We start from the raw sequence: 57,671 nt of genomic DNA on the forward strand, positions 1-57,671 counted from the left end.
GGCCATGGTGATGCTGCACGGCGAACACCGCTCGCGCGGACGCGCGGTGCAGGCGTTCCGGGTCATCGCCGAGCTGTGCGAACGTGCGCGGCTGGAACTGCTGACCCTGGCCGACCTGCATGGGCGTCTGGAGGCCGCATCGCCCGCGCGGCTGCCGATCGAACGCGTGCTCGAACGCAGCGCGGTGGTGCTGGACCAGCTCGCGCATGCGCTGGACGGCGCCGAGGACCCCGACGCCGCCAACGACTCGATGACCGGCTTCGACGATCTCATCGACGCGCTGGCGCAGGTGCAGGCGCAGGCCGAGGACACGCGCGAACGCCGCCTGCTGCGCATCGCCGTGGCGCGCGTGCAGGGCCTGGGCGGCCAGTTGCGTGCGCTGGTGCGCAACGGCCGCTGGGCCAGCAGCCGCGGCGAGATCCAGGCCGAACTGGCCGAAGCGCGGCTGCCGGCGGCACTGCGCCCGCTGGCTCCGCTGCAGACGTTGCGGGCGAACCTGAACCTGTCTTCGGTGGCATTCCGCCACGCCTTGCGCTGCGGCGTGTGCCTGGCGCTGGCGGTGCTGTTCGCCCGCTGGCAGGCGATCCCGCACGGCTACTGGATCCCGATGACCACCGCGATCGTGCTCAAGCCGGATTTCGGCGGCACCCTCAGCTTCGGCGCACTGCGCGTGGCCGGCACCTTGGCCGGGCTGCTACTGGCCACCGTGCTGGCGCACTTCGTGATGGACGGGGCGGTGGTGCGGCTGCTGTTGCTGACCGTGTTCTGCCTGGGTTTCCGTCTGCTGACCCAGGTCAACTACGGGCTCGGTGTGGCCTGCCTGACCGGCATGCTGGTGCTGTTGCTGTCGTTCGAGGGCATGGCGCCGGGCGAGGCGATCGGCGAGCGCATCCAGGCCACCCTGCTCGGCAGCGCACTGGCACTGACCGCCTACGCGCTGTGGCCGACCTGGGAACGCAAGCACATCCGGGCGATCCTGGCGCAGTTGCTGCTCGCCCACCGCGACCATCTCGACGCGGTGCTGGCCGGACGCCTGCAGGCGCTGCCGGAGACCCGCGCGGCCTCGCGCACCGCCCGCACCAATGCGCAGGCCTCGATCGAACGCCTGCGTGGCGAGCCGCGGCGCAAGCGCAACCTGCGCGAACTGACCCTGGCCGAATCGGTGCTGGCCAACGGCAACCGGCTGATCCGCGCCTCGCTGGCACTGGAGGCGGTGCTGCGCGATGCGCCGCCGCTGCCGCCACTGCCGGAACTGCAGCAGTTCCGGGAGCAGGCGCATGCCGCGCTGACCGAGTTGGCCGAGAGCCTGCGCACCGGTACGGCGCCCCCGCAGGCCAGCCTGCGCGCGGACGAGCGGCGTCTGGCGGAGGCGCTGGCCGCACAGCCGCAGGACGGCAGCGACGGCGGCGCCCTGGCCGCGCTGGCCGACACCAGCGACCGTGTCGCCGACAGCATCGGCACCCTTGCCCACCTGATCCGTAGTGCACTGCTGCCGGCCGCGGCCGCCGCGAAGGAACCGCCGCCGGTGGGCGTGCAGCGCAGCGGGTGAAGGCGCAAGCATGTACTGGGGAACCGGAAGCGCCGGCAGTACCCGCCAGCGCCACGCTGCCGCACAGTCACCTCACCTCGTCCCACACCCTCTAGACTCTCGCCCTGCTTTCAGGAACCCACGCCGATGAACGAGATCCTGTCCCGCCAGCACGCCATCGCCCTCGACGCCGCCGATCCGCTGCGCGCCCTGCGCCAGGAGTTCCTGTTCCCGCAGCACCAGGGCGCCGACCAGGCCTACTTCGTCGGCAACTCGCTGGGCCTGCAGCCGCGCGGCGCACGCGCCGCGGTGCAGGAGGTGCTGGACAAGTGGTCGTCGCTGGCGGTGGAAGGCCATTTCAACGGCGACACCCAGTGGATGACCTACCACGAGCTGCTGGCCGCGCCGCTGGCGCGGCTGGTCGGCGCGCATCCGCACGAAGTGGTGGCGATGAACACGCTGACGGTGAACCTGCACCTGCTCATGGTCAGCTTCTACCGGCCCACCCGCGAGCGCCCGGCGATCCTGATCGAGGCCGGCGCGTTCCCCTCCGACCAGCACGCGGTGGCCTCGCAGATCCGCTTCCACGGCTTCGACCCGGCCACCGACCTGATCGAAGTGCAGCCCGACGGCGCCGACGGCACCGTGTCGCTGGCGGCGATCGAGCGCGCCATCGCCGAGCACGGCCCGCGCCTGGCGCTGGTGCTGTGGCCGGGCGTGCAGTACCGCACCGGCCAGGCCTTCGACCTGGCCGCGGTGGCGCGGCTGGCGCGCGCGGCCGGCGCTGCGGTCGGCTTCGACCTGGCCCATGCCATCGGCAACGTGCCGCTGCACCTGCACGATGCCGCGCCGGACTTCGCGGTGTGGTGCCACTACAAGTACCTCAACGCCGGCCCCGGCGCGGTCGCCGGCGCCTTCGTGCACGAGCGCCACGGCCACGGCGACACGCCGCGCTTCGCCGGCTGGTGGGGCCACGACAAGCGTACCCGCTTCCGCATGGCGCCCGAGTTCGTCGCCGCGCCCGGCGCCGACGGCTGGCAGCTGAGCAATCCGCCGATCCTGAGCATGGCCCCGCTGCGCGCCTCACTGGACCTGTTCGAGCGGGCGGGGCTGGATGCGCTGCGGCAGAAATCGCAGCAGCTCACCGGCTACCTGGAGACGCTGATCCGCGCCCGACTGGCCGACACCCTGCAGATCATCACCCCGTCCGACCCGGCGCAACGCGGCGGCCAGCTGTCGCTACGCGTGGCCGGTGGCCGCGAACGCGGCCGCGCCCTGTTCGAGTACCTGCAATCGGTCGGCGTGCTCGGCGACTGGCGCGAGCCGGACGTGATCCGGATCAGCCCGGTGCCGCTGTACAACCGCTACCGCGACGTCTACCGCTTCGTCGAGGAAGTGGAAACCTGGGCAGGGGTCTGACCCGCCTTTTTCGCGTGGCGGCCTGCCGCGCTTTCCGGACACCGCATTGAACGCATCCCCCCGCAGCATCACCCTGATCGGCGCCGGCCTGGCCGGCTCCCTGCTCGCCATCCTGCTCTCGCGCCAGGGCTGGCGGGTCACCGTCTATGAACGCCGCGGCGACCCGCGCGTGCACGATTACGAGCGCGGCCGCTCGATCAACCTGGCCCTGGCCGAACGCGGCCTGCACGTGCTGCGCCAGGCCGGCGCCGATGCCGCGGTGATGGCCAAGGCGGTGATGATGCGCGGGCGCATGGTGCATTTCGCCGACGGCCACCAGCAGTTGCAGCGCTATGGACGCGACGACAGCGAGGTGATCTGGTCGGTACACCGCAACGACCTCAACATCACCCTGCTGCAGCTGGCCGAGCAGGCCGGCGCGCGCATCCACTTCTACCGGCGCCTGCACACCGTGGATTTCGACGCCGGCTACGCGCGCTTCATCGACGACCGCGACGACCAGCCGCACGACATCCGCTTCGACAGCATGATCGGCGCCGACGGCGCCGGCTCGGCGCTGCGCGCGGCGATGCAGCGCAAGGCGCCGATGGCCGAGCACATCGAGTTCCTCGACCATTCCTACAAGGAGCTGGAGATCCCGCCCAGCGCCAACGGCGGCTTCCGCATCGAAGCCAACGCGCTGCACATCTGGCCGCGCGGGCACTACATGTGCATCGCCCTGCCCAACCACGAAGGCACCTTCACCGTCACCCTGTTCCTGCCCAACAAGGGCGAGCCCAGCTTCGCCACCGTGCGCAGCGGCGAAGAGGCGCTGGCGCTGTTCGCGCGCGATTTCGCCGATGCGCTGCCGCTGATGCCGCAACTGGCCGAGCATTGGGAGCAGCACCCGCCGGGCCTGCTCGGCACGCTGCGCCTGGAGCGCTGGCACCTGGACGGCCGCGCGGTGCTGCTGGGCGACGCCGCGCACGCGATGGTGCCGTTCCACGGGCAAGGCATGAACTGCGCGTTCGAGGATTGCGCGGCGCTGGCCGCGCACCTGCAGCGCGAGCCGGACCTGGCGCGCGCCTATGCCGCCTTCGAGGCCGAGCGCAAGCCCAACGCCGGCGCGATCCAGCAGATGGCGCTGGAGAACTACGTGGAAATGCGCGACCGCGTCGGCGACGCCGGCTTCCTGCTGCAGCGTGAACTCGGCCAGGCCCTGCAGGCGCGGCACCCCACCCGCTTCGTGCCGCACTACACCATGGTCACCTTCCTGCGCACGCCATACGCGCAGGCGCTGGAACGCAGCGAAGTGCAGCGCGACATCCTGGTCCAGGCCACGCAGGGCCACAGCGATCTGTCGCGGATCGACTGGAACTGGCTGGAGCGCATCGTGCACGCACGGCTGGCGCCGCTGGAGGGGGCGCATTGATTCGGCATACCCTATCCGGGTGCCCGGTCTTCTGTAAGAGCGGCTTCAGCCGCGATGGACATTCCCGGTAACGCCCGTCGCGGCTGAAGCCGCTCCTACACAAGCCAAGCACTGCCACGCTCCGCTCCGCGCCTGCCTTGCCCGCCCCATTCGACTCTTCATGCCAGACAGCTTCCTCTTCTACGACCTGGAAACCTTCGGCGCCGATCCGCGGCGCACGCGCATCGCGCAGTTCGCCGCGGTGCGCACCGATGCCGAACTGAACGTGATCGAGGAGCCGATCAGTTTCTTCGTCAAGCCGGCCGACGACCTGCTGCCTTCGCCGGTCGCCACCCTGATCACCGGCATCACTCCGCAGCAGGCCTTGCGCGAGGGCGTCAGCGAAGCGGAGGCGTTCGCGCGCATCGCCGAGCAGATGGCACGGCCGCAGACCTGCACGCTGGGCTACAACTCGCTGCGCTTCGACGACGAGTTCGTACGCCACGGCCTGTTCCGCAATTTCTACGATCCCTACGAACGCGAGTGGCGCAACGGCAACTCGCGCTGGGACCTGCTGGACATGTTGCGGCTGATGCACGCGCTGCGCCCGGAGGGCATCGTCTGGCCGCAGCGCGAGGACGGCGCCACCTCGTTCAAGCTGGAGCAACTGGCCCTGGCCAACGGCGTGCGCGATGGCGATGCGCACGAGGCGCTGTCCGACGTCTACGCCACCATCGGCATGGCCCGGCACTTCCGCCGCAGCCAGCCGCGGCTGTGGGAGTACGCGCTGAAACTGCGCGACAAGCGCTTCTGCGGCGGCCTGCTGGACGCGGTGGCGATGCAGCCGGTGCTGCACGTGTCGATGCGCTATCCGGCCGCGCGCCTGTGCGCAGCGCCCGTGCTGCCGCTGGCGCGGCATCCGCGCATCGACAGCCGGGTGCTGGTGTTCGACCTGGAAGGCGACATCGAGCCGCTGCTGCGCTATTCGCCGGAACAGATCGCCGACCGCCTGTACACCCCGCAGGCCGACCTGCCCGAGGGCGAACAGCGCATCCCGCTCAAGGAAGTGCATCTGAACAAGGCGCCGGCGCTGGTCGCCTGGGCGCACCTGCGCGAGGCGGATTTCGCCCGGCTGCGGCTGGACCCGGCGCAGCTCCTGGCCAAGGCCGCACGCCTGCGCGAGGCCGGCCCGGCGCTGGCGGAGAAGGTGCGGCGGGTGTTCGCCAGCGAGCGCGCCGCGGTACCGGCCGATGTCGATGCCTCACTGTACGACGGCTTCCTGGCCGATGGCGACAAGCGCGCGATGGCGCAGGTCCGCGCCACCCCGTCGGCGCAGCTGGCCGCGCTGGAGGGCCAGTTCCGCGACCCGCGCCTGCCCGAGTTGCTGTTCCGCTACCGCGCGCGCAATTGGCCGCAGAGCCTGTCCATCGTCGAGCAGGCGCGCTGGGACGACTACCGGCGGCAGCGCCTGCAGCAGGACAGCGCCCTGTCCGAACTGAGCTTCGACGGCTTCTACGCGGAGCTGGCCGGTTTACGCCTGGCTCACCCGCAGGATGCTACCAAGCAAGCCCTGCTCGACCAGTTGGCCGCCTGGGGCCACGACCTGCAACGCAGCCTATGACCAGCTATTTCAGCGACGCCAGCTTCAAGTTCCTGCGTGCCCTGGCGCGGCACAACGACAAGGCCTGGTTCAACGACAACCGGCACAAGTACGAAGAACATGTGCGCCAGCCGTTTCTGCGCCTGATCACCGATCTGCAGCCGGACCTGGCCCAGGTCAGCGAGCACTTCCGTGCCGATCCGCGTGGCGTCGGCGGCTCGCTGTTCCGCATCCACCGCGACGCGCGCTTCTCCCACGACAAGTCGCCGTACAAGACCTGGCAGGGGGCACGCCTGTTCCACGAACGGCGCAAGCAGGTGCCGGCGCCCTCGTTCTACATCCACCTGCAGCCGGGCGAGAGCTTCGTCGGCGCCGGGCTGTGGCATCCGGAACCGGACACGCAGCGCAAGGTGCGCCAGTTCATCTTCGACAATCCCGGCAGCTGGAAGGCCGCCGCGCATGCGCCGGCGCTGCGCCGCCGCTTCGATTTCGAGGAAAGCGAGATGCTGGTGCGGCCGCCGCGCGGCTTCCCGGCCGACTTCGACTACATCGACGACCTCAAGCACAAGAACTGGGTGTTCTGGCGCCAGCTCGACGACGCGACCATGACCGGCCCGCGGCTGCGCACGCAGATCGCCGCCGACCTGCAGACGCTGGGTCCGTTCGTGGACTATCTGTGCGCGGCGCTGGACCTGGAATTCTAGAGAGGCAACGTTCCCTGCAGGAGCGGCTTCAGCCGCGACAGACATCACCGGTCACGCGTCGCGGCTGAAGCCGCTCCTACAGAACGCCCACACGCGCAAGGAGACATGCGATGAAGAAATGGCTGGCCTTGCTGTTCCTCGCCCTGCTTGCCCTCGGCGGCTATGTCGTCGCCGGGCCGTACCTGGCCATCCGCGGCATCGACCAGGCGCTGCGCGAGCGCGATGCCGCGGCGCTGGAGCGCTACGTCGATTTCCCCACCCTGCGGGTCAACCTCAAGGCCCAGGTGGACGACGCGCTGGTGCGGCGCGCCGGACCCGACCTGCAGTCCAGCCTGTTCGGCGGCGCACTGCTGTCGCTGGCCGGCGGCCTCGGCGGCATGAGCGTGGACGCGATGGTCACCCCGGCCGGCATCGGCGCGCTGATGCAGGGCGATGCGTTGTGGAAACGCGCCAGCGGCGACACCGTCGGTGGCGACACCTACGCCGCGCCGCGCCCGCCGCAACCGCTGCGCCAGGCCGAACACCGCTTCGAATCGACCACGCGCTTCGTCGCCACGGTGCACACGGCCGATGGCACCGCGGTGCCCTTCGTGTTCACCCGCGAGGGCCTGCAGTGGAAGCTCAGTAACATTCTCCTGCCGTTGTAGGCGATGGTGCGCGTGGCAAGGCGTCTCGGCTGAGCCGCCAAGGTCACGTCAGGCTGCGAGCAGGCGACGCCTCCTTTAGAAACGCATTCAGAGCACCTCCAACACCCCGTTTCTGCCAAGCATCGCCCTGTCTCGTAGGAGCGGCTTCAGCCGCGACGAGGCCTTGCCTGGAAGGCTGTCGCGGCTGAACGTGCGTGCCCTGTCGTGTTCGGCACGGGAGAGTCGCTACAGCTGCAGGCAAATAAGCTCGGACACTTCAGGATCCCCTGCGCTGCGCCACAGGTTTCGTGTGGCGAACGCGCATCCCGCGTCCGGGCACATCAGGACGATCTCGAACTCCGGCGGCACCTGCACCCAGCGGTGTGGTTCGCAGTCGTCGGTACGGAAGGACGCGACACTGGTCTGAACATGCCGCGGTTGCTCGCCGGTCGTCATCGTGGTGGCGGCCACCGACAGCATGCGACCGTCCCGGGTAACCGCGATGTTCCAGAAATTGGTGCCGAGATCGATCTCCGTCACCGACACATACGGCGGGTCCATGAAGCCGGCGGCCGCGGTCGGCGCTGCCCAGGAAACGCGGTTGCCTTCGACGATGCGGCCAGGTCCCAGCGAGAGCCAGAGGCGGCCCTGTCCATCCATCGCCGATTGGCAGATCGGCGGCGTCCTCGCGATGCGCTTGGGCGGCTGCGGCAGGCCCGGCTCCGCCAGCCAGAGGCTGCCTTCGGCCGCGACGGCCAGGAGCTTTCCATCGGGCGTGGCGTGCAGCTGCAGTTCCTCCGCCAGCGCCCTGCGCCGCACGGTGCCATCCGCCAGCGCGATGGCGCTGAGCTGTGCGGAGCGCACATTGGCCGCATGCACGTGGCCGCCCAGCGGCAGCAGGCGATCGATGTAACGCGGAATGCGTGAGGTCCATTTCTCCGACACACGCAGCGTGCCGGCATCGAGTCGGAACAGCTTGGTATCGGTGGCCACCAGCACGCTGCCCTCGGCGTCTCTGGCGAACGCCCGCGCCTGGTTGCCGAGGGCGACCGACGCCACGTCGGCGCCCGTCGCCATGGCCAGCGCGCGAACCCGCAGTGCCCCAAAGCTGACGCCCCAGCCATCCGCGACCAGCACCTGCCCGGTCTGGTCATCCACCCAGAGCCGGTGGGCGGCCACGCCGGGAACGGTGGTGCGCCAGAGAATCGTAGCGGCCTGTGGATGCGCGCTCGCGTGCGCAGGCGGGGATACGGCTGAATCATGTTGCGGACGCATCGATGCGCGGCCTCTTCGATCAAACGAGCGGGAATTCTTGCAAATCGCAGCTGAGCGCGACATGTTGCCAACGATGGCGGACGACGGCCGGACCATCGCGGCGCACCGTTCAATGGACGCTGCGCGAGAACCTGTGGACGCGCGCGAGCTGGCATGCGCATCAGGCGCGCGACTCGCAACCGCGCATTCGCTTGCAACGAAGCGCAGCGCGGACCCCAGCGACCGTGGGTCGAGGCGCGATGGCGCGTGGAACGGCACGAGGGAAAGCATGCGCGCAGCACATCGTGCCGGCGCACCGCGCATCCATCCCGATGGTTTTGAAAGACGCGTGGCGTTCCTGGCTGCTGCGCCAGAGAGACTCGGTTCTGCCGCGGCTGGCGCTCTCGGCCTCGCGGCGCGCCCACTGCGGCTCCTGGGAAAGCGCAGCCAGCGGGGGCCTTGCGGCACGACGACGCAAAGCCCACCTAGCGCGGCGCGTCCCGTCCGGTTCTGCCCGCCATCGCCTGCTGCAGGCGCCGGAACGGCGTGCGCAGTTGCCAGCGCGCCGACCACGGCAGGCGTGCCAAGGCCGCGTGCGCATCCAGCGCCGGCAGCACGCCGGTCCAGGCGAACACCACGTGGTTGTCCATGGCCGGTTCGTCCAGGCGCAGCACGCGGCCGCCGAACAGCGCGCGCAGATGCGCCAGGTGGCGGCGGGTGTCGGTGTCGTACAGGTTCACCGCCAGCACCCCGCCCGGCGCGAGCGCCGCATGGCAGTCTTCGTAGAAACCGCGGCTGAGCAACGCCGCCGGGATGCCGTCGGCGTCGTAGGCGTCGAGCAGCAGCAGGTCGTAGCGGTCGCGCCGTTGCGGCAGCAACCGCGCGCCGTCGCCGTGCACGGCTTCGAAGCGCGCGTCGTCGTCGGGGATGCGGAAGGCCGCGCGCAGGGCCAGCACGTCGGCGTCGGCCTCGATCGCCTCGATCCGCGCCTGCGGCAGGTGCCGATAGCAGAACTTGGCCTGGGAGCCGCCGCCGAGGCCGACGATGCCGATCCGCCGCGGGTCCGGGCGCAGCAACAGCGCGCCGAGCATGCTGCGGGTGTAGCCCACCTGCAGCACGTCCGGCCACCACGTGTACATGCGGCTCTGGGTCACCTCGCCCTTGAACTGCAGGCTGGTGTAGCGCCAGCCGTGGCGCACGTAGGGCCTCCCGGGACGCAGGTCGGCGGGCGCGCTCGCGTGTTGTCGCAGCAGGCGGCGCAGCGCAGCCCAGCGGCCGCCGCCGTGCGCCGCGCTCACGACTTGGCGATGTCGTTGGCGACCCCGTGCGGCACATGCCCGGCGGCGACGCGCTCGCGGGCGGCGCTGTCGATGTTGTGCTGCGAATCGTCGAAGAAGATGTCCGCGCCGAACGCCTGCAGGAACGGCCCCTTGTGGCGACCGCCGAGGAACAGCGCCTCGTCCAGGCGCACACCCCATTCGCGCAGCGTGCGGATCACCCGCTCATGGGCAGGCGCCGAGCGCGCGGTGACCAGCGCGGTGCGAATCGGCGAGGCCTCGCCGGCCGGGAACGCGGACTGCAGCGCGTGCAGCGCCGACAGGAAGTTGCGGAACGGCCCGCCGGTCAGCGGCTCGCGCGCGTTCTCGCGCTCGTAGCGGCCGAACGCCTCCACGCCCTGCTCGCGTGAGAAACGCTCGCCCTCGTCGCCGAAGATCACCGCATCGCCGTCGAAGGCGATGCGCAGTTGCGTTGACAGACGATCGGCATCGATCGCGCCGGCCGCCGCGGCCGCTTCCTGCGCATGCTCGCCGGGCGGCTTGGGCAGGATGGTCGCCGCGGCGATGCCGTGACTGAGCGCACGCCGCACCGACTCCGGGTTGGCGGAGAGGAACAGGTCGGTGCCGAACGGCTTGACGTAGGGCCAGGTCGCCTCGCCGGAGGTGAAGGTGGCGCGCACGATGCCCAGGCCGTAGTGCTGGATCGAATTGAAGATGCGCAGCCCGGTGTCGGCGGAATTGCGCGACAGCAGGATCACCTCCACCGGCGGCGTCTCCGGCGGCGTGCCCTGGTTCAGCGCCAGCAGCTTGCGCACCACCGGGAACGCCACCCCGGGCGCCAGCACATCGTCCTCGCGCTCGCGCTGGTAGGCGCTGTACGCCTCCACCCCGTCGCGCTCGAACAGGGCATGGCCCTCTTCCAGATCGAACAAGGCGCGCGAGGTGACCGCGACGGTGAGCAGACGGGGGGAGTTGTCGGACATTGGGCGGGGATTCGGCAGTGGGGATTGGGGATTGGCAAAAGCGGGCAAAGGGATCGGAGGGTGCACAGAGGAATCGGAGAAAGCGGTGCGCTGTTACGAATCCCCAATCCCCACTCCCAAATCCCCGCCCCTAAACCATAAATTGCTCGCTCAAGATCCGCTCCTCCAGATTGTGCTCGGGATCGAACAGCAGGGTGACCAGGCGGTCGCGGGATTCGCGGATGGTGACTTCGACCACGTCACGGGTCTCGTGCGAGTCGGCGGTGACGCTGACCGGGCGCTTGTACGGATCCAGCACGCGGAAGCGCACCTCGATGTCAGCCTTGAGGATCGCGCCGCGCCAGCGCCGCGGTCGGTACGGCGCGATCGGGGTCAGCGCCAGGGTGTGCGACCCCAGCGGCAGGATCGGTCCGTGCGCGGAGGAATTGTAGGCGGTGCTGCCGGCCGGGGTGGACACCAGCACGCCGTCGCAGATCAGTTCGTCGACGCGGGTCTGGCCGTTGAGATCGATACTCACGTGCGCGGCCTGGCGGGTCTGCCGCAGCAGCGAGACCTCGTTGTAGGCCAGCGAGCCGGTGGTGGCGCCGGATTCGGTCTGCGCCAGCATTTCCAGCGGCCGCAGCTTGGCCGGCTCGGCCAGGGCCAGCCGCGCGACCAGGTCGTCGTCGCGGAACTGGTTCATCAGGAAGCCGACCGTGCCCAGCTTCATGCCGAACACCGGCTTGCCCAGGCTGCCGTGGCGATGCAGGGTCTGCAGCATGAAGCCGTCGCCACCGAGCGCGCACAGCACGTCGGCGTCGGCCGGCTCGCAATCGCCGTAGCGCGCGACGAGTTGTTCGCGCGCCCGCTGCGACTCGGTGGCGACGCTAGCGAGGAAACAGATGCGGGGCGAGGACGGCATGGGCGCATTCATGTCGCCGATCATACCTGTCCGGCTATGAAGCCGGGATTCGGGAGTCGAGATTGGGGATTCGCAGAAGCGCGCCTGCCGCATCGGAGACCGGGCTACGAACGCGGCAAACACCGGTAAGGCCGAGATTCGGGATCTGGGATTCGGGATTGCTAAAAGCGGGCCGTCGCGTCGGGCGATGAGGATTCGCTTGGAATCCCCAATCCCGACTCCCCAATCTCGGCAATGGAGGAAAGCCCCCCTTTGTTAAGGGGGGCGCGGCGAAGCCGCGGGGGATAGGCAAGGCCGCCGTGCGGCGCCGCCGGTTTGCGTCGCAAACCGGCGGGTGAGGCCCGCACAGCGGGCCTGACCACGGGGCTACACCCCGTGCGCCGCCAGCTGGCCAAGCCGCTGCACCGCCACCGACACGGTCGGGTAGTCCAGCGTCTTCTGTGCCGCCAGTTCCTGCAGCATGCTCAGGGTGAAGCGCAGGCTGCTGTCGTCGCGCTGCAGCCAGTGCTGCACCTTGGCCTCGGCGGTGCCGCCCGGCAGGCTCAGCGCCTGGCCGGCCAACACACCATGGTGCTTGGCCAGTTCGTCGCGCAGCACGCCACGGGCCACCGCGTGCCAGCGGCCGTTGACCTCCAGCGCGTCGATCTGCTCGAACAGCCACGGCAACTGCAGCGCCTCGCCGAGGCGGAAGTGCACCTTCGACACCTCCACCGGCTTGAGCTTGCGGGTGCGCGCCATTTCGATGATGTCGAACGCCGGCTCCAGGAAGCGCAGTTCCGACAGCTGCTGGGCGAGTGCCGGCGGCAGGCCCTTGTCCTGCCACTCCTGCACCAGCGCTTCATAGCGCGGACGCTGCGAGTCGGGCAGCACGCCGGAGGCGACGCGGATGTCGTTGAACGGCTCGTAGTAGCGCTCCACCGCCGCGGTGATGCCCGGCATCGGTCCCGGGCGGAACAGCAGCCAGCGCACGAAGGCGCGCTGCAGCGTCCAGATCACCTCCAGCGCGTCGATCTGCACCGACTCGGGCACCTTGCCGTCCAGCGCATCGATCTGCGTCCACAGCGCGCGCGCGTCCAGCGTCTCGCGGCTGATGGTGTAGGCCTTGGCGACCTCGGCGATGCTGCGGCCGGTGTCCTCCTGCATGCGCATCAGGAAGGTGGCGCCCATGCGGTTGATGGTGGTGTTGGTGACCGCGGTGGCGATGATCTCGCGCTTGAGGCGGTGCCGCTCCATCGCATCGGCGTACTTCTTCTGCAGCGGCTGCGGGAAGTAGCGCTGCAGCTCCTTGGACAGGTACGGGTCCTCGGGGATGTCCGATTCCAGCAGTTGCTGGAACGCCACCAGCTTGGAGTAGGACAGCAGCACCGCCAGCTCCGGCCGGGTCAGGCCCTGGCCACGCGCCTTGCGCGCGGAGATCTCCGCGTCCGAGGGCAGGTATTCGATCTGCCGGTCGAGCAGGCCCTGCGCTTCCAGGGTACGGATGAAGTGCTGCTTGGAGCCCAGGCGCTTGACGCTCATCCGCTCCATCAGGCTCAGCGCCTGGTTCTGGCGGATGTTGTCCCACAGCACCAGCTCGGCCACTTCGTCGGTCATCGACGCCAGCAGCTTGTTGCGCGCCTCCAGGGTCAGCTTCTTGGCCTGCACCACGTCGTTGAGCAGGATCTTGATGTTGACCTCGTGGTCGGACGTATCCACGCCGGCCGAGTTGTCGATGAAGTCGGTGTTGAGCAGCACGCCGACCTGCGCGGCCTCGATGCGGCCGAGCTGGGTCAGGCCGAGGTTGCCGCCCTCGCCCACGACCTTGCAGCGCAGCTCGCCGCCGTTGACGCGCAGGCCGTTGTTGGCGCGGTCGCCCACGTCGCCATGGGTCTCGCTGGCGGCCTTGACGTAGGTGCCGATGCCGCCGTTCCAGAACAGGTCCACCGGCGCCTTGAGGATGGCGTTCATCAGGTCGTTCGGCGAGAGCTGCTTGACGCCCGGCTCCAGGCCCAGCGCCTCGCGTACCGGCGCGCTGATCTCGATCGACTTGAGCGTGCGCGGGTAGATGCCGCCGCCGGCGCTGATCAGCTTGGCGTCGTAGTCGGCCCAGCTGGAGCGCGGCAGCTTGAACAGGCGCTCGCGCTCGGCGAAGGACGCCGCCGCGTCCGGGTTCGGGTCGAGGAAGATGTGGCGGTGGTCGAACGCGGCCAGCAGGCGGATGTGGCGCGACAACAGCATGCCGTTGCCGAACACGTCGCCGGACATGTCGCCGATGCCCACGCAGGTGAAGTCCTCGCTCTGGCAATCGCGGCCCAGCGCGCGGAAGTGGCGCTTGACCGACTCCCAGGCGCCGCGCGCGGTGATGCCCATGCCCTTGTGGTCGTAGCCGACCGAGCCGCCGGAGGCGAACGCATCGCCCAGCCAGAAGCCGTGGTCCAGCGCCAGACCATTGGCGATGTCGGAGAAGGTGGCCGTGCCCTTGTCGGCGGCGACCACTAGGTACGGATCGTCCTGGTCGTGGCGCACCACCTGCGGCGGCGGCACGATCTTGCCGCCGACGATGTTGTCGGTGATGTCCAGCAGGCCCTGGATGAACAGCTTGTAGCAGGCGATGCCTTCGGCCAGCACCGCATCGCGGTCGCCGCCGACCGGCGGGCGCTTGCAGAAGAAGCCGCCCTTGGCGCCGACCGGCACGATCACCGTGTTCTTGACCATCTGTGCCTTGACCAGGCCCAGCACCTCGGTGCGGAAGTCCTCGCGCCGGTCGGACCAGCGCAGGCCGCCGCGCGCCACCGCGCCGAAGCGCAGGTGCACGCCTTCCACGCGCGGGCCGTACACGAAGATCTCGCGGTACGGACGCGGCTTGGGCAGGTCCGGCACCTTGGCCGAATCCAGCTTGAAGCTGATGCAGTGGCCCAGCCCGCCATCGGCGTTGCGCTGGTAGTGACTGGTGCGCAAGGTCGCCTCGATCACGCCCTTGAAGCTGCGCAGGATGCGGTCCTCGTCGAGGCTGGCGACCTGGTCGAACAGCTTCAGCAGTGCGGCCGAGACCGCCTCCAGCTGTGCCTCTCGATTGCCGCTGCGCGCATCGATCACCGGTTGCAGCGCCTTCAGCGCGGCTTCGTCGCCATTGGCCAGCAGGCGCAACTGCGCCGCCAGCGCGGCCTGTCCCTCGGCGATCTGCGCCTTGCTCTCGCTGCCGGTGGCCGGGTCGAAGCGCGCCTCGAACAGTTCCACCAGCAAGCGCGCCAGCAACGGATAGCGGTTGCAGGTCTCTTCCACGTAGGCCTGCGAGAACGGCACGCCGGTCTGCAGCAGGTACTTGCAGTAGCCGCGCAGCACCGCGACCTGGCGCCAACTCAGGCTGGCGCCGACGATCAGGCGGTTGAAGCCGTCGTTCTCGGCATCGCCGCGCCAGATCCGCACGAACGCCTCGCACAGCGGCGCGTCGGCGGCTTCCACGTCGATGCTGCCGGCCAGCGGCTCGACCTCGAAGTCCTGGATCGACAGCGCGGTGCCGTCGACCACCAGCCGGTACGGACGCTCGGAGATCACCCGCAGGCCCAGGTTCTCCATCATCGGCAGCACGTCGGAGAGCGGCAGGTCGTCGTGCTGGCGGTACAGCTTCAGGCGCAGGCTGTCGGCGCCGTCACGGCGCAGCGCCTGCAAGCTCAGGTGCAGGTCTTCCGGGCCGCGCAGCGCGGCCAGGCGCTCGACATCGCGCGCGGCGATCTGCGCGGTCGACTCCTCGATGTAGCCGGCCGGCAGCGCGCGGCCGTAGCCGGCGGCCAGGCGCAGGCCATCGCGCTCGCCGCAGCTGGCGACCAGCGCCTCGCGCAGGTCGTCGTGCCAGTTGCGCAGCAGGTGCGCCAGGCGCGATTCCAGCTCGGTGGTGTCGAACTCCAGCGCCTCGCCCGGCTTCGGCCGCACGATCATGTGCAACTGCGCCAGCGGCGATTCGCCCAGGACCACGTTGGAATCGATGTACTCGCCGTGCAGCGCGTCCTTCAGCAACGCCTCGATGCGCAGGCGCACGTCGGTGTTGAAGCGCTCGCGCGGGATGTACACCAGCGCGGAAATGAAACGGCCGTACTTGTCGCGGCGCAGGAACAGGCGGCTGCGCACCCGCTCCTGCAGGCCGAGGATGCCCATCGCGTTGCGGTACAGCTCTTCCTCGTTGGACTGGAACAATTCCTCGCGCGGCAGCGTCTCCAGGATGTGGCGCAACGCCTTGCCGCTGTGGCTGCTCGGGGTCAGCTCGGACTTGCGCATGACGGAGTCGAAGCGCTCGCGCACCAGCGGGATCTCCCACGGGCGGCGGTTGTAGGCGCTGGAGGTGAACAGGCCGAGGAAGCGTTGCTCGGCGATGATGCGGCCCTTGGCGTCGAACTCCAGCACGCCGATGTAGTCCATGTAGCCGCTGCGGTGCACCCGCGAGCGCGCATTGGTCTTGGTCAGGATCAGCGCCTCCTTGGTGCCGGACTCGCTGAGGCCGTGTGCGGCCAGCGTGCGCACCGGCCGCGCCGGCGACTTGTCCTGCCCGCGCAGCAGGCCCAGGCCGCTGTCCTCCAGCGGCGCCAGCACGTCTTCGCCGCCCTGCTTCTCCACGCGGTATTCGCGGTAGCCGAAGAAGGTGAAGTGGTCGGCGGCGGCCCAGCGCAGGAATTCCTGCGCCTCGCGCCGGCCCTTGTCGTCCACCGGCAGGCGCCGCGTGGTCAGGTCGTCGGCGAGCGCCAGCATCTTCTCGCGCATGCTGCCCCAGTCGCGCACGATGTTGCGCACCTCGCCGAGGATGCGCCGGATCGCCGCTTCCACCTGCGCCATGTCTTCCGGCGGCTGGCGGTCGATCTCCAGCGCCATCAGCGATTCCGCCTTGCCCTCGCCCACGTGCTCCAGCGTGCCGCTCTTGTCGCGCTGCATGCGCAGCACCGGATGGCCCAGCACGTGCACGCCGATGCCCAGCTCCGCCAGCGCCATGCTCACCGAATCGACCAGGAATGGCATGTCGTCGTTGACGATCTGCAGCACCGTGTGCGACGACTCCCAGCCGTCCTCCTTCAAACTCGGGTTGAAGACCCGCACGTTGACCGTGCCCGGCTTGCGCTTGCGCGCGAACTCCAGCATCGACGCGGCCAGCGCCGCCCATTCCTGCGCGCTGTGGTGGGGGAACTCGTCCTCCTCCATGCGCTTGTAGAACTCCTCGGCGAAGGTCTGCGCCTCCTCCTGGCGCGCGGCCGGGTAGCGCTTGCGCAGCGCCGCGAACACCGACGCCATGCTGAACCCGCTGGCGACGGGCGCCGCGTCGATCACCTTGGCGGTCGCCGGCACGGTCGCGGCCAGCTTGGGCGGCGTCGCGGCCTTGCGCGGGGCGGCCGGCTTGGCCGGCGCCTTGGCCTTGGCAGGCGCCTTCGCAGGTGCCTTGGCCGACTTGGCGGCGGACGCGGTCGCGGACTTGGTGGTGGCGGCCGAAGATTTGGAACGGGAAGCGGCGTGTTTGGGTTTCATGACGGAGAGCAGCAACGATGCTCGATGGGAAAGGCGGAATTGTACCGGTGCTCCGTTCAACTACCTTGCTGCATCGCAAACCGACCGCGTGGCGGAGACGACACGCCAGATCGCGCAAAGCGACCGCAACACCATCATCACGCGGCGGTCACCATGCTTTTCCGGGCACGTTGTTGTCAGCAAGAACACCGCTGTGTCAAGGCTGTTCTAATTCTAAACTGGACGGTATAGTCCACAATCGATGAGCACCCCCCTCGCCTCTGCCGCACAGCGCCAGGCGCGCGACCAGCGCGTGTACGCTGCCGTGCGCGAACTGCTGGCCGAGGCAGGCATGGGCCTGAGCATGGACGCCGTGGCGGCCCGTGCCGGCTGTTCCAAGCAGACCCTGTACAGCCGCTACCGCAGCAAGCAGGGCCTGCTGCAGCGGGCGATGCAGGATCACCTCGATCTGGCCACCGCACACCTGGAGCCGGTACAGGACGACTTGCGTGGCGGCCTGCTGCGTTTCGCCTGCGAGTACCTGGAACAGCTGTCGGAACCGCGCGTGCTGCAGAGTTGCCAGATGATCGCCGCCGAGTCGCGGCATTTCCCCGAAGAAGCACGCGCCCTGTTCCGCGACAGTGCCGGTGCATTGATGCAGCGCCTGAGCGAGCGCCTGCGCGGCGCCACGGCGCGCGGCCAGCTCCGGCATGACGATCCGCACTTCATGGCCGAGTTGCTGTTGAGCATGATCGTCGGCATGGATTTCGAGCGTCAGCGCTTCCACAGCGCGCACCGCGGCGACGCTGCCGCGCAGCGCGCCTGGGCCGAGTTCGCCGTGGACGGCTTTTTGCGCGCGTTCGCCGCCGCCCCTTCCCTTCCTTCTACATAACCAGACCGGAGTACCACCCGATGACCTCCCCGTTGCGTTCTCTCGCCCTGGCCTGCGCCGTCGTGGTGGTGTTGGCGTCCTGCAAGAAACAGGAGCAGCAGCAGGCCATGCCGCCGCCGGAAGTCGGCGTGCTGCAGGCGCAGCCGCAGACCGTGCCGCTTGAGCGCGAACTGGTCGGCCGCCTGTCCGCGTTCCGCAGCGCCGATGTGCGCGCCCGCGTCCCCGGCGTGCTGGAAAAGCGCCTGTACACCGAAGGCACCGACGTCAAGGAAGGCCAGCCGCTGTTCCAGATCGACCCGGCGCCGCTGCGTGCGACCCTGGCCTCGGCGCAGGGCCAGCTGGCCGCGGCCGAAGCCACCTACGCCAACGCCAAGGCCGCCGCCGCCCGCGCGCGCAGCCTGGCGCCGCAGGCCTACGTGTCCAAGTCCGACCTGGACAACGCCGAGGCCACCGAACGCAGCTCCGCCGCGTCGGTGCAGCAGGCCCGTGCGGCGGTCGAAACCGCGCGCATCAACCTCGGCTATGCCACCGTCACCGCGCCGATCGCCGGCCGCGCCGGCAAGCAGCAGGTCACCGAGGGCGCGCTGGTCGGCCAGGGCGACAGCACGCTGCTGACCACGATCGACCAGCTGGATCCGCTGTACGTCAACTTCTCGATGAGTTCCGACGAACTGGCGCAGCTGCGCCAGGCGCAGACCGAAGGCAACGTCGCCCTCAACGCCGAGGACAAGTCCACCGTGCAGATCAAGCTCGGCGACGGCAGCAGCTACGCGCATGCCGGCACCCTGGACTTCTCCGGCGCGGCGGTCGACCCGAGCACCGGCTCGGTGACCCTGCGCGCGCTGCTGCCCAATCCGGACCGGGTGCTGCTGCCCGGCGCCTTCGTCAGCTTCTCGGCCAACCTGGGCCAGCGCAAGGACGTATACCTGATCCCGCAGGCCGCGGTGCTGCGCGACGCCAAGGGCGCCTATGCGCTGGTCGTCGGCAAGGACAGCAAGGTGGTACGCAAGGATCTGACCACGGTCGGCCAGCAGGGCGACAAGTGGATCGTCAGCGGCGGCCTGCAGAGCGGCGACCAGGTCGTGGTCAGCGGCCTGCCCAAGGTCAAGGAAGGCGCACCGGCCGTGGCCAAGCCGTGGGATCCGAACGCCGCCGCCCAGGGCCAGGGCCCGGGTGCCGGCGCGGCGCCCGGCCAGGGCGCGCAGGGCGCTGCGGCGCCGGCCAAGGGCGCCGCCCCGGCGCAGGGCGCAGCGCACGGCGACACGCCGGACGCCGCCTCGCATTCCGACCAGCCGAAGCAGTAACGGACTCCCCCCATGCCTAAGTTCTTCATCGAACACCCGGTCTTCGCCTGGGTGGTGGCGATCCTGATCTCGCTCAGCGGCGTGATCGCCATCCTCAATCTCGGCGTCGAGTCGTATCCCTCGATCGCCCCGCCCCAGGTCACCGTCACCGCTACCTATCCCGGCGCCAGCGCCAGCACCACCGAACGTTCGGTCACCCAGGTGATCGAGCAGCAGCTGACCGGCATCGACCACCTGCTGTACTTCAGCTCGTCGTCGTCCTCCAGCGGCAGCGCCACCATCACCCTGACCTTCGAGACCGGCACCGACGCGGACATCGCCCAGGTGCAGGTGCAGAACAAGGTGTCGCTGGCCACGCCGCGCCTGCCCTCGGAAGTGACCGCGCAGGGCGTGGTGGTGGCCAAGGCCAACGCCGGCTTCCTCAGCGTGATCGCGCTGCGTTCGGACAACCCGTCGATCGACCGCGACGCGCTCAACGACATCGTCGGTTCGCGCGTGCTGGAGCAGATCTCGCGCGTGCCCGGCGTCGGCAGCACCCAGCAGTTCGGTGCCGAGTACGCCATGGACATCTGGCTCAACCCGGAGAAGCTGCAGGGTTACCACATGTCCGCCAACGACGTGTACACCGCAATCCGCGCGCAGAACGTGCAGTTCGCTGCCGGTTCGCTGGGTTCGGATCCGGCGCCGCAGGGCCAGTCGTTCACCGCCACGGTCAGCGCCGAGGGCCGCTTCACCTCGCCCGAGCAGTTCGAGAACATCATCCTGCGCGCCGACGGCAACGGCACCGTGGTGCGGCTGAAGGACGTGGCCCGGGTCGCGTTCGGCCCGACCAACTTCGGCTTCGACACGCAGTACAACGGCAAGCCGACCGGTGCCTTCGCCATCCAGCTACTGCCGGGCGCCAATGCGCTGAACGTGTCCGCGGCGGTCAAGGCCAAGATGGACGAGCTGCAGCCCAGCTTCCCGCAGGGCGTCACCTGGTTCACGCCGTACGAGAGCACCACCTTCGTCAAGATCTCGATCGAGGAAGTGGTCAAGACCCTGGCCGAGGCGATCGTGCTGGTGTTCCTGGTGATGCTGGTGTTCCTGCAGAACTTCCGCGCCACCATCATCCCCACCCTGGTCATCCCGGTGGCGTTGCTGGGCACCTTCCTGGGCATGTGGGCGATCGGCTTCACCATCAACCAGCTGACCCTGTTCGCGATGGTGCTGGCGATCGGCATCGTGGTCGACGACGCGATCGTGGTGATCGAGAACGTCGAACGCATCATGTCCGAGGAGCACCTGGCGCCGAAGGCGGCCACGCACAAGGCGATGACCCAGATCACCGGCGCGGTGGTGGCGATCACCGTGGTGCTGGCGGCGGTGTTCATTCCTTCGGCGATGCAGCCGGGCGCGGCTGGCGCGATCTACAAGCAGTTCGCGATCACCATCGCCATGTCGATGGCGTTCTCGGCGTTCCTGGCGCTGAGCTTCACCCCGGCGCTGTGTGCGGCGTTCCTCAAGCCCACCCACAACGACAACCCGAACTGGGTCTACCGCACTTTCAACAAGTACTACGACAAGCTGTCGCACCGCTACGTCGGCGCGGTGGGCAACACCATCCGCCGCGCGCCGCGCTGGATGGCGGTGTTCGCGCTGCTGGTGGTGCTGTGCGGCTTCCTGTTCACGCGCATGCCGGGCAGCTTCCTGCCGGAAGAGGACCAGGGCTTCGCGCTGGCGATCGTGCAGCTGCCGCCGGGTGCGACCAAGGCCCGCACCAACGAGGTGTTCGCGCAGATGCGTGGCGTGCTGCAGCAGCAGAAGGCGGTCGAAGGCATGCTGCAGGTGGCCGGCTTCAGCTTCCTGGGCCGCGGCGAGAACGTGGGCATGGGCTTCATCCGGCTCAAGCCCTGGGACGAGCGCGACATCGCCGCAGGCGACCTGATCCAGCAGTTGAACGGGATGTTCTACGGGATCAAGGATGCGCAGATCTTCGTGGTCAACCTGCCCACGGTGAACGGCCTGGGCCAGTTCGGCGGCTTCGACATGTGGCTGCAGGACCGCAGCGGCCAGGGCGAGGAAGCCCTGCTGCAGGCGCGCAACATCGTGCTCGGCAAGGCCGCGCAGCGCCAGGACGCCCTGGCCGGCGTGCGTCCGAACGGGCTGGAGAACTCACCGCAGCTGCAGCTGAAGGTGGACCGCGTGCAGGCGCAGTCGATGGGCCTGTCGGTCAGCGACATCTACCAGTCGATCCAGCTGATGCTGGCGCCGGTGTACGTCAACGACTTCTTCTACGAAGGCCGCATCAAGCGCGTCAACATGCAGGCCGATGCGCCGTTCCGCACCGGTCCGGAGTCGCTGCGCAACTTCTACGTACCCAGCAGTACGTCCACCGACAGCAGCGGCCTGCCGCAGATGATCCCGTTGAGCACGGTGGTGAGCTCGGACTGGATCTACAGCTCGCCGTCGCTGAGCCGCTACAACGGTTACTCGGCGGTCAACATCGTCGGTAACCCGGCGCCGGGCGGCAGCTCCGGCCAGGCGATGAGCGCGATGGAGGACATCGTCAACAACGACCTGCCGCCGGGCTTCGGCTTCGACTGGAGCGGCATGTCGTACCAGGAAATCATCGCCGGCAACACCGCCACGCTGCTGTTGGTGCTGTCGATCGTGGTGGTGTTCCTGTGCCTGGCGGCGTTGTACGAGAGCTGGTCGATCCCGGTGTCGGTGCTGCTGGTGGTGCCGATCGGCGTGCTCGGCGCGGTGGCGTTCTCGCTGCTGCGTGGCCTGCCCAACGACATCTACTTCAAGATCGGCCTGATCACGGTGATCGGCCTGGCCGCCAAGAACGCGATCCTGATCGTCGAGTTCGCGGTGGAGCAGCGGGCGATGGGCAAGACCCTGCGCGAGGCCGCGGCCGAGGCGGCGCACCTGCGCTTCCGCCCGATCCTGATGACCTCGTTCGCGTTCATCCTCGGCGTGCTGCCGATGGCGATCTCCACCGGCGCCGGCGCCAACGCCCGCCACGCCATCGGTACCGGCGTGATCGGCGGCATGCTGTTCGCCACCGTGCTGGGCGTGCTGTTCATCCCGCTGTTCTTCGTGATGGTGCGGCGAATGCTCGGCGACAAGCTGGACGAGCCGTCGAAGGAGTTCACGCAGATGCAGGAAGCCGGACTGGCGCGGCATCAGCCGGATCGGTGAGGGGCTGGGAGTGGGGATTCGGGAGTTGAGATTCGCAAGGCGAGTCTCGCTCCCGGTCCTGATGCCTCTCTGTAGAAACAAACAAAAAGCGGCCGCAAGGCCGCTTTTTGTTGTCCGGTAACGTGGTCGGGAAGCGCCGCCCAGAACCCGACGCAGAGTTGAGGGTTCCTTGTGGGAGGGACTTCAGTCCCGACGCATTGCAGCCAAACGCCACTCATTCTTTTCCCACACAAAGGCAACTAAGCGGCCGCATCTCCTGATCCCTCAGCCGATCCGGGAACCCGCCAATCCCCAATCCCGACTCCCAACTCCTGACCTTAGGGACTTCAGTCCCGATGCACTGCAGCCAGAACCCGCTCATTCCTTTTGCCACCCAAAGAAAAAGCGGCCCTGCAGCCGCCTCTTCTTAAATCATCAGCCGATTCAGGAACGGGCAAATCCCCAATCCCGACTCCCAGGCCTTTCAGCAGCCGAATGGCTGATCATCCCGGCCTCAACGCAATCCCGTCTCATTGCGCGCGATCACCAAGCGCTGGATCTCACTGGTACCCTCATAGATCTCGGTGATCTTCGCATCGCGGAAGTAGCGCTCCAGCGGCATCTCCTTGGAGTAGCCCATGCCGCCGTGGATCTGCACCGCCTGATGGGTGATCCACATCGCCGCCTCTGAGGCGGTGAGCTTGGCCACCGAGGCCTCGGTGGTGAAGCGCTGGCCCTGCCCCTTCAGCCAGGCCGCGCGCAAGGTCAGCAGCAGCGCCGCGTCCAGCTTGCACTTCATGTCGGCGATCTTGGCCTGGGTCATCTGGAACGCGCCGATCGGCGAGCCGAACGCCTTGCGCTCCTTCACGTACTCCAGGGTGGCTTCGTAGGCGGCGCGGGCCAGGCCGATCGCCTGCGAGGCGATGCCGATGCGGCCGGCGTCGAGCACGCTCATCGCGATCTTGAAGCCTTCGCCCGCCGTGCCCAGCACCTCGTCGGCGCTGGCCACGTAGTCCTGGAACTCGATCTCGCAGGTGGCCGAGGCGCGGATGCCCAGCTTGGGCTCGGTCTTGCCGCGGTGGAAGCCGGGCTTGTCGGTATCCACGACGAAGGCGGTGATGCCGCGCGCGCCCTTGTCCGGCTCGCTCATCGCGAACAGCACGATGTACTTGGCGACCGGGCCGGAGGTGATCCAGCTCTTCTTGCCGTTGATGACGAAGCTGCCGTCGTCCTGGCGCACCGCGCGGCACCGCATCGCGGTGGCGTCGGAACCGGACTGCGGCTCGGTCAGCGCGAAGGCGCCGATCTCGCGGCCTTCGGCGATGGCGCGTACGTACTTCTGCTTCTGCTCCTCGTTGCCGTTCTTGAGGATGCCGGCGCAGAACAGCGAGTTGTTGACCGACATGATGGTGGAGTGCGCCGCATCGCCGGCGGCGATCTCGACCATCGCCAGCACGTAGGCGACCGGGTCCATGCCGGCGCCACCGTATTCGGCCGGCACCTCGATGCCCATCAGCCCGTTCTCGCCCAGCAGGCGGATGTTCTCCAGCGGGAATTCGCCGGCACGGTCGTGGTGCTCGGCGCTGGGGGCGATCCGCTCCTGGGCGATGCGCCGCGCCACGTCCTGGATCATCAATTGCTCTTCGGTAAAGCTGAAATCCACGTCGAACCCCTCCCGGGCGTATTGGTCCGGCCATTGTAGCCGCGCCGACCATACGCCGGCGTGTGCAACTTGACCGCAACCGCCGCGCGGACCAAAATATCTCTATATCGCGATAGGAAGATATTTATGGATCTGGAGGACTGGTCGTCCCGGCTGAAGGTCTTCGCCGACGCCACCCGCGTGCGCCTGCTGGCGCTGCTGGAACAGGAGGAACTGACCGTGGCCGAGCTGTCGGCGATCACCCGCCTGGCGCAGCCGCGGGTCTCGACCCACCTGGCCAAGCTCAAGGAGGCCGGGCTGGTGCGCGACCGCCGTGCCGGCGTCTCGGCCTATTATCGCTTCGACGAGACCCTGCTGGACCCGGCCCAGCGTGCGCTGTGGCTGGCGCTGAGCACCGGCAGCGACGACCCGCTGCTGCGCCAGGACGCCGAGCGCGTGGCCGCGGTGCTGGCCAACCGCGCCGCCGACCAGAACTGGGCCGACTCGGTGGCCGGCGACATGGAACGCCACTACTCCCCCGGCCGTACCTGGGAAGCGCTGGCGCGCACCGCGCTGCCGCTGCTGGAGACCGGCGACGTGCTCGACATCGCCTCCGGCGACGGCGTGCTCGCCGAACTGGTGGCGCCGCACGCGCGCCGCTATGTCTGCATCGACACCAGCGCACGGGTGGTGGCCGCGGCCAGCGAGCGCCTGCGCCGGCTCGGCAACGTGGAAGTGCGCGAGGGCGACATGCACGCCCTGCCCTTCGCCGACGCCAGCTTCGACCTGGTGGTGATGATGCACGCACTGACCTATGCGACCAAGCCGGCGCAGGCGGTGTGCGAATCGGCGCGGGTGCTGCGCCCGGGTGGGCGCCTGCTGCTGTGCAGCCTGGCGCGCCACGAACACAAGGCCGCGGTCCAGGCCTACGGCCACGTCAACCTCGGCTTCGCCGCCAAGGAACTGCGCAAGTTCGTCGGCAAGGCCGGGCTCGAGGTCTCCAGCCTGGAAACCGTGACCCGCGAGAAGCGCCCGCCGCACTTCGAAGTGATTTCGTTGATTGCTGGGAAGCCGGGAGAGCCGGGACCGGGGACCCGGGACCCGGGACCCGATAAAGCCACGGCAAAAGCAGGAGAAGGTTCATGAGCGACGTCGCTTCTCCCCGGGACCCGGGTCCCGGGTCCCGGGTCCCGGGCCTGCCCTGGCTAAACCCGCAGCGCACGCAGAAACTGCTGCAGGCCCTGTCCGAACGCATCCTGATCATCGATGGGGCGATGGGCACGATGATCCAGCGCCATGGGCTGCAGGAGGCCGATTACCGCGGCGAGCGCTTCGCCGAGGGCTACGACGCGCAGGCCGGGCACGTGCATGGCCCCGTCTGCGACCACGCACCGCAGGGCCACGACCTGAAGGGCAACAACGACCTGTTGCTGCTGACCCGGCCGGAGGTGATCGCCGAGATCCACCGGGCCTATCTCGACGCCGGCGCCGACCTGCTCGAGACCAACACCTTCAACGCGACGTCGATCAGCCAGGCCGACTACCACCTGGAACACCTGGTCTACGAACTCAACAAGGCCGGCGCGCAGGTCGCACGCGCCTGCTGCGACGCGGTCGAGGCGCTGACGCCGGGCAAGCCGCGGTTCGTGATCGGGGTGCTCGGCCCGACCAGCCGCACCGCCTCGATCAGCCCGGACGTCAACGATCCCGGCTTCCGCAACACCAGCTTCGACGAGTTGCGCGCCACCTACCGCGAGGCGATCGACGGCCTGATCGACGGCGGCGCCGACACGCTGATGGTCGAGACCATCTTCGACACGCTCAACGCCAAGGCCGCGCTGTATGCGATCGAAGAGGTGTTCGACGCGCGCGGTGGGCGCCTGCCGGTGATGATCTCCGGCACCATCACCGACGCCTCCGGCCGCACCCTGTCCGGGCAGACCGCCGAAGCGTTCTACGCCTCGGTCGCGCACGGGCGGCCGCTGTCGGTGGGGCTGAACTGCGCGCTCGGCGCCAAGGACCTGCGTCCGCACGTGGAAACCCTGGCGCGGATCGCCGACGGCTACGTCAGTGCGCATCCCAACGCCGGCCTGCCCAATGCCTTCGGCGAGTACGACGAGACGCCCGAGGAAATGGCGGCCACGCTGCGCGAGTTCGCCGAGTCCGGGCTGCTGAACCTGGTCGGCGGTTGCTGCGGCACCACCCCGGCGCACATCCGCGCCATCGCCGAGGCGGTGCGCGGCTTGCCGCCGCGCGTGCCGCTGGCAGCGTCGGCGCAGGCCGCCTGATGTCCGCCGCGCGCATGCACGCCGTCCCCGCCCGCGCATTGCTGCGCCGGCTCGGTGCCGCCTGCGTGCGCGTCGGCACCTCCCCGTTTTCGGAACACTGACGCATGTCCTCCGCCCGCCACACCCGCCTGTCCGGCCTGGAGCCGTTGCTGCTGACCCCGGACCTGCTGTTCGTCAACGTCGGCGAGCGCACCAACGTCACCGGCAGCGCGCAGTTCCGCAAGCTGATCAAGGAAGAGCGCTACGAGGAAGCGGTGGAGGTGGCGCGCCAGCAAGTCGCCAACGGCGCGCAGATCCTCGACGTCAACATGGACGAGGGCCTGATCGACTCGGAAAAGGCGATGGTGCGCTTTCTCAACCTGATCATGTCCGAGCCGGACATCGCGCGCATCCCGGTGATGGTCGACTCCTCCAAGTGGAGCGTGATCGAGGCCGGGCTGAAGTGCCTGCAGGGCAAGAGCGTGGTCAACTCGATCTCGCTCAAGGAGGGCGAGGCGCCGTTCGTCGAACACGCGCGCAAGGTGCTGCGCTACGGCGCCGCGGCGGTGGTGATGGCTTTCGACGAGGTCGGCCAGGCCGACACCTGCGCGCGCAAGGTGGAGATCTGCACCCGCGCCTACCGCATCCTCACCGAGCAGGTCGGGTTCCCGCCGGAAGACATCATCTTCGATCCGAACATCTTCGCCGTGGCCACCGGCATCGAGGAACACGACAACTACGCGGTCGATTTCATCGAGGCCACCCGCGAGATCAAGCGCACCCTGCCGCACTGCCACGTCTCCGGCGGCGTGTCCAACGTGTCGTTTTCGTTCCGTGGCAACGAGACCGTGCGCCAGGCGATCCATTCGGTGTTCCTGTACCACGCCATCGCCGCGGGCATGGACATGGGCATCGTCAACGCCGGCGGCATGCCGATCTACGACGAGTTGGATGCGGAACTGCGCGAGCGCGTGGAGGACGTGATCCTCAACCGCCGCCGCGACGCCACCGAACGCCTGCTGGAGATCGCCGAGCGTTACAAAAAGGCGGGGAATCGGGATTCGGGAATCGGGAATCGCGAGAAGCTGGCGTGGCGCGAGAAGACGGTGCGCGAGCGGTTGAGCCATGCGTTGGTGCATGGCATCGACGAGTTCGTCGAGGTCGATACGGAAGAGGCGCGGCAGCAGTCGGCGCGGCCGCTGGACGTGATCGAAGGCCCGCTGATGGACGGCATGAACGTGGTCGGCGACCTGTTCGGCGCCGGCAAGATGTTCCTGCCGCAGGTGGTGAAATCGGCGCGGGTGATGAAGAAGGCGGTGGCCTACCTGCTGCCCTACATCGAGGCGGAGAAGCTGCGCAGCGGCGACACCGGCAAGTCCAACGGCAAGATCGTCATGGCCACGGTCAAGGGCGACGTGCACGACATCGGCAAGAACATCGTCGGCGTGGTCCTGGCCTGCAACAACTTCGACGTGATCGACCTGGGGGTGATGGTGCCGACCCAGACCATCCTCGACCGCGCCCGCGCCGAGAACGCCGACATCATCGGCCTGTCCGGGCTGATCACCCCGTCGCTGGAAGAGATGACCCACGTCGCCCGCGAGATGCAGCGCCAGGGCTTCTCGATGCCGCTGCTGATCGGCGGCGCCACCACCTCGCGCGCACATACCGCGTTGAAGATCGACCCGCACTATGCGGCGCCGACGGTCTGGGTCAAGGACGCCTCGCGCGCGGTGGGCGTGGCGCAGTCGCTGATCTCGCGCGAACTGCGCGCGGCCTTCGTCGCCGCCAACGACGCCGACTACGCCGAGATCCGCCAGCGCCACAAGAACCGCGGCGACGCCAAGCGCCTGGTGTCGCTGACGCACGCGCGCGGGCAGCGCTTCGACGGCGGCTGGGATGCCTACACCCCGCCGGCGCCCAGGCAGCCCGGCCTGCACGTGCTCGACGACTACCCGCTGGACGACCTGGTCCCGCTGATCGACTGGACCCCGTTCTTCCAGGCCTGGGAACTGGCCGGCAAGTTCCCGGCGATCCTCACCGACGCGATCGTCGGCCAGCAGGCCAGCGAGCTGTACCAGGACGCGCGGGCGATGCTGCAGCAGATCGTCGCCGAGAAATGGCTGACCGCCAAGGCCGTGTTCGGGCTGTGGCCGGCGCAGTCGGTCGGGGATGACGTGGAGGTGGTGGTTGAGGCTCGGGACCGGGGACCCGGGACCCGGGACCCGCAACAGCAAGAAGCTGCCGACACCCCTGGATTTGCTTCCCCCGGGTCCCGGGTCCCGGGTCCCGAACCCCGGCACCTCCTGCATTTTTTGCGCCAACAGGTCGACAAGCCCGCCGAGCGCCCGGACTTCTGCCTGGCCGACTTCATCGCGCCGCGCGACAGCGGCAAGCAGGACTGGATCGGTGCGTTCGCGGTCACCGCCGGCATCGGTATCGAGCCGCACGTGGCGCGCTTCGAGGCGGCGCACGACGACTACAACGCGATCCTGCTCAAGGCCCTGGCCGATCGCCTGGCCGAGGCGCTGGCCGAGCGCCTGCACCAGCGCGTGCGCACCGAGTTCTGGGGCTATGCCGACGACGAGGCGCTGGACAACGAGGCGCTGATCGCCGAACGCTACCGGGGCGTCCGGCCCGCGCCCGGCTATCCGGCCTGCCCCGATCACAGCGAGAAGCAGACCCTGTTCGCGCTGCTCGATGCCGGTCGCAATGCCGGCATGTCGCTGACCGAGAGCTTCGCGATGCTGCCGACCGCCGCGGTGTCCGGCTACTACTTCAGCCACCCGCAGAGCCAGTACTTCGTGGTCGGCCGCCTGGGCAAGGACCAGCTCGCCGACTACGCGCGGCGCAAGGGCGTCCCGCTGCAACAGGCCGAGCGCTGGCTGGCTTCGAACCTGGACTACGATCCGGAATGAGCCGGGGCCGGTCGCCGGTGCGCGCACCATCGCCTGCATCGGCACTCCCCACCCGCCTTCGAGCCCATCGCCGATGCCCATGCCCACCCCGTCCCCGCTGAAGATCGTGGTCACCGGCAGTGCCGGCCGGGTCGGCCGCGCGATCCACATCCGGCTCTCCCGCGAGCACCGCGTCAGCGGCTTCGACCGCACGCCCTGCTCCACCGCCGACTGGGTTGGCGATCTCGACGATGCCGCGCTGCTGGCGCGGGCGCTGCAGGGCGCGGACGCGGTAATCCACACCGCCGCGCTGCACGCCCCGCACGTCGCGCATGTGCCGGCGGCGCGCTTCCGCCAGGTCAATGTCGACGGCACGCGCCGCGTCCTGGATGCCGCCGCCGCGGCCGGCGTGCACCGCATCGTGTTCACCAGCACCACCGCGTTGTACGGCAGCGCCGCCACGCCCGACGGCAGCGCCGGCTGGGTCGACGAGACGCTGACGCCGCAGCCGCAGACCATCTACCACCACACCAAGCTGGAGGCCGAGGCGCTGCTGCGCGCCGCCGCGGACCAGGGCGGGCCGAGCGTGCGCATCCTGCGCATGTCGCGCTGCTTCCCGGAGCCAGTCAACGTGATGGCGGCGTTCCGCCTGCATCGCGGCATCGACGCGCGCGACGTCGCCGAGGCCCATGCCGCGGCGTTGCGGCATGCCGGGCCGGCGAATGCCACGTTCGTGATTTCCGGCGCCCCCCCGTTCCTGCGCGAGGATTGCGCCGACCTGCACAACGCGGCAGCGACGGTCCTGCAACGACGCGCGCCGGACCTGGTGGCGGCGTTCCAGCAACGCGGCTGGGCACTGCCGGACCGGATCGACCGGGTCTACCCGGCGCAGCAAGCGATGCAGGGACTGGACTGGCGACCTCGCTACGGTTTCGAGGAGGTGCTGGCGCAGTACGACCAGCACGTCCCGGAGGTCCTGCCGCCCGCCGACGGCGAGGCCGCGCGCGAGTGAGCGTGCGGCGGTAGGGGCGAAAATCTCGCGCACACAGCTCCGCGAGACGCTTCGCGCCGACCCTCACCCCAACCCCTCTCCCGACGGGAGAGGGGCATGCGCACCACCGCTGTTCCCTTCTCCCCTCGGGAGAAGGTGCCCCGAAGGGGCGGATGAGGGTACGGCCACAGCCACGTCCGCCCGAACACCACGAGACGCTTCGCGTCGACCCTCGCCCACAACCCCTCTCCGGACGGGAGAGGGGCTTGGCGCCTCAGCGCAGCAACACCGAAATGCCGAGGCCGCCCTGCCAGTCAGGGGTCTGCGCCGACAGGCCGCGCAGGACCGACAGATCCAGTTGCACGCGGTTGGCGAACAGCCAGGTGACGCCGCTTCCGAGCGCGCGCATCTCGTCCTCGCCACCGCCGATGCCAGCCTCGACGTAGGCGCTCAGCGTGTCGCCGGCGTAGAAGGTGTAGCTCGGCGAGACGCTCCAGCCGGAGCCGTCCTCGCTGTCGCTGAGGTTGCCGTACAGCGCCAGGCTACGGCCCTCGGGCAGGTCCCAGCCGGCGCTCACGCCCAGGTCGTAGCGATGGCCGGCATCGCCGTACGGCGCACGCCCGACCGGCAGGCTGGCGCTGCCGAGCAGCGACCAGGTGAAGCCGTCGCTGGCGCTGGGCAACGCCTGCTTCAGGCCGATACTGGCATCGCCACCACTGTGCCCGCGCCGGTCCTGGCCGCCGCCACGCACGTGTTGCCACACCTGGCTGTCGATCGCCAGTTGCACCTCGGTGCGGGCGCTCAGGCCGAAGCGCAGCCGGCTGTTGGCGACGTATTCGGTGCTGCGCACATCGCCGTCGCGGTCGTAGCTGCCATCGAAGAACGCCTGCTCCCAGGCCAGTTGGCCGCGCTGCAGGGTGGTCGAGGCGAAACCGATACCGGGCCGGTCGAACGCCGGCGCGTCCTCGGCGCAGGCCACGCCGGCGCTGCCGGCATTGGCGGCCAGCAGCAGCGCCCCGCGCAGCAGCGTATCGGCGCGGCGGCGCAACTGCCGCCGGCCGCCATGGCGGGTGGCGATGGACGACGGCGACAACCGCGGCGCGACGAAATGCAGAACGGGCATGCGCGAACTCCTTGCGATGCGGGAGACGGAGGGCTGCGCCTCAAGGCGCTGGCGGCGAGTGTGCCTGGATCGTCGCGAAGTGCGATGTGAAGCCCGGCAGCAACACCCGGTTGCCATAGCCGCTGAGGTGATCGGCATCGAAGAACAACGGGCGCCCATCGCGGCTGCCGGTGCATTGCTGCGCATCGCACAGCAGCGGCAGCGGATCCCACACCGAGGCATGTGGCAGCTGCGCGGCGATGCGCTGCAGGCTCTGCAGCACCGGCGCACGGTAGCGCTCCATGGTCGCGCGCGGGATCGGGATGCCATGCGCGCAGATCGGATTGCCGCGATTGAACCAATCCGAGCAGCGATACGGCGGCGCGCGCAGCACCGGCTTGGGTGCCTCGAAGACGATGCGCACGCCGCGCTGCGCCAGCGGCTGCAACAGCGCCACCGCGGCCGCTTCGCCAGCGCTGCGCGCGGCCTGCGCTGCGACGCCCTCCTGCTCGGCCATCACCGTCGTCTCGTCGAACAGGCGGTCCTGGTCGGCCAGGCGCAGCACGCGCAAGGCAGGCAGGAACAGCACATCGCCATCGCGTGCGTGCGCGGCGACGTCGGCCAGGGTGCTGCGCTCGTAGGCCTGGCAGCCGGGATTGCTGGCCTGCCAGGCCTGCAGGCCGACGATCGGGCAACCACCAACGCCGTACAGGCGCACCGGTACTCCGCTCTGCAGCGCAAAGCGCCGCAATAGCTCGTTGTAGGCCAGCGCATGCGAATCGCCGGCGACGAACAACTGGCCGCCATCGCGGTTGTGCAGCGTGCAGGCGCCGCGCTCGAACAGCTTGGCGCTGCCCACCTGCACCGGCACCTGGCGGGTCTGCAGCGCGCACTGCGGGAACTCCCGGCGCAGCCCCTTGGCATAGGCGTACCAGTCCAGCGGATGCCGGCTAACCGTGCTCAGCCCGTAGTAGCGCTGGGCGTTCTGCAGCAGCGCGTGGGTACCGGCGGCGAGCAGTACCAGGCCCAACCCGGCCACGATGGTCCGCGCCGGGGTGCGCGCGCGGCCGAGGCGGCCATGCCGCCAGGGCAGTTCCACCCAGCGATACGAGGCCAGCGCCAGCAGGGCCACCAGCAGCAGCGCCACGGACTTGGTCGGCGCCGATTCCAGACCGACGGTCCAACGGAACAGCACGAACACCGGCCAGTGCCACAGATACAGCGAGTACGACACGCGGCCGATCGCCACCGGCACGCGATGCGACAGCGCGCGCCGGGTCCAGCCGGCCGGGGCGCCATGCAGGAGCGCCAGCAGGCCGAGCGTGCCCAGCACCGGCCAGACCCCGTCCGGCCACGGCGAATGCCCCGGACGCGCACGCCACAGGCCGACCGCGACCGCCGCCAGGGCCACCGCCAGCAGCGGCGAACGCCAGCTCCACGCGCCCGGCGGCGGCGCCTGCGTGCCGGCCTCGAACCGTCCGCGCAGCGCCAGCACCTGGTACAGCAGCACGCCGCTGCCGAGTTGCCAGAAGCGTGCGGTGGTCAGGTAGAACGCGGCCGCCGCATCGCCGGCGTCGCGGCTATGCCGCCAGGCGAACGCCAGCGAGGTGGCCGAAGCCAGCGCCACCAGCAGCGTCGACCATCCGCGGCCGCGACCGCCGCGGTTCCAGGCCAGGAACAGCAGCGGGAACAGCAGATAGAACTGCTCCTCCACGCCCAGCGACCAGGTGTGCGTGTACGGATTGAATTCGGCCTTGGGCGAGAAATAATCGTTGCCGGTCGCGGCCAGCACCCAGTTGCTGAGGCCGACGAAGGCCATGCGTCCGGTCTTGGCGCTGGTCTCGCTGAGCCAGGACTCGGGAATGAACAGGCCGCTGGCCAGACCGGTGAGCAGCAGGCACGCCACCAGCGCCGGCGCAATGCGGCGCATGCGCCGCGCGTAGAACTGCGCGAACACGCCCAACTGTCCGGCCGCCGGCAGGCGTTGCAGCGATGCGCTGACCACGAAGCCGGAGATCACGAAGAACATGTCCACGCCGGTGAACCCGCCCGGCAGCCACGCCGGATCGAGGTGGTAGGCGATCACCGCCAGCACCGCGATCGCGCGCAGCCCGTCCACGTACGGCAGATAGCCGCCACCGGTCTGCGCGTGCGGCGGCGTGTGGCCGCGCCCGGCGGCCAGCGTGCCCATCCCTGGCAGCGCCACGCTTACCAGACCAGATCGTCGGGGATCTGGTACTTGGGATCGGCGTAGGGGTCTTCTTCTGCCGTCGCGTTCGGATCGACCCGCAGCGCCACCGCCGCCGGGAAGATCGCTTCGGCCTGGTCCAGCAGCGCCGCGGTCACCAGCAGGTAGCGGCCGTTCTGCTGCAGCACGCCCAGCTCGCCGGCGTTGAGCGCCTTGAGCTGGTCGGGAGTGACGTAGATGCGCTTGATCTTGCCGCCATAGGGGAAATGACGGGCGATGTCGGCCTCGGCGTGGTTCAACGCCTGGCCCTTGAGCAGTTCGTCGAGCTTGGCCCGCGCCTCGCGGCGCAGCCGCGCTTCTTCCTGCTTCTGCCGCTCGGCCTCGATGCGCTCGTCCTTCTCGCGCTGGGCGCGGATCGCGTAGGCCTTGGCCAGGTCGATGTCCTCGCGACTGCGCGGCGGCCGCCCCGGCTGACCGCCCGCGCCCTGCGGCTTGCCCTGGCCGTGACCAGGGCCGTTCCCGTGCGGACGGCCACGCCCGCCGCCGGGCTTGCCGGCGTTGGGCGCGCCGCCGGGCGCGCGCTCGCCGCGCGCCCCGGCCGGTGCCGGGCGCTGGCCCGACCGCCCCTGCGGCCGCGGCGCGGCAGGCGGGGCTTTGCGTTCGGGTTTCGGCGCGGGCTTGAAGCCCAGGCCCAGCAACTGCTCGCGGAGGGTATCGCTCATCGGGTCGGAATCGATCGGTTCGGGGGATCAGTAATGCGGCGGCGGCGGTTCGTCGGCCGGATCGGCGTAGAGCGTGCTGCGCACCTTGCCCAGATCTTCGAGCAGGTGACGCAGCAACTCGGCGTTGCGCTGGCTTTCGATCCGCGCTTCGGCCAGGGCATCGCTCATTTCCGACAGCGCCTGCTCCTGGAAGGACAGGCGCGTTTCCAGCTCGATCAGGCGGTTCTCCAGCAACCGATCCTGGATGGAAAAATCATGCTGCATGGATCGAACGTCCGCGGCCGATGCCGTAATACGCCAGACCGAAGCTCTCGATTTCCTGCGGATCGTAGAGATTGCGGCCGTCGAACACCACCGCATCGCCGATCAGCTCCTTCATGCGGGTGAAGTCCGGGCTGCGGAACTGCTTCCACTCGGTGACCACGGCCAGCGCATCGGCGCCTTCCAGCGCCTCGAAGGCATCGCTGCAGAACTGCAGGTCGGTGCGCTCGCCGAAAATGCGCTTGGCCTCGTCGGTCGCCTCCGGATCGTAGGCGCGCACCGTTGCGCCCGCCTCCCACAGTTGCGCCAGCAGGCGGCGGCTGGAGGCGGCGCGCATGTCGTCGGTGTTGGGCTTGAACGCCAGGCCCCACACCGCGAAGGTCTTGCCCTTGAGCGGCTGCGCCGCGCCGTAGTGGCGCTGGATCAGCTCGTACAGGTGGCCCTTCTGCGCCTCGTTGACCGCTTCCACCGCATCCAGCAGCCTGGGCGTATGCCCGTATTGCTGCGCGGTGCGCGCCAGCGCCTGCACGTCCTTGGGGAAGCACGAGCCGCCGTAGCCGGCACCCGGGTAGATGAAGTGCCAGCCGATGCGCGGATCCGAGCCGATGCCCTGGCGCACCTTTTCCACGTCGGCGCCAACGCGCTCGGCGATGTTGGCGATCTCGTTCATGAAACTGATCTTGGTCGCCAGCATCGCGTTGGCCGCGTACTTGGTCAGCTCGGCCGAGCGCACGTCCATTTCCACGATGCGGTCGTGGTTGCGGTTGAACGGCGCATACAGGCGGCGCAGGCGCGCGGCCGAACCGGGCTTGCTGCTGCCGATGACGATGCGGTCCGGCCGCATGCAGTCGGCGACCGCGTCGCCTTCCTTCAGGAACTCCGGGTTGGAGACCACGTCGAACTCGATCGCCTCGCCGCGCGCTTCCAGCTCGGCGGCAATCGCCGCGCGCACCTTGTCGGCGGTGCCGACCGGCACCGTCGACTTGTTGACCACGATGGTCGGCCCCTGGATGTGCTGGCCGATGGTACGCGCCACCGCCAGGACGTACTGCAGATCTGCGCTACCGTCCTCGTCCGGCGGCGTGCCGACGGCGATGAACACGATATCCCCATGCGCGATGGCGCTGGCCGCGTCGGTGGTGAAGAACAGCCTCCGTGCGGCGTGATTGGCCTTGACCATCGGCGAGAGGCCAGGCTCGTAAATCGGGACCACGCCCTTGTTGAGCCCATCCACCTTGGCCTGGTCGATGTCTACGCACACCACATGGTGGCCGACTTCGGCCAGACAGGTTCCGGTGACGAGCCCGACATAGCCGGTGCCGAATATCGCTACGCGCATGTAATCTCCTTTCGGTTATTGAAGGATGTTCAAAAGTTCCACGTCGAAGGTCAACATCGCATCCGGGCCGATCGGGCCGCCCGGCGTGCCCTGTGGGCCGTAGCCCAGGTTGGACGGAATCCAGAAGCGGTACTTGGACCCCACCGGCATCAGCGCCACGCCCTCGCTCCAGCCCGGCACGACCTGGTTCAGCGAGAACTCGGCCGGCTGGCCGTTCTTGTAGGAGCTGTCGAAGACGGTGCCGTCGAGCAGCTTGCCTTCGTAGTTCACCCGCACCTTGCTGGTGGGCGTGGGCCGCGCGCCGCTGCCTTCGCGCAGCACCATGTACTGCAGGCCCGACGGCGTGGTGATCACGCCCTTCTGGTTCTTGTTCTGCGCCAGGAAGGCGTTGCCCTCCTGCTTGTTCTTGGTCGCCACGGCGGCCTGCTTGGACGCGCCGAACGCCTGCAGCGTGGCCATCGCCTGCTCCTGGGTCATCGCGGTCTGGCCCTTGGCGAACACGGTGCGCACCGCGCCCATCAGCGTCGGCAGGTCGATGTCGTTCTGGATCCGCGCCAGCGACGGGCCGACCGCACGGTCGCCCAGCATCAGGCCGACGTTTTCCTTGGACACCGGCGGCGGCTGCGCGCCCGGCGCCATGCCCGGCACCGGCTGGCCGTTGCGCGCGGCCAACTGCGTGCGCAGCGCGGTATCGGTGGCCTGGGTCTGCTCATCGGACAGCAGCGGCTTGCCCTGCTTGAAAGCGTTCTCGATCGCGCGCTGCAGCGCGTCCACGTCGATGTCCTGGGCGATGGGCTCGAACGAGCGCGCCACATCCATGCCGATCGCGTAGCTGACCTTCTGCTTCTCGCTACCCAGCGTCGTCGCCGAGCTGCCGGCAGCCGGCGCCTGCGCGGACGCTTGGCCGGCGGCCAGCATCATCCCCACCACCAGCGACGCCACGGCGCCGCGCATTCCCATCTTCATTCGCTACTTTCCCTGGAAGTGAACCGTGAACTGGACACGCCGCGATGGCGCAGACAGAGGCCGGCATTGTCGCATGCGCGGCCGAGATGTTGACCCGCTTTCAGTGCGACGCAGGCTGCGCTTTCAGTTCGCGTTCGATGGCACTGCGCAAGGCCGGATCGTCCGGCGTGACCTTGCTCGGGAACTGCGCGACCACGCGGCCGTCGCGCGCGATCAGATACTTGTGGAAATTCCAGCCCGGCGCCACGCCCGTGGCCTGGGTCAGTTGCTTGTACAGCGGCGTCGCGTCATCGCCGATCACGTGCACCTTCTCGAACATCGGGAACTTGACTCCATAGGTGAGCGTGCAGAATTCCTGGATCTGCTTCTCCGATCCGGGCTCCTGGCCCTTGAAGTCGTTGGACGGGAAGCCGAGCACGCTGAAGCCCTGCGCCGCGTACTGCTGCTGCAGCTTCTCCAGGCCGTCGTACTGCGGGGTATAGCCGCACTTGCTGGCGGTGTTGACCACCAGCAGCACCTTGCCGCCGTAGGTCTTGTTCATGTTGACCCTGTCCTTGCCGGCCAGCGGGCGGTAGTCCCGATCCAGCAAGGAGCCCGCCCAGGCACTGCCGACGGTGCCGGCAGCGGCCAGGATCGCGAGGAAAAACAGACGCTTGGAAAGTTTCATGGGGCACCGTCGGAGAAAAAGGGAGTTCGTGCGCGACTAGGTCGGAAGTTGGGTCTGACGCGTGTTGACATGCCGTGTAACGGTGTTATAGTTAAATACAACACCACTCACCCAGAGCAGGTCCCACGATGCAACTCAAACGCTTCCAGCGCAGTCTTCCGGCCCTGGTCATCGTCGGCACCCTGCTCTGCGCGAGCTGGATCGGCGCCCAACGCCACCAGGGACGGCCGCTGGATTATGGCGCCAGCACGCCGCACGACGACAGCGCCGCCGGCGCCGCACCCTCTACCGTCCCGGCGGTGCGGCGACTGCGGGCCTCGCTGTCCGTGCCTTATTTCTCCTTCGCGCGCACCCTGCGCCCACGGAGCTGACCATGAGCGACATCCAATGGAGCGACGGCGCTCCCATCTACCGCCAACTGAAGGAGCGGGTCATCGCGATGATGCTCGACGGCATCCTCAAGCCCGGCGACGCCCTGCCCTCGGTGCGCCAGGTGGCCGCCGAATACCAGCTCAACCCGATCACCGTCTCGCGCGCTTACCAGGAACTGGCCGACGAGGCCCTGGTCGAGAAGCGCCGCGGGCTGGGCATGTTCATGACCGAGGAAGCGGCGCAGAAGCTGCGCGGCAGCGAGCGCGATCGCTTCCTCAACGAAGAGTGGCCCCTGGTGCTGGAACGCATCCAGCGCCTGGGCCTGACACTGCAAGACTTGTTGCCACCGGGGAAAACGCCATGACTGCCGCTGTCGCATCCGAATCCGTCGTCTATGCGCAGGGGTTGCGCAAGACCTACAACCACAAGCCGGCGCTGGCCGACGCCTCCTTCACCATCGCGCCCGGCCGCATCGTCGGCCTGATCGGCCCCAACGGCGCCGGCAAGACCACCGCACTGAAGGCAGTGCTGGGCCTGACCGCGGTAGAGGGCGAACTGCGCGTGCTGGGCATGGACCCGCGCAAGCAGCGCGACGCGCTGATGAACGAGGTGTGCTTCATCGCCGACGTGGCGGTGCTGCCGCGCTGGATGCGGGTGCGCGAGGCGATCGATTTCGTCGCCGGTGTGCATCCGCGCTTCGATCGCGCCAAGTGCGAGCGCTTCCTGGCCAACACCAAGCTCTCGCCGAAGCTGCGGGTGCGCGAGATGTCCAAGGGCATGATCGTGCAGCTGCACCTGGCCCTGGTGATGGCGATCGACGCGCGCCTGCTGGTGCTGGACGAGCCGACCCTGGGCCTGGACATCCTGTACCGCAAGGAGTTCTACCAGCGCCTGCTGGAAGACTACTTCGACGAGCAGAAGACCATCATCATCACCACCCACCAGGTGGAGGAGATCGAGCACATCCTCACCGATGTGCTGTTCATCCGCGATGGCCGCATCGTGCTCAGCGCCGACATGGAGCACATGGCCACCCGCTACACCGAACTGCTGGTGCCGGCCGAGCGCATCGAGGCGGCGCGCGCGCTGCAGCCGATCGACGAACGCGGCCTGCCGTTCGGCAAGTCGGTGTTCCTGTACGACGGCGTGCCGCAGGCGCAGCTGGCCGCGCTCGGCGAAACCCGCACCCCCGGCCTGGCCGATCTGTTCGTCGCCATCATGAAGGGCACCTACGCATGAACGCTCCCGCCAAAACGATCTCTCCCGTGTCCACCTTCACGTGGCTGCTCAAGCGCGAGTTCTGGGAACACCGCGGCGGTTTCCTGTGGGCGCCGGTCATCACCGGCGGCATCGTCGCCACGCTGTACACGGTGCTGTCGATCATCGGCAGCATCGCCGGCCGCAACCACCGTGGCGACAGCCTCAACAACGTGGAGTGGGACGGCCAGGCCCATAACGCCCACCAGATCATCGGCGCGGTCGGCGACGGCACCATGCTCGCCGGCGTGATCCTGTCCTGCATCGTGGTCGGCTTCGTGGTGTTCTTCTATGCGCTGGGTGCGCTGTACGACGACCGCCGCGACCGCAGTGTGCTGTTCTGGAAATCGCTGCCGCTGTCGGACACCGGCACCGTGCTGTCCAAGGCCGCCTGGGCGCTGCTGCTGGCGCCGTTGCTGGCGATCGGCGTCGGCCTGCTGATCGGCCTGGCGCTGTGGGTGGTCACCGCGCTGACCCTGTCGGTCAACGGCATCCCGCAGAGCACCGCCGTCTTCACCGAATCGCACCCGCTGCGCATCATCGGCATGGTCCTGGCCGCACTGCCGGTGCAGGTGATGTGGTCGCTGCCGGCGATCGGCTGGCTGATGCTGTGCTCGGCCTGGGCACGCAGCAAGCCGTTCCTGTGGGCAGTGCTGATTCCGATCCTGGGCTGCGTGACCGCCAGCATGATGGGCATCCTGCCGATGCTGAACGTGAACCACAACCTGATCTGGTACACCGTGGTCTACCGCGGCCTGCTCAGCGTGCTGCCCGGCAGCTGGGGCCCGGTGCTGAACGAGCAGGTGGCCGAAACCCACATCAGCGGCCCGCAGGATCTGGTCAATGCGATCCATCTGGGCGACAGCTGGGTGCTGTTCCGCGACCCCGACATGTGGATCGGCGCCGCGGTTGGCGTGGCCTTCATCGTCGCCGCGATCTACGTGCGCCGCTGGCGCGACGAAGCCTGATCACAACGCAGTCTTCCTTTCCTTTTCTGCAAGGAGTATCCCGATGCGCAAGACCCTCGCCCTGTGTGCCCTGCTGTCGCTGCCGGCCGTCGCCATGGCCGACGACTGCAAGTATTCCGAACCGCGCGAACTGAAGCTGGACCTGGCCGGCGTCAAGACGGTGCTGCTGGACGTGCAGCAGAACGACCTCAAGCTCGGCGGCGCCAGCGGTGGCGACTCCACCCTGCGCGGCCGGGCCTGCGCCTCCGATGCGGACATGCTCAAGGAGCTGACCCTGCGCCAGCGCCGCGACGGCGACACCCTGGTGGTGACGCTGAAGCACGAGGGCAAGATCCACGGCATCAGCGTCGGCAACCGTTACGCCTACCTCAACGTGGCCGGCAGCATTCCGGCCAACCTGCCGGTGCAACTGCAACTGGGCTCCGGCGATGCCGAGATCACCGGCGTGGCCTCGCTCGACGCCAAGATCGGGTCCGGCGACCTGCATGCGCAGAACATCCGCGGTGCGGTCAGCGCCACGGTCGGCTCCGGCGACATCGAACTGCGCAATGTCGGCAGCGTGGCCCTGCCGACGCTGGGCTCGGGCGACGTCAAGGCCGACCAGGTCGGCGGCGACGTCAAGGTCGGCACCGTCGGCTCCGGCGACCTGACCGTGCACGGCGTGCGCGGCGGCGTGCAGGTCGACAGCGTCGGCTCCGGCGATGTGCAGCTGCGCGATGTCAGCGGCAGCGTGGCGGTGCAGACCGTGGGCTCCGGCGACCTGGACGTGGGCAACGTCGGCGGCAACCTGAGCGTGCAGAAGGTCGGCAGCGGCGACGTCACCCACCGTGGCGTGCGCGGCAGCGTCAACCTGCCCAAGCCGCGCTGATCCTCCGCTCCGCTTTCCACCTTTCGCACGAGGACACGCCCATGCAGTACCGTTTCCTGCCCCTGGCCGGCGTCGCCCTGGCCGCCCTGCTCTCGCTCAGCGCCTGCCAGCGCTCGTCGAACGACCGCGTCGTGGTCGATCACGGCGGCGCGCAAAGCCTGACCTTCCTCAACGGCGACCTCACCCTGAAGGCCGATGGCCAGCCGCCGGCCACCATCACCCGCGACGGCAAGCTGCTGATCGACGGCAAGCCGGTGACGCTGGATGCCGAGCAACAGCGCCTGCTGCTGGCCTACCGCAGCCAGATCGAAGCGGTGGGCACGCAGGGCGTGGAGGTCGGCAAGGCCGGCGCAGCGCTAGGCGTGAAGGCAGCGGGCGATGCCATCAGCGGCGTGCTCAGCGGCGATACCGAGCGCATCGGCGAGCGGGTCGAGGCGCAGGCCGACAAGATCAAGCAGGCGGCGCTGAAGATCTGCGACCAGGTCGCCGCGCTGCGCGCCGCGCAGGATGCGCTGACGCAGAAGGTGCCGGCATTCCGCCCCTACTCCACCCTCGACGACAGCGACGTCAGCGACTGCAAGCAATCGGCCGCGTAAGGCATCCCAGCCGGCCCGGTGCGTGCGAAGGCGCCGGGCCGACCTTGCATGGCCTGCAGCACGCAGTCGGAGGGGCACTGCGACATGTGGCCGCACGCCGCGCCGCACGCACACGCTCTAGAATGGGCGACACTCCCCCCGCTCCATTTCCGCCATGAAGAAGACGCTGTTCGCCTGGTTCTCGCTGCTGTCGTTGTGCCTGCTGCTCGCCGCCTGCGGCGGACGCGGCGGCGAGACCACCTCCTCGCGCGCCGAGCGCAGCAAGCCGCGGGTGGCGGTGGACAGCATGAACGTGATGCTGCGCCGCGCCCCGGCCGCCAACGCCACCATCGGACCCGATGGCAGCCTGCGCATCGACGACATCGAGCTGCCGCTGCCCCCAGCGCAGCGTACCGAACTGCAGCAGTTGTTCATGCACCTGCAGATGCAGCGCCAGCGCACCCTGGAAACCGCGGCGCCGGATCCGAACATGCGCTCGGTCGGCTTCGCGCCGACCCCGGAGATCACTGAAGCGCAGGCCGCGGTGCTGCGCGACATTCCCTCGCTGCAACCGTACCGCGACAGCTTCGGCAACCTGCAGGCGGAACGCCGCTGAGGCCTGCTGGCGCACGCGAGCGCCAGCACAAGAGCGCCTCCAGAAGGATGGGAGGCCTCCCCATAGGAGCGGCTTCAGCCGCGATAGCCTTTACCGGGAATGCTTGTCGCGGCTGAAGCCGCTCCTACAAGGACTTGCGGCGCGGTGTCTGCGCGCGATGTGGGAGAGACTTCAGCGCCGACTGCTTCCAAGGTCCGATTGCCGCCCTACTTCGTTCGTCGCGGCTAAAGCCGCTCCTACAGGAGTTTGCAGCGAGGTGTCTGGGTGAAATGTGGGAGGGACTTCAGTCCCGACTGCTTTTACCGTGCGATCGTCCGCTGCGCCTGGCACGCCATAACGCCGTGCCAGGCCTTTCTGCTCGCAGCGCCAACGCGCCTCAGCCGCCCCCACCCGCGCCGGCGTGGATGCCGCCTTCGGTCAGCGCGGCGGGATCCAGCAGCCGGCGCAGTTCGTCCTCGCCCAGCCCGCTGTCCTCCTTGGCCACCTCCAGCACCGGCCGATTCTCCTTGTAGGCGCGCTTGGCGATCGCCGCGGCCTTCTCGTAGCCGATGATCGGGTTCAGCGCGGTCACCAGGATCGGGTTGCGGTCCAGCGCCTCGCGCACCCGCTCCTCGCGCACCTTGAGCCCGGCGATCGCCGAATCGGCCAGCAGCACCGACACGTTGCCCAGCAGGTGGATCGACTCCAGCAGGTTGGCGGCGATCAGCGGCAGGGTCACGTTCAACTGGAAGTTGCCGGTCTGCCCGGCCACGGTGATCGCGGTGTGGTGGCCGATGACCTGCGCGCAGGCCATCACCGTGGCCTCGGGAATCACCGGATTGACCTTGCCCGGCATGATCGAGCTGCCCGGCTGCAACGCCGGCAACTCGATCTCGCCGAGGCCGGCCAGCGGACCGGCATTCATCCAGCGCAGATCGTTGGCGATCTTGATCAGCGCCACCGCCAGCGCATTGAGCTGGCCGGACAGTTCCACCGCGTCGTCCTGCGCGGCCAGGCCCTCGAACTTGTTCTCCGCGCTCTCGAAGGTGCAGTCGGTCAGCGCCGACAAGGCCTTGGCGACCTTGCCGCCGAAGCGCGGATCGGCGTTGATGCCGGTGCCGATGGCGGTGCCGCCCAGCGGAAGGCGACGCAGGCGCTTGAGGCTGTCGTCGATGCGCGCCTGCGCAGACACCAGTTGCGCCGACCAGGCGCCGAACTCCTGGCCGAAGGTCAGCGGCATCGCGTCCATCAGGTGGGTGCGGCCGGTCTTGACCACGCCCTGCAGCTGCTTGGCGCGCTTGTCGATCGTCTTGCGCAGGTGCTTGAGCGACGGCAGCAGGTGCTCGCGGGCGGCCAGCAGCGCGGCGACACGGATCGCGGTCGGCACCACGTCGTTGGAGCTCTGGCCGAGGTTGACGTGGTCGTTGGGATGCACCGTCGGCAGCGCCTTGCTGCCGTTCTTGCCCTCGCCCTTGGCGGCGCGGTTGGCCAACGTGGCAATGACCTCGTTGGCGTTCATGTTCGACGAAGTGCCGGATCCGGTCTGGTAGATATCGATCGGGAACTGCGCGTCGTGGCGGCCGTCGGCCACCTCCAGCGCCGCGGCCTGGATCGCCTTGGCGACGGCCTTGGGCAGCAACTCCAGGTCAGCATTGACGCCGGCCGCGGCAGCCTTGATCAGGCCCAGCGCGCGGATGAAGCCGCGCGGCATCGGCTGCCCGGACACCGGAAAGTTCTGCACCGCACGCTGGGTCTGCGCTCCCCACAAGGCATCGGCGGGCACCTGCAGTTCGCCCATGCTGTCGTGTTCGACCCTGAATTTGTCACTCATTGCGCAATCTCCGCATCTGCAAAAAAGGAATCCATCGGCGCCGTCGTCGGACGTCGGGGGGAGGCAGGCTGGCGGGACTGCGGCTGGCGCGCGCATTATCCGTGGCGCAGCGCCCGGCGTCAGCCAGTGTGCGCCGGCGGATGTTAGGAATGTCTGGAGGCGCGCGAAACGATACGGCCCGCCATGATTGGCAGGCGTACCTTCAAGGATCGCATCCGCTGAGCCCGGCGGCCGCCGCGGCGAATGATGGCGCTCTGCGAGCGCACCAGCCGCGCGGTGCGAACGGCGTGAACCGTACGCAGTTCCCGACCGCAAGACGGGACTGATGCATGCCGTTGCCGACGTGGCGACAGCACCGACGGGGCCGGCCGCCTTGCGCCGCCGGCCCGCACGCTCAGCGCTGGCGGTTGCTCTGGAACACCAGGTCGTTGTAGCTCTTCATCAAGCGTGCCGGGGAACCTTCCGGCGCGACGATCGGATTGTCCAGCGAGCGCTGCTCGAATTCGCTGTACGGAATCTTCTCCGCCACCCGCTTGATGCGCGCCTTGGATTCCTTGCGGAAGTTCTCTGCCGCGGTCTCGAAACCGCTCCAGTCGGACTTGCCCGGCTCCTGGTTGGCGACCTTGGCGTGCGCCTCGTCGGACAGGCTGTTGAAGCCCGCCACCAGCGTGGTGGCCTTGGCGGTGTCGAAGTCGTCGTCCTGCATCAGACCGACGATGTCCTTGGCCTCGAGCATCATCGACAGCCGATAGAAGTCGCGGGTGCGGCCCTCGGCCTTCTCCATCGCCTTCAGCTGCTCGCGCTGGGCGGCGTCGTTCTGCGCGTCCAGTTCGTGGCTGAACGCCTCGCTGGCGTCGTGGAATTCGGACAGCGCGGCCATCAGCGGCGCATGCAGCTGCTTGCCCTTGGCGAACTGGTCGTCCTGGTAGTCCTCGCGGTCGTAGTAGTCGCGCGCCTGGTTGGCCAGCGGCTGCAGCGTCTTCAAGGCAGCCAGATAGCGCTTCGCCGCCGCATCCAGCGCCGGCAACGCCGGCTTGGCCGCGATCGCCTGGGTCATCGGCGCATCGCACAGCTTCATCGCGTACTCGTCGATCGGGGCAGGCCCGTATACGCTGGTTTCCTTGCCGGTGGGGCCGGCCTTGGGGTCGGCCATCCAGCGCACGTACTGCTGCGCGCCTTCGTGGATGCGCCCATCGACCTTGTTGAAGCATTCGATGTAGGCGTTGAGCTTGCTGGTCAGCGCCTGGTCCGCCTCGCTGGCGGCCGCATCGGCGGGTGCATGGCCGGCATCGGAATCTGTCGGCGTGGCCGATGGCTTGCCGCCGCAGGCGGTGAGGAACACGGACACAGCGGCGGCCAGCGCCGCCAGACGCAAAGAAGATTTCATGGGGGAATATCGAGCTTGAAAACGGTTACAGAAAGTCTAGCAAACGCGAAGATCGTTGCGGCGTGATAGCTCGAGGGCCGGGATGATCAGCCATTCGGCTGCTGAAAGGCCGGGGATTCGGGATTGGGGAGTCGCAACAGCGGCTCCGCGCGTTGATCCATGGCGCATGATTGCGGCGCGTCCCTGTGACCGAATGCGCGGGACGGCGCGTGCACGCGGCAACGACGCATCCCATCGGCTAGACTGCAGCGACGTATCAACGATGGAACTCTCACGCCGCCATGGGCGACGACTCAGACTGTAGATGCCGGCGCATGCTGCGCCGGGCCACGCACCCCGCCGTTTCCACCTCTCCCGCCCAGCGCGATGACGCGCCCGTAGCGCGCGCCGGGGAACGCGCATGATCGGCAACCTTCTGCTGTTGGCGCTGGCGATGCTGCTGGTGCTGCTCAACGGCTTCTTCGTCGCCGCCGAGTTCGCCCTGGTCAAACTGCGCCATACCCAGGCCGTTGGCCTGGCCGAACACCACGGTTGGCGTGGCCGCCTTCTGCTCAACGTGCACGGCCATCTCGACGCCTACCTGTCGGCCTGCCAGCTCGGCATCACTCTGTCCTCGCTGGGCCTGGGCTGGGTCGGCGAGCCAGCCTTCGCGCACCTGCTGCAGCCGCTGTTCGACCTGCTGGGACTGAGCGAGGAGGCCGCGCGCCTGAGCGCCTTCATCATCGCCTTCAGCGTCATCTCGTTCCTGCACATCGTGCTCGGCGAACTCGCCCCCAAGTCGATGGCGATCCGCCGCCCGGAGCGCATGTCGCTGTGGACCGCCGCGCCGCTGTACCTGTTCTACTGGGCGATGTATCCGGCGATCTGGCTGCTCAACAACAGCGCCAACACGCTGTTGAAGGCGATGGGCTGGGGCGAGGTCGAGCATGCCTCGCACCGCTACTCGCGCGAGGAACTGAAGTTGATCGTCGGCCGCCAGCAACCCGCCGGCGGCGCACCCGATCACGAACTGACACTGATGAGCCACGCGCTGGAGCTGCCGGAACTGGTGGCCGGCGACCTGATGCGCGCGCGCGACCATCTGCGCGGGTTCCGCGAGGGCATGGCGCTGGATGCGGTGATGGCCGAGTTCGCCGAGAGCCGCTACAGCCGCTACCCGTGGTTCGACCGCGACGGCGAGCAGGTGCTCGGCATCCTGCACATGAAGGACCTGCTGGTGGAGATCGCCCGCGGCCGCCGCAGCGACGACCTGCGCCCGCTGCTGCGCCCGGCCAACCTGATCGCGCTGGAGACGCCGGTGCCGCTGGTATTGGAGCGCTTCCGCACCGGCGCCACGCACATGGCGCTGTGCGTGGACGAGCACGGCCGCATCCTCGGCTACTTCACCCTGGAAGACCTGCTGGAAGTGGTGGTCGGCGACATCGAGGACGAGCACCCGCACGTGGTCAAGGACGCGCCGACCCGCGGTGCCGACGGCAGCGTACTGGTGGCCGGCTCGACCTCGATCTTCCGCCTCGAACGCCTGCTCGGCCGCGATCTGCGCGCGCCGGAGCACCTCAACTCGGTCGGCGGACTGATCGTGCACCAGTTGCAGCGCCTGCCTGAGGAAGGCGAGCAATTGCAGATCGACGGGCACCTGTTCACGGTCAAGCGCATGGCCGGGCACCGCATCCAGGCGGTGACGGTGCGGCTGGGGTCTGTCATCCCTTCCTGAGGGTGCCGCGCGACGCCGGCGGCGCGCCCGCCACGCCCAACCCGAAGGGCCGTGGTTGCGCGCGCCCCTGGCCGCGTCATCACTTGGGCGTGGACGGGCGTCCACATCCTCGTGCCTCCTTGTCATGGGCATGCGCAATCACGGCACGGCAGGCTCAGGGAGGGGCGGCACACCCCAGCCCGGGCCACGGACGCCGCGCCGACGTAGAATGGCGCCCCCTGCCGACACCACCCCACGCCCCGCCATGTCCGATTCCGCCCTGCTCGCCCTGTCCCCGCTCGATGGCCGCTATGCCGGCAAGGTCGACGCCCTGCGGCCGATCTTCTCCGAATACGGCCTGATCAAGGCGCGGGTGAAGGTGGAGATCGAATGGCTGCTGGCACTGGGCGCCGAGCCGGGCATCGGCGAGCTGGCCGCGTTCTCGCCGGCAGCGGCGCAGCGCCTGCGTGCGCTGGCCGAGCGCTTCGGCGTGGAGCATGCGGCGCGGGTCAAGCAGATCGAGCGCACCACCAACCACGACGTCAAGGCGGTGGAGTACTTCATCAAGGAGCAGCTCAAGGACGACGCCGAACTCGGCCCGGCCCTGGAGTTCGTGCATTTCGCCTGCACCAGCGAGGACATCAACAACCTCAGCTACGGGCTGATGCTGGAACAGGCCCGACGCGAGGTGCTGCTGCCGACCCTGGACGCGGTGATCGCCACGCTGCGCGCCCTGGCCCATGCGCAGGCCGCGCAGCCGATGCTGTCGCGCACCCACGGCCAGACCGCCTCGCCGACCACCCTGGGCAAGGAGATCGCCAACGTCGTCGCGCGCCTCGAGCGCCAGCGCCGGCAGATCGCCGCGGTCGAGCTCACCGGCAAGATCAACGGCGCGGTCGGCAACTACAACGCCCATGTCGCCAGCTATCCCGACGTCGACTGGCCGGGCTTCGCGCAGCGCTTCGTGGAAAGCCTGGGCCTGGTGTTCAATCCCTACACCACCCAGATCGAGCCGCACGACAACGTCGCCGAACTGGGCGACGCCACCCGCCGCGCCAACACCGTGCTGATCGACCTGGCCCGCGACATTTGGGGCTACATCTCGCTGGGCTACTTCAAGCAGAAGCTCAAGGAAGGCGAAGTCGGCTCCTCGACCATGCCGCACAAGGTCAACCCGATCGACTTCGAGAACGCCGAAGGCAACTTCGGCATCGCCAATGCCCTGTTCGAGCACTTCTCGGCCAAGCTGCCGATCAGCCGCTGGCAGCGCGACCTCACCGACTCCACCGTGCTGCGCGCGCTCGGCACCGCCTTCGGCCACACCCAGGTGGCGCTGGACTCGCTGGCCAAGGGCCTGGGCAAGCTGACCGTGAACCCGGAGCGCCTGGACGCCGACCTGGACGCCGCCTGGGAAGTGCTGGCCGAAGCCGTGCAGACGGTGATGCGCCGCCACGGCCTGCCCAACCCCTACGAGCAGCTCAAGGCGCTGACCCGCGGCCAGGGCATCACCGCCGAGTCGATGCGCGCCTTCGTCGAGACCCTGGACCTGCCGGAGGACGCCAAGCAGCGCCTGCGCGACCTGACCCCGGGCAGCTACGTCGGCTTGGCCGAGCGGCTGGCGCGCGGCATCTGAGCCGCAAGCAGCCGCGGGACCGCGCTCGGGAGACGTCCCGTCCCGCACACAGATGGCCGTGACACGAAACCTGCGTGCCTGCTTGCCGTTGTGTCGACGGCACGCGGTACCGATCGTCCGCGTCACCCGGCAGCGACAACGAAGATCGCGCAGCGCAGCGGCAACGCGCAGGTGCAGGAGACGGCAAGAACAACCGCGTTCCGGCAACTGACGCACACCGTCCTCAGGTCCTGACGAAGATCTCCACGCGCCGGTTCAACTGGCGGCCACCGGGGTTGTCGGCCCCGGCGAGTTCGTTCGGCGCGACCGGCCGCGTTTCGCCATAGCCCTTGGCGGACGCCTGCAGGCCGAGACCGCGGCTGCGCAATGCCGCCAGCACGGCCTCGGCGCGTCGCTCGGACAGACGCTGGTTGTAGTCGTCGCTGCCCTTGCTGTCGGTATGTCCGCCCACGTCCATGCCGCGCGCCTGCACCTTGCTCAGCGCGTCAGCCAGAATGTCGAGCGTCCTGGCGGCATCGGCACGAATCTCGGACTTGTCGAAGTCGAACAGCACACGATCGTTCAAGGTGATCAGATAGCCGCAGGGCGCGCCGGGCGGCGCGAACTTGCGCAGCGGCGGGAAGCGCCCGGCCGGCGGCAGCTTGGGCAATGGCGCCATCGCCACGCTGCGCCCCGGGGTGCCGACCGTGCCGGTACCGTCGCCATGGTTGCGGATGATGCCCTGTGGACCGTTCCAACTGCCGGAGCCGTCGCCATTGACGGTCACCAGGCCCTCAGGGCCGTTCGAGGTGCCGCTGCCATCGCCATTGTTGCGGATCAGCCCGCCCTTGCCGTTCCAACTGCCGGCGCCCTTGCCGTCCAGCGTGATCAAGCCGGCCGGGCCGTTGTAGCTCCCCGATCCGTCGGCGTCCACCCGCACGATCGCGTGTTCGCCTTCACCGACGTCGCCGTTGATGGTGCCGCTGCCGTCGGCCTCGACCCGCACCAGACCGCCCTCGAAATTGGCGGTACCGCTGCCGTCGGCATTGATCTGGAACAGCCCCTCGTCGCCGTTGCGCGACAGATTGCCCTGCGCGTCGACCGAGGTGATGCCGGCATCGTTGACCAGGTGGCCGCTGCCGTCGCAGCGCGCGGGCGCGATGCTGACGCCCTGTATCGGGTCCAGCACGCCCTGCATGGAGGCCTCCAGCGCGCGCTGAGCCGGCGTCACCCCAAAGATTTCCGGGACGACGATGACCGGAATGGCAGGAAACTCAACGGCCGAGGCCGCTGGCAAGGCCTCGCCGTTTGTGCTGCCGGTCGCTTGACCTTCGCCCGCATCCGCGCCGGCACTGGACGTCTCCGGACTGGCGGACGCATCAGCAGACGTGGTGGTGGTGGTGGTGTCCGATGTGCCACAGCCCGGCAACAGCAGCAGTGGCAGCAGAATCGACAGTTTGCGCATCGCATGGCCCTTCCGTTGTGCCACGGCAACTGTACGCGGTGGCGCCCAGCCCCTGTCAAACCGGCCTGCGCCACGCCGCTGGCCACGCAAAGCGCTTCACGCCGGATTAACCCGTTGCGCCGCGCCGTTACGTAAGGTGCGCGCGGTCGACACATCGTCTCAGGAGCAGGACCGCCATGGACACGATACGGATGATCTCGCAGGCATTGGTCCTGCTCGCCGCGAGCGCGGCAGGCGGGTGCGGCGGCGCAGCCCCGTCGGCGGCGCCTGCTTCGGCCGCGCCCTCCTCCACCCTGCACGATCCGGCGTCCGGCGCGCGCTGCAACGGCAAGGATCTGGCGATCAGCCAGGATAACGTGCAGGTGGTTATCGATGGCGACTGCGGCGCGGTGACGATCGGCGCCTCGCACGTGGCCCTGAACCTGGACGGCGCACGCGCGATCCGCATCGACGGCAGCGACGTCACCGTGCTCAACACACGCGTGGGCGAGGTGGTCGTCAACGGCCAGCACAACATCCTCAACCTCACCGATGCCGACAGCGTCGAGCTGCGCGGCAACGACAACCGCGTCCTCGCCCGGAAGATCGGCCAGGTGCGCTTCATCGGCGATCGCAACACCGTGAACCCGGACAACACACCGACGCTGGACGACCGCGGTCGCGGCAACAAGCTGCTGTAGCCGCCGCGCGTTCGGTCACGGCAGCCGTGCTGCGCGTCTTGCGCAGCGCCGCGCAGGACGCAACCGATCGGCTGGGCATCACGGCCGGCCTGACGGCCGGCAACCGCCCACGCCCGGCGCGCACGCACGCGTGCCGCGCCAGCGCCGTCCATCCTGGGTTAATCGGCCAGGGGCATGCTGATGGTCCACCGCAGAGCCCCACGATGAAACGCATCCCGTTGTTTGTGCTGCCGCTGCTGGCCCTGGCCGGTTGCGCGCAGGCGCCACGCCCGCCGGCAGGCGATGGCGCGCATGCCGCCACCGCGCGCACCGTGGTCATGCATGCCGCGCCGCCGATCGCGGCGGCGCCGTCGGCCGGCGACATTGCCGATGGCGACGAGCGCGACGCCGAGGCGCCGATCCGCATGGCGGCCTCGGCCAGCGGCGAGATCGATTGCGACGGCCGCGACCTGAACATCGTCGGCCGCGACGCCACCCTGGTGCTGCACGGGCACTGCGCCACCGTCAGCCTGTTCGGCCGCAACGGCAACCTGCAGATCGAACGGGCCGACACCCTGCGCGTGCTCGGCGACAACGCCCAGGTGACCATGCGCGGCGACGCCGGGCAGGTCGCGCTGTTCGGCCGCCATGGCCGGCTGCAGATGGCGCGCATCGCGACACTGGACGTGTCCGGCGACCAGAACCAGCTGCAGGCCAGCGAGATCGACACCATCGCCCTGCAGGGCAACGACAATGCCATCGTCCAGCGCAGCGGCAGCGCCCAGGTCGACGACGGCGGCCGCGACAACCGCATCCTCAGCCAGTAGCGCGATCGGCACTGCGCCAAGCGCTGCCTGAACCGACACCGCGGCGTAACCGCAGTCGCCCAGCCCGTGCGCGCCTGGCGCCCCCATGGCCTGCGCGCACGTGGCCACCCGCGATGCGCGGTCGCGACACCCGGGCAGCACCTCTGCATGATTGCCCGATCCGCGCGCAGCGGCACATGGGCCAGCGCGATGGCCCCACGCGCCAAACCGGCGGACAATGGCGGGGTCGGCAGGCGCCGCTGCGCACCCGCCCCTTACCTTCCGCGTCGCAAGGACCCCACCGCCCATGGCTGCCCGCAAGACCGCCGCTCCCGCCTTCGAACTCCACGCCCGCCCCGGGCAACCGCTGGGCATGCCCGCCGCGACCTTCCTGCGCGACTACTGGCACAAGCGCCCGCTGCTGATCCGCAATGCCTTCCCCGGCTTCGTCTCGCCGATCGAGCCGGGCGACTTGGCCGGCCTGGCCTGCGAGGAGGCGGCGCTGTCGCGGCTGATCGAGCACGACCGCGCCAACGACCGCTGGCGCGTGCGCAGCGGCCCGTTCCAGGAGCACGAATTCCCCGGCATGCCGGACCACGACTGGACCTTGCTGGTGCAGGACGTGGACAAGTGGGATCCAGACATCCGCGCGCTGCTCGAGCAGTTCCGCTTCCTGCCGCGCTGGCGGGTGGATGACGTGATGGTCAGCTTCGCCGCGCGCGGCGGCTCGGTCGGCGCGCACGTGGACCACTACGACGTGTTCCTGCTGCAGGCCCACGGCCATCGCCGCTGGCAGATCGATGCCAGCGTCGCCCTGGGCCGCCCGGCGCCGCCGACCGACTTCCGCGACGACGTGGAACTGAAGCTGCTGCGCCAGTTCGACCCGACCCACGACTGGGTGCTGGGGCCAGGCGACATGCTGTACCTGCCGCCGCTGGTGCCGCACCTCGGCGTCGCCGAGGACGCCTGCCTGACCTTCTCGGTGGGCATGCGCGCGCCGTCCTCGGCCGAGCTGATCGCCGATTACCTGGACACCCTGATCGACGGCGCCGACGAGGCGCTGCGCTACCACGACGAAGACCTGCAGGCGCCGGCCGACCCCTACGAGATCGACGCGGCGGCGATGGGCCGCGTGGTCGAGGCGCTGAACGCGCTGCGCATGAACGACCCGGACAAGCTGGGCGCCTGGTTCGGCCGCTTCATCACCACCTACCGTGCCGCCGGCGAGATCCTGCCGCCGGCCGGGCTGCCGCCGGCGGCGGAGATCGCCACCGCGCTGGAACAGGGCCTGGTCCTGCAGCGGCATCCGTGGGCGCGGCCGGCGTGGCGGCGTGCCAGCCGCGGCGCCATGCTGTTCTGCAGCGGCCTGGAGTTCGCGCTGCCGGTCAAGGACGCCAAGCGCCTGGCCGCGGCCGAACACATCGACGGCACCGACTACGCGGCGCTGTCGGCAGCCGGCAGGCAGACCCTGCTGGAGCTGATCGAAGGCGGCTTCTACCAGCCGCTGGAGGCCGAGGACGCGACCGACGAAGACGCCGACGAGGCCTGATCCGACCATGCGCGGTCCCGGTTTCCGCATCGCTGCACTCGACCCCGTCCGTGACGGCGCCGAACTGCGCGCACTGCGTGCCGCCGCCGACACCGCGGCGGACCCTGCGGACGCCGCCACTGCGGTGCTGGACGCGCTGGGCGACCACTTGGTCGCGCGCAGCGACGACGGCCAGGCGGTGGGCGCGGCCCGGCTCGGCGCGGACTGGCGGATCGCCGCACTGATCGTGCTGCCGGACTGGCGCGGGCGCGGCGTCGGCAGCGCGCTGCTGCGCGGCCTGGTCGAGGCGGCGCAGCGTCGGCGCTGGCCGCAATTGGAACTGCAGGCCCCGGTCGCGGCACTGGCGTTCTGCGCCCGCCACGGCTTCCTGCCGCCGCCGGGTGGCGTGGCCGCCGGCGCGGAGGCCGTGCCGCTGCGCCGCCGTTTCGACGGCGCCGTGGCGGTGGAGGACGCGACGATGGCGATCGCCGCCAGCATCGCGGTGCTGGCACAGGCCCGCCGCCAGGTGCTGATCCACAGCCGCACGCTGGATCCGGGCCTGCTCGACGATGCCCGCGTGCTGGAGCAGGTGCGCCGCTTCGCGGTCACCGCGCATGCCAAGCAGGTGCGCGTGCTGCTGCACGACGCGGCCGCGCCGCAGCGCGCCGGCGCGCCCTTGCTGGCCCTGGCGCAGCGCCTGCCCAGCGTGTTCCAGTTCCGCGAAGTCAGCGATCCGGTGGACCGCGGCGACGCCACCGCCTATCTGGTCGACGAGGGCGGCGGCTACTACTTCCGTGGACTCGGTCACCGTTACGACGGCGAGACCGACCTGCTCGGCGGCGGCCGCGCTCGGCAGTTGCGCGCCACCTTCGACCGGGTCTGGGAGCGCGCCCGGCCCTGCAGCGAACTGCGCGCGCTGGGCTGGTGAGGCGGCCGCGACCGCGCTCCCGCAACTGCCACGGATGAACCGGGATCGGCCTCGACCACGCCGAATGCACACCCCGGCTGGTTCATGGGGGTATAATTTTTGCGCTTGATTACGCCCGCGCGGCCCAATGTCCGCCGGTTCCTACCGCAAGCCACCCCAAACAAAGCGACCGCACCCCACCATCGTGGACAATCTACTCAAGCAGTTTGCGCAGTCATCGCAACTCGCCGGCGGCAATGCCGCCTATATCGAAGACCTGTACGAACAGTATCTGGTCTCTCCCGACAGCATCGATCCCAAGTGGAAAACCTACTTCGACGGCTTCCAGGGCCGCGATGCCGGTGACGTCCCCCACTCTGCGGTCATCGCCCACATCGCCAGCGCCGCGCGCCAGGCCGCCAACAGCGGCACCGGCCCGAGCGGCGACGAGCGCGAGCGCCATGTCGGCCGCCTGATCACCGCCTACCGTTCGCGCGGCCACCTCGGCGCGCGGCTGGATCCGCTGGGCCTGACCCCGCCGGTGAACCCGCCGGACCTGGGCCTGCCGTTCCACAGCCTGTCGGAAAGCGATCTGGGCAGCGAGTTCAGCACCGGCGGCCTCGGCGGCCAGCCGCGGATGAAACTGCGCGACCTGCTGGCGCGGCTGAAGGCGACCTACACCGGGTCGATCGGCAGCGAGTTCATGCACATCTCCGAGTTCGAACAGCGCCAGTGGATCTACCAGCGCCTGGAGAACGCGGGCGGCAACATCGCCGGCGACGCCGCCAGCCGCCGCCGCACCCTGGAGCGGATCACCGCCGCCGAGGGCCTGGAGCGCTACCTGCACACCAAGTACGTCGGCCAGAAGCGCTTCTCGCTGGAAGGCGGCGATTCGCTGATCCCGATGATGGACGTGCTGGTGCAGCGCGCCGGCAACGACGCGGTCAAGGACATCGTGGTCGGCATGGCCCACCGCGGCCGCCTCAACGTGCTGGTCAACACCCTGGGCAAGAACCCGCGCAAGCTGTTCGACGAGTTCGAAGGCAAGTTCGAGCACGCCCACGACGACCGCGCCCACACCGGCGACGTGAAGTACCACATGGGCTTCTCCGCCGACGTGGCGGTGGCCGACGGCAAGTCGGTGCACCTGGCGCTGGCGTTCAACCCCTCGCACCTGGAAATCGTCGACCCCGTGGTGGTCGGCAGCGTGCGTTCGCGCCAGGAGCGCTACGGCGACGCCGCGCGCACCTCGGTGCTGCCGGTGATCATCCACGGCGACGCCGCGTTCGCCGGCCAGGGCGTGGTCATGGAGCTGTTCCAGATGTCGCAGGCGCGCGGCTTCGCGGTCGGCGGCACCGTGCACATCGTGGTCAACAACCAGATCGGCTTCACCACCAGCGCCCGCGACGACGCCCGTTCCACGCTGTACTGCACCGACGTGGCCAAGATGATCGGCGCGCCGGTGTTCCATGTGAACGGCGACGATCCGGACGCGGTGGCGTTCGTGGCCAACCTGGCCTACGACTTCCGCCAGCAGTTCAACAAGGACGTGGTCATCGACCTGGTCTGCTACCGCCGCTGGGGCCACAACGAGGCCGACGAGCCGGCGGCCACCCAGCCGGTGATGTACCAGACCATCCGCAAGCACAAGACCACCCGCGAGCTGTACGCCGCCCGGCTGGAAAGCGAAGGCGTGCTGCAGGCCGGCGAGGCGCAGGCGCTGGTCGACGGCTACCGCAACAAGCTCGACTCGGGCGAATACACCACCGAACTGGCGACCCGCAAGCCCGATGAATTCGCCATCGACTGGTCCAAGTACCTGTCGGGCAAACTGACCGACAAGGTCGACACCACGGTCAAGCGCAAGACGCTGGACCAGTTGGCCAAGATCATCACCACCATCCCGGGCGGCGTCGAGCTGCACCCGCGCGTGGCCAAGATCTACGAGGATCGGGTGAAGATGGCCGCTGGCGAACTGCCGGGCGACTGGGGCTTCGCCGAGAACCTGGCCTACGCCACCCTGCTCGGCGAAGGCCACAAGCTGCGCCTGGTCGGCCAGGACGCGGGCCGCGGTACGTTCTTCCACCGCCACGCGATCCTGCACGACCAGAAGACCGACAGCTACTACCTGCCGCTGCGCCAGCTGGTGGAGAACCCGGAAGACGCCACCGTGATCGACTCGCTGCTCAGCGAGGAGGCGGTGATGGGCTTCGAGTACGGCTATTCCACCACCGACCCCAATGCGCTGTGCATCTGGGAAGCGCAGTTCGGCGACTTCGCCAATGGCGCGCAGGTGGTGATCGACCAGTTCATCGCCGCCGGCGAGGCCAAGTGGGGCCGCATCACCGGCCTGGCGCTGTTCCTGCCGCACGGCTACGAAGGCCAGGGCCCGGAGCACAGCTCCGCGCGTCTGGAGCGCTTCCTGCAGCTGTGCGCGCTGGAGAACATGCTGGTCTGCGTGCCGACCACCCCGGCCCAGGCATTCCATATGATCCGCCGGCAGATGCGCATGTCCACGCGCAAGCCGCTGGTGGTGATGACGCCCAAGTCGCTGCTGCGCCACAAGCTTGCGGTGTCGACCCTGGAAGAACTGGCCGATGGCGAGTTCCAGCACCTGATCCCGGACGCCAAGGCCGACCCGAAGAAGGTCAAGCGCGTGGTCGCCTGCTCCGGCAAGGTCTACTACGACCTGCTCGAGGACCAGACCAAGCGCGGCCAGGACGACGTCGCCATCCTGCGCGTGGAGCAGCTGTATCCGTTCCCGCGCGAGCTGCTGTCGGCCGAACTGAAGCGTTACGGCAATGCCACCGACCTGGTCTGGTGCCAGGAAGAGCCGCAGAACCAGGGCGCCTGGTACCAGATCAAGCATCACCTGCAGGCCTGCCTGGCCGACGGACAGAGCCTGCACTACGCCGGCCGCGCCCGTTCGCCGTCTCCCGCCGCCGGCCATTTCGCCGAGCACGTGGAAGAGCAGCTGAAGCTGGTCGCCGATGCGCTGTTGAATCCGTTCAACGACCAAGTCGCTGAATAAACACCCTTTCACATTCCAAAAAAGACACCACTAGGACGCCCCCTGCAATGGCCACCGAAGTCAAAGTTCCGGTACTGCCCGAATCCGTATCCGATGCCACCATCGCCAGCTGGCACAAGAAGGCCGGCGACGCGGTCAAGCGCGACGAGAACCTGGTGGACCTGGAGACCGACAAGGTCGTGCTGGAAGTGCCCTCGCCCGTCGATGGCGTGCTGAAGGAGATCAAGTTCGAAGCCGGCGCCACCGTGACCAGCTCGCAGCTGCTGGCGATCATCGAGGAAGGCGCGACCGCCGCTGCGGCCCCGGCCGAGGCCAAGGTCGCCGATGCGCCGAAGGCCGAGGCGCCCAAGGCGGCGGCCGCGGAAGCGCCGAAGGCCGTCAAGGCCGACGCGCCGAAGGCCGCCGGCGACGTGTCCAGCCTGCCGCCGGGCGCGCGCTTTAGCGCCATCACCGAGGGCGTGGATCCGTCGCAGGTCGAAGGCACCGGCCGCCGCGGCGCGGTGACCAAGGAAGACATCCTCAACTACGCCAAGAACGGCGGCGCCGGCAAGGCCAGCGGCGCGCGTCCG

44 protein-coding genes (2 of these 44 running past the window's edge) are annotated in these 57,671 nt (G+C 69.1%); 28 read left to right on the forward strand and 16 right to left on the reverse strand.

Going from position 1 to position 57,671, the window contains the following annotated elements; translation table 11 throughout:
• The 6 genes from GGR71_RS13615 to GGR71_RS13640 form a co-directional block, all read left to right on the forward strand.
• Positions 1-1,549, forward strand: the 3' portion of a protein-coding gene (locus GGR71_RS13615) for an FUSC family protein (RefSeq protein WP_160960273.1). It extends 596 nt beyond the left edge of the window; 1,549 of the gene's 2,145 nt are visible here — the last part of the coding sequence; its start codon lies off the left edge, out of view; its stop codon occupies positions 1,547-1,549.
• A 126-nt stretch (positions 1,550-1,675) separates the two neighbouring features.
• Positions 1,676-2,947 (forward strand): kynureninase, encoded by a 1,272-nt coding sequence (gene kynU / locus GGR71_RS13620; protein ID WP_160960276.1) that lies wholly within the window; start codon positions 1,676-1,678, stop codon positions 2,945-2,947.
• Between the two features lie 46 nt (positions 2,948-2,993).
• Positions 2,994-4,358 (forward strand): FAD-dependent oxidoreductase, encoded by a 1,365-nt coding sequence (locus tag GGR71_RS13625; protein ID WP_160960278.1) that lies wholly within the window; start codon positions 2,994-2,996, stop codon positions 4,356-4,358.
• Positions 4,359-4,518: 160 nt separating this feature from the next.
• Positions 4,519-5,958 carry an exodeoxyribonuclease I gene (gene sbcB / locus GGR71_RS13630; RefSeq protein ID WP_160960281.1) on the forward strand — a complete coding sequence of 480 codons (1,440 nt, stop codon included), beginning with the start codon at positions 4,519-4,521 and terminating at the stop codon, positions 5,956-5,958.
• Positions 5,955-6,641 carry a DUF2461 domain-containing protein gene (locus tag GGR71_RS13635; protein ID WP_160960284.1) on the forward strand — a complete coding sequence of 229 codons (687 nt, stop codon included), beginning with the start codon at positions 5,955-5,957 and terminating at the stop codon, positions 6,639-6,641. The genes sbcB and GGR71_RS13635 overlap by 4 nt, the downstream gene beginning before the upstream one ends.
• A gap of 110 nt (positions 6,642-6,751) precedes the next feature.
• Complete coding sequence (locus GGR71_RS13640; protein WP_160960287.1) at positions 6,752-7,288, forward strand: DUF2939 domain-containing protein; 537 nt, start codon at positions 6,752-6,754, stop codon at positions 7,286-7,288.
• A 225-nt stretch (positions 7,289-7,513) separates the two neighbouring features.
• On the opposite strand, the gene GGR71_RS13645 is transcribed toward GGR71_RS13640, so the two are convergent.
• From GGR71_RS13645 to GGR71_RS13665, 5 genes are all read right to left on the reverse strand, one after another.
• Positions 7,514-8,542 (reverse strand): YncE family protein, encoded by a 1,029-nt coding sequence (locus tag GGR71_RS13645; protein WP_160960290.1) that lies wholly within the window; start codon positions 8,540-8,542, stop codon positions 7,514-7,516.
• A 464-nt stretch (positions 8,543-9,006) separates the two neighbouring features.
• A complete protein-coding gene (locus GGR71_RS13650) occupies positions 9,007-9,819 on the reverse strand; it encodes a fused MFS/spermidine synthase (protein WP_160960293.1) in 813 nt (270 codons plus the stop codon).
• The gene (locus tag GGR71_RS13655) at positions 9,816-10,781 is read right to left on the reverse strand and encodes a 5'-nucleotidase (protein ID WP_160960296.1); all 966 of its coding nucleotides are present in this window, start codon (positions 10,779-10,781) and stop codon (positions 9,816-9,818) included. Before GGR71_RS13655 ends, GGR71_RS13650 begins: the two co-directional genes overlap by 4 nt.
• Before the next feature lie 130 nt (positions 10,782-10,911).
• The gene (locus GGR71_RS13660; RefSeq protein WP_184452039.1) at positions 10,912-11,682 is read right to left on the reverse strand and encodes an NAD kinase; all 771 of its coding nucleotides are present in this window, start codon (positions 11,680-11,682) and stop codon (positions 10,912-10,914) included.
• A gap of 366 nt (positions 11,683-12,048) precedes the next feature.
• Complete coding sequence (locus GGR71_RS13665) at positions 12,049-16,935, reverse strand: NAD-glutamate dehydrogenase (protein ID WP_343160822.1); 4,887 nt, start codon at positions 16,933-16,935, stop codon at positions 12,049-12,051.
• Positions 16,936-17,407: 472 nt separating this feature from the next.
• Here GGR71_RS13665 and GGR71_RS13670 point away from each other — a divergent pair, with 472 nt between their 5' ends.
• Genes GGR71_RS13670 through GGR71_RS13680 form a run of 3 tightly spaced genes read left to right on the forward strand, consistent with a single transcriptional unit; the run spans position 17,408 to position 22,527 of the window.
• Positions 17,408-18,037: a TetR/AcrR family transcriptional regulator gene (locus tag GGR71_RS13670; protein WP_160960305.1), complete on the forward strand. Its 630-nt coding sequence runs from the start codon at positions 17,408-17,410 to the stop codon at positions 18,035-18,037.
• Positions 18,038-18,057: 20 nt separating this feature from the next.
• Complete coding sequence (locus GGR71_RS13675; protein WP_160960308.1) at positions 18,058-19,341, forward strand: efflux RND transporter periplasmic adaptor subunit; 1,284 nt, start codon at positions 18,058-18,060, stop codon at positions 19,339-19,341.
• A 12-nt stretch (positions 19,342-19,353) separates the two neighbouring features.
• Positions 19,354-22,527 carry a multidrug efflux RND transporter permease subunit gene (locus GGR71_RS13680; protein ID WP_160960311.1) on the forward strand — a complete coding sequence of 1,058 codons (3,174 nt, stop codon included), beginning with the start codon at positions 19,354-19,356 and terminating at the stop codon, positions 22,525-22,527.
• Positions 22,528-23,020: 493 nt separating this feature from the next.
• On the opposite strand, the gene GGR71_RS13685 is transcribed toward GGR71_RS13680, so the two are convergent.
• On the reverse strand, positions 23,021-24,169 hold the full coding sequence (locus GGR71_RS13685; protein WP_160960313.1) for an acyl-CoA dehydrogenase family protein: 1,149 nt from the start codon (positions 24,167-24,169) through the stop codon (positions 23,021-23,023).
• Positions 24,170-24,295: 126 nt separating this feature from the next.
• Here GGR71_RS13685 and GGR71_RS13690 point away from each other — a divergent pair, with 126 nt between their 5' ends.
• From GGR71_RS13690 to GGR71_RS13705, 4 genes are all read left to right on the forward strand, one after another.
• A complete protein-coding gene (locus tag GGR71_RS13690) occupies positions 24,296-25,294 on the forward strand; it encodes a metalloregulator ArsR/SmtB family transcription factor (protein ID WP_184452041.1) in 999 nt (332 codons plus the stop codon).
• A complete protein-coding gene (locus GGR71_RS13695; RefSeq protein WP_160960319.1) occupies positions 25,291-26,436 on the forward strand; it encodes a homocysteine S-methyltransferase family protein in 1,146 nt (381 codons plus the stop codon). Before GGR71_RS13690 ends, GGR71_RS13695 begins: the two co-directional genes overlap by 4 nt.
• Positions 26,437-26,540: 104 nt before the next feature.
• Positions 26,541-29,333: a methionine synthase gene (gene metH / locus GGR71_RS13700; protein ID WP_184452044.1), complete on the forward strand. Its 2,793-nt coding sequence runs from the start codon at positions 26,541-26,543 to the stop codon at positions 29,331-29,333.
• A 79-nt stretch (positions 29,334-29,412) separates the two neighbouring features.
• Positions 29,413-30,324, forward strand: a complete 912-nt coding sequence (locus tag GGR71_RS13705) for an NAD-dependent epimerase/dehydratase family protein (protein ID WP_456362623.1) — start codon at positions 29,413-29,415, stop codon at positions 30,322-30,324.
• Positions 30,325-30,577: 253 nt separating this feature from the next.
• Here the strand turns inward: GGR71_RS13705 and GGR71_RS13710 are convergent, their stop codons facing one another.
• The 7 genes from GGR71_RS13710 to GGR71_RS13740 form a co-directional block, all read right to left on the reverse strand.
• The gene (locus GGR71_RS13710; protein ID WP_456362624.1) at positions 30,578-31,426 is read right to left on the reverse strand and encodes a transporter; all 849 of its coding nucleotides are present in this window, start codon (positions 31,424-31,426) and stop codon (positions 30,578-30,580) included.
• 40 nt (positions 31,427-31,466) lie between these two features.
• On the reverse strand, positions 31,467-33,611 hold the full coding sequence (locus GGR71_RS13715; protein WP_160963712.1) for an SGNH hydrolase domain-containing protein: 2,145 nt from the start codon (positions 33,609-33,611) through the stop codon (positions 31,467-31,469).
• Between the two features lie 2 nt (positions 33,612-33,613).
• Positions 33,614-34,315, reverse strand: a complete 702-nt coding sequence (locus GGR71_RS13720; RefSeq protein ID WP_160963714.1) for a DUF2058 domain-containing protein — start codon at positions 34,313-34,315, stop codon at positions 33,614-33,616.
• A gap of 27 nt (positions 34,316-34,342) precedes the next feature.
• Positions 34,343-34,579 (reverse strand): SlyX family protein, encoded by a 237-nt coding sequence (locus GGR71_RS13725; RefSeq protein WP_160963716.1) that lies wholly within the window; start codon positions 34,577-34,579, stop codon positions 34,343-34,345.
• Positions 34,569-35,915, reverse strand: coding sequence for a UDP-glucose dehydrogenase family protein (locus GGR71_RS13730; RefSeq protein WP_160963718.1), 1,347 nt, complete (start codon positions 35,913-35,915; stop codon positions 34,569-34,571). The genes GGR71_RS13725 and GGR71_RS13730 overlap by 11 nt, the downstream gene beginning before the upstream one ends.
• 15 nt (positions 35,916-35,930) lie before the next feature.
• A complete protein-coding gene (locus tag GGR71_RS13735; RefSeq protein ID WP_160963720.1) occupies positions 35,931-36,881 on the reverse strand; it encodes an FKBP-type peptidyl-prolyl cis-trans isomerase in 951 nt (316 codons plus the stop codon).
• A gap of 100 nt (positions 36,882-36,981) precedes the next feature.
• A complete protein-coding gene (locus tag GGR71_RS13740) occupies positions 36,982-37,548 on the reverse strand; it encodes a glutathione peroxidase (protein WP_160963722.1) in 567 nt (188 codons plus the stop codon).
• A 128-nt stretch (positions 37,549-37,676) separates the two neighbouring features.
• Here GGR71_RS13740 and GGR71_RS13745 point away from each other — a divergent pair, with 128 nt between their 5' ends.
• From GGR71_RS13745 to GGR71_RS13775, 7 genes are all read left to right on the forward strand, one after another.
• A complete protein-coding gene (locus tag GGR71_RS13745) occupies positions 37,677-37,919 on the forward strand; it encodes a hypothetical protein (RefSeq protein WP_160963724.1) in 243 nt (80 codons plus the stop codon).
• A gap of 2 nt (positions 37,920-37,921) precedes the next feature.
• Positions 37,922-38,284, forward strand: coding sequence for a GntR family transcriptional regulator (locus GGR71_RS13750; protein ID WP_160963726.1), 363 nt, complete (start codon positions 37,922-37,924; stop codon positions 38,282-38,284).
• A complete protein-coding gene (locus GGR71_RS13755) occupies positions 38,281-39,159 on the forward strand; it encodes an ABC transporter ATP-binding protein (protein WP_160963728.1) in 879 nt (292 codons plus the stop codon). Before GGR71_RS13750 ends, GGR71_RS13755 begins: the two co-directional genes overlap by 4 nt.
• The gene (locus GGR71_RS13760) at positions 39,156-40,145 is read left to right on the forward strand and encodes a hypothetical protein (protein ID WP_048492507.1); all 990 of its coding nucleotides are present in this window, start codon (positions 39,156-39,158) and stop codon (positions 40,143-40,145) included. Before GGR71_RS13755 ends, GGR71_RS13760 begins: the two co-directional genes overlap by 4 nt.
• Positions 40,146-40,188: 43 nt before the next feature.
• Positions 40,189-41,013 carry a DUF4097 family beta strand repeat-containing protein gene (locus GGR71_RS13765; RefSeq protein WP_160963730.1) on the forward strand — a complete coding sequence of 275 codons (825 nt, stop codon included), beginning with the start codon at positions 40,189-40,191 and terminating at the stop codon, positions 41,011-41,013.
• Positions 41,014-41,054: 41 nt separating this feature from the next.
• On the forward strand, positions 41,055-41,609 hold the full coding sequence (locus tag GGR71_RS13770; protein ID WP_160963732.1) for a DUF2884 family protein: 555 nt from the start codon (positions 41,055-41,057) through the stop codon (positions 41,607-41,609).
• Positions 41,610-41,763: 154 nt separating this feature from the next.
• The gene (locus tag GGR71_RS13775; RefSeq protein ID WP_160963734.1) at positions 41,764-42,204 is read left to right on the forward strand and encodes a hypothetical protein; all 441 of its coding nucleotides are present in this window, start codon (positions 41,764-41,766) and stop codon (positions 42,202-42,204) included.
• Between the two features lie 376 nt (positions 42,205-42,580).
• On the opposite strand, the gene GGR71_RS13780 is transcribed toward GGR71_RS13775, so the two are convergent.
• Positions 42,581-44,014 carry a class II fumarate hydratase gene (locus tag GGR71_RS13780; RefSeq protein ID WP_048491397.1) on the reverse strand — a complete coding sequence of 478 codons (1,434 nt, stop codon included), beginning with the start codon at positions 44,012-44,014 and terminating at the stop codon, positions 42,581-42,583.
• Between the two features lie 394 nt (positions 44,015-44,408).
• Positions 44,409-45,401 carry a YiiG family protein gene (locus tag GGR71_RS13785; RefSeq protein WP_160963736.1) on the reverse strand — a complete coding sequence of 331 codons (993 nt, stop codon included), beginning with the start codon at positions 45,399-45,401 and terminating at the stop codon, positions 44,409-44,411.
• Between the two features lie 400 nt (positions 45,402-45,801).
• Here GGR71_RS13785 and GGR71_RS13790 point away from each other — a divergent pair, with 400 nt between their 5' ends.
• Positions 45,802-47,115 carry a hemolysin family protein gene (locus GGR71_RS13790; protein ID WP_160963738.1) on the forward strand — a complete coding sequence of 438 codons (1,314 nt, stop codon included), beginning with the start codon at positions 45,802-45,804 and terminating at the stop codon, positions 47,113-47,115.
• A 244-nt stretch (positions 47,116-47,359) separates the two neighbouring features.
• Positions 47,360-48,727, forward strand: coding sequence for an adenylosuccinate lyase (gene purB, locus GGR71_RS13795; RefSeq protein WP_160963740.1), 1,368 nt, complete (start codon positions 47,360-47,362; stop codon positions 48,725-48,727).
• Between the two features lie 223 nt (positions 48,728-48,950).
• Here the strand turns inward: purB and GGR71_RS13800 are convergent, their stop codons facing one another.
• A complete protein-coding gene (locus GGR71_RS13800; protein ID WP_160963742.1) occupies positions 48,951-50,171 on the reverse strand; it encodes an OmpA family protein in 1,221 nt (406 codons plus the stop codon).
• 176 nt (positions 50,172-50,347) lie between these two features.
• Here GGR71_RS13800 and GGR71_RS13805 point away from each other — a divergent pair, with 176 nt between their 5' ends.
• From GGR71_RS13805 to sucB, 6 genes are all read left to right on the forward strand, one after another.
• Positions 50,348-50,851 (forward strand): DUF3060 domain-containing protein, encoded by a 504-nt coding sequence (locus tag GGR71_RS13805; protein WP_160963744.1) that lies wholly within the window; start codon positions 50,348-50,350, stop codon positions 50,849-50,851.
• A 203-nt stretch (positions 50,852-51,054) separates the two neighbouring features.
• Entirely contained in the window at positions 51,055-51,657 is a 603-nt protein-coding gene (locus tag GGR71_RS13810; RefSeq protein WP_160963746.1) for a DUF3060 domain-containing protein, read from the forward strand.
• A gap of 286 nt (positions 51,658-51,943) precedes the next feature.
• Positions 51,944-53,185 (forward strand): cupin domain-containing protein, encoded by a 1,242-nt coding sequence (locus tag GGR71_RS13815; RefSeq protein WP_184452046.1) that lies wholly within the window; start codon positions 51,944-51,946, stop codon positions 53,183-53,185.
• 7 nt (positions 53,186-53,192) lie between these two features.
• A complete protein-coding gene (locus GGR71_RS13820; RefSeq protein WP_184452048.1) occupies positions 53,193-54,092 on the forward strand; it encodes a GNAT family N-acetyltransferase in 900 nt (299 codons plus the stop codon).
• 184 nt (positions 54,093-54,276) lie between these two features.
• Positions 54,277-57,102, forward strand: coding sequence for a 2-oxoglutarate dehydrogenase E1 component (locus tag GGR71_RS13825; protein ID WP_160963752.1), 2,826 nt, complete (start codon positions 54,277-54,279; stop codon positions 57,100-57,102).
• A 47-nt stretch (positions 57,103-57,149) separates the two neighbouring features.
• Positions 57,150-57,671, forward strand: the beginning of a protein-coding gene (gene sucB, locus GGR71_RS13830) for a dihydrolipoyllysine-residue succinyltransferase (protein WP_160963754.1). The gene runs 693 nt beyond the window's last position; the window shows 522 of its 1,215 coding nt (coding positions 1-522); the start codon lies at positions 57,150-57,152; its stop codon lies off the right edge, out of view.

The organism is Xanthomonas sp. F1 (genome assembly GCF_014199855.1).

Coding starts and splice junctions, on each gene's coding strand:
- GGR71_RS13645 (WP_160960290.1), bottom strand. CDS start 8,542: ATGCGTCCGCAACATGATTCAGCCGTATCCCCGCCTGCGCACGCGAGC.
- GGR71_RS13705 (WP_456362623.1), top strand. CDS start 29,413: ATGCCCACCCCGTCCCCGCTGAAGATCGTGGTCACCGGCAGTGCCGGC.
- GGR71_RS13815 (WP_184452046.1), top strand. CDS start 51,944: ATGGCTGCCCGCAAGACCGCCGCTCCCGCCTTCGAACTCCACGCCCGC.
- GGR71_RS13740 (WP_160963722.1), bottom strand. CDS start 37,548: ATGAAACTTTCCAAGCGTCTGTTTTTCCTCGCGATCCTGGCCGCTGCC.
- GGR71_RS13775 (WP_160963734.1), top strand. CDS start 41,764: ATGAAGAAGACGCTGTTCGCCTGGTTCTCGCTGCTGTCGTTGTGCCTG.
- GGR71_RS13820 (WP_184452048.1), top strand. CDS start 53,193: ATGCGCGGTCCCGGTTTCCGCATCGCTGCACTCGACCCCGTCCGTGAC.
- GGR71_RS13660 (WP_184452039.1), bottom strand. CDS start 11,682: ATGCCGTCCTCGCCCCGCATCTGTTTCCTCGCTAGCGTCGCCACCGAG.
- kynU (WP_160960276.1), top strand. CDS start 1,676: ATGAACGAGATCCTGTCCCGCCAGCACGCCATCGCCCTCGACGCCGCC.
- GGR71_RS13745 (WP_160963724.1), top strand. CDS start 37,677: ATGCAACTCAAACGCTTCCAGCGCAGTCTTCCGGCCCTGGTCATCGTC.
- GGR71_RS13675 (WP_160960308.1), top strand. CDS start 18,058: ATGACCTCCCCGTTGCGTTCTCTCGCCCTGGCCTGCGCCGTCGTGGTG.
- GGR71_RS13670 (WP_160960305.1), top strand. CDS start 17,408: ATGAGCACCCCCCTCGCCTCTGCCGCACAGCGCCAGGCGCGCGACCAG.
- purB (WP_160963740.1), top strand. CDS start 47,360: ATGTCCGATTCCGCCCTGCTCGCCCTGTCCCCGCTCGATGGCCGCTAT.
- GGR71_RS13690 (WP_184452041.1), top strand. CDS start 24,296: ATGGATCTGGAGGACTGGTCGTCCCGGCTGAAGGTCTTCGCCGACGCC.
- GGR71_RS13760 (WP_048492507.1), top strand. CDS start 39,156: ATGAACGCTCCCGCCAAAACGATCTCTCCCGTGTCCACCTTCACGTGG.
- GGR71_RS13735 (WP_160963720.1), bottom strand. CDS start 36,881: ATGAAGATGGGAATGCGCGGCGCCGTGGCGTCGCTGGTGGTGGGGATG.
- GGR71_RS13655 (WP_160960296.1), bottom strand. CDS start 10,781: ATGTCCGACAACTCCCCCCGTCTGCTCACCGTCGCGGTCACCTCGCGC.
- GGR71_RS13725 (WP_160963716.1), bottom strand. CDS start 34,579: ATGCAGCATGATTTTTCCATCCAGGATCGGTTGCTGGAGAACCGCCTG.
- GGR71_RS13665 (WP_343160822.1), bottom strand. CDS start 16,935: ATGGCGTCGGTGTTCGCGGCGCTGCGCAAGCGCTACCCGGCCGCGCGC.
- GGR71_RS13710 (WP_456362624.1), bottom strand. CDS start 31,426: ATGCCCGTTCTGCATTTCGTCGCGCCGCGGTTGTCGCCGTCGTCCATC.
- GGR71_RS13635 (WP_160960284.1), top strand. CDS start 5,955: ATGACCAGCTATTTCAGCGACGCCAGCTTCAAGTTCCTGCGTGCCCTG.
- GGR71_RS13785 (WP_160963736.1), bottom strand. CDS start 45,401: ATGAAATCTTCTTTGCGTCTGGCGGCGCTGGCCGCCGCTGTGTCCGTG.
- GGR71_RS13765 (WP_160963730.1), top strand. CDS start 40,189: ATGCGCAAGACCCTCGCCCTGTGTGCCCTGCTGTCGCTGCCGGCCGTC.
- GGR71_RS13810 (WP_160963746.1), top strand. CDS start 51,055: ATGAAACGCATCCCGTTGTTTGTGCTGCCGCTGCTGGCCCTGGCCGGT.
- GGR71_RS13770 (WP_160963732.1), top strand. CDS start 41,055: ATGCAGTACCGTTTCCTGCCCCTGGCCGGCGTCGCCCTGGCCGCCCTG.
- GGR71_RS13780 (WP_048491397.1), bottom strand. CDS start 44,014: ATGAGTGACAAATTCAGGGTCGAACACGACAGCATGGGCGAACTGCAG.
- GGR71_RS13750 (WP_160963726.1), top strand. CDS start 37,922: ATGAGCGACATCCAATGGAGCGACGGCGCTCCCATCTACCGCCAACTG.
- metH (WP_184452044.1), top strand. CDS start 26,541: ATGTCCTCCGCCCGCCACACCCGCCTGTCCGGCCTGGAGCCGTTGCTG.
- GGR71_RS13730 (WP_160963718.1), bottom strand. CDS start 35,915: ATGCGCGTAGCGATATTCGGCACCGGCTATGTCGGGCTCGTCACCGGA.
- GGR71_RS13755 (WP_160963728.1), top strand. CDS start 38,281: ATGACTGCCGCTGTCGCATCCGAATCCGTCGTCTATGCGCAGGGGTTG.
- sbcB (WP_160960281.1), top strand. CDS start 4,519: ATGCCAGACAGCTTCCTCTTCTACGACCTGGAAACCTTCGGCGCCGAT.
- GGR71_RS13640 (WP_160960287.1), top strand. CDS start 6,752: ATGAAGAAATGGCTGGCCTTGCTGTTCCTCGCCCTGCTTGCCCTCGGC.
- GGR71_RS13800 (WP_160963742.1), bottom strand. CDS start 50,171: ATGCGCAAACTGTCGATTCTGCTGCCACTGCTGCTGTTGCCGGGCTGT.
- GGR71_RS13790 (WP_160963738.1), top strand. CDS start 45,802: ATGATCGGCAACCTTCTGCTGTTGGCGCTGGCGATGCTGCTGGTGCTG.
- GGR71_RS13680 (WP_160960311.1), top strand. CDS start 19,354: ATGCCTAAGTTCTTCATCGAACACCCGGTCTTCGCCTGGGTGGTGGCG.
- GGR71_RS13720 (WP_160963714.1), bottom strand. CDS start 34,315: ATGAGCGATACCCTCCGCGAGCAGTTGCTGGGCCTGGGCTTCAAGCCC.
- GGR71_RS13805 (WP_160963744.1), top strand. CDS start 50,348: ATGGACACGATACGGATGATCTCGCAGGCATTGGTCCTGCTCGCCGCG.
- GGR71_RS13695 (WP_160960319.1), top strand. CDS start 25,291: ATGAGCGACGTCGCTTCTCCCCGGGACCCGGGTCCCGGGTCCCGGGTC.